Origin of the sequence: Nostoc sp. (assembly GCF_036916655.1) — a bacterium.
In the GTDB taxonomy this organism is placed as follows: domain Bacteria; phylum Cyanobacteriota; class Cyanobacteriia; order Cyanobacteriales; family Nostocaceae; genus Nostoc.
Genome location: NZ_JBALFY010000037.1, coordinates 1 through 57,671 on the forward strand (window position 1 = coordinate 1; position 57,671 = coordinate 57,671).

Genomic DNA, 57,671 nt, shown 5'->3' on the forward strand with positions numbered 1-57,671 from the left:
ACCTCGTTTGTATGCCCAGTAAGGGTTTTGATTTCTTTACCAGTGGTGGTATCCCACAGTTTCACCGTCTTGTCACCACTGGCAGAAGCTAGCATTTTGCCATCGGGACTGAAGCTGATGCCATTAACCTCGTTTGTATGCCCAGTAAGGGTTTTGATTTCTTTACCAGTGGTGGTATCCCACAGTTTCACCGTCTTGTCACCACTGGCAGAAGCTAGCATCTTGCCATCGGGACTGAAGCTGATGCCATAAACCGAGTTTGCGTGTCCTCCCAAGGTGTTAGGTGCGGCAACATTGTGAACTGTATTTAATAATGCCAGTTTTACCTGGGTGCGGGTATCCGCATCAACCCAGAATTTACCTCGCATTTTGACAGCAGCTTTGACGCTTGATTCGACAGCTTTTCGCCCATCTAAACCCAAAAACCCATCGGAACTTTGGGCAAAGGCATTAATTTGACTGATTTCGGCATTCCCCCAGCCTATACCCGCTAGTCCAGATAAACCCAAAGCTAACACCAAACCCCCTGCCAATCCGTAAAAAGTCAGCCGTTTTCTGCGTTCCCGTTGCTTTTGTTCCCTATCTCGCAATTCCACACTAGCTTGAATAAACTCTTGCTCGGCTGCGCTAGTATCCTCTCGCCGTTGTTTTAGCTTTTCTTCCCCCTCCACCAACGCTGCACCCCGCAACAATGCCCCTTCATCCCGTTGCGTCTGTTCCCATTGATACATTGCGGAGCGCAAACGGTCTTGCCAAGCCCGAAAGCTACGGTCTGCATTCATCCATTGCCGAAGTTCACCCCAATTACGGATTAATGCTTCATGGACAACTTCTACTGTCTCTTGGTTAGCAGAATTTTGACTGGTGACAACTAATCGATTATCCGCCAACTGCTTCACCAATTCCCATCTGGCTTCACCCAATTCGGCTTTCGTCGCTAGTCGTCGCGTATCCTCCGTTCCTTCCCCCGGATGCACTAATTGAATAAAAATTCGCCGCACCTGTTCTTTTTCAGTGGCGCTCAACTTAGCGTAATTCTCATCTGCATGACGAGCTAATGCACCTTTTACCTCACCAATTTCCTCATAAGCTGCATGAGTTAACTGTTTACCCGTTCGTCGTTTCCACAACTCTGTTAATGCAAACTCTAAAAGAGGTAAATTCCCCGGTTCATCTTCCACATCATCCAAAATGCGTTCCACTAGTCCATCTTGAAATGTTACCCCCAACTTTCCAGCAGGCTTTTCAATCACCTGTGAAAGTTCATCACGATTCATCGGTGCCAGCTTGATGTCAGCATTTTGCAACACATCTGCAAGTGGACGATAAGAGAGGAGATTCCCCAAGAAATCCGCCCGCATGGTTCCAACCAGCACACTATTATTGTCAGGGCCAGATTGAAAGCAAGCTAATAAGGTATCTAGGAAACCACGGCGAACTTTCTGATCCGCACACAAAGTATAAAGTTCTTCAAATTGGTCGGCAATCAACAATACCCGATGATTGGGATAATTCCCTTTAATTTTGGAGAAAACATCTTGCAGAGGAACAGAACCATTGGCAAAGTATTCAGCTAACTTACGAGCTTGAAGCATTTGCTCAGTAGCATTTTGATTAGGCTCGTAAAGGGGAACCAGGGACTCAGCCAAAGCTTGGAATGGTTCTGAACCAGGACGGAAGTGGGTAAACTTCCAATAACCTTGTTTTTGTAACTTAGGGACTAATCCCGCCAACACCACCGAAGATTTTCCGCTTCCCGACGCACCCAACACCGGGATAAAATTACGGGTTTGAGTAGCAGCGAACAGTTCTTCTACAAATACCTCACGTCCAAAGAAAAACTCCGTATCATCGGGACTAAAATAAAACAAACCGCGATAAGGGCAAGGGAGAGATTCATCAGCAGCGTCGGTAGAATCAGACGGGACTAATTTTGTTTCTTCTCGATAGTAGTAATTGGTAATAGTGATAGTTGCATTACCAGTCGCAGAGGTAGCAGCGTATTCACTCTCTGTAACACGTTGCTGGATCTCGCCTTGCTTAGACATAACATCTACCCTGATTAATTAAGTTACAGTCTCAGTCCTCTTTCGATGTGCCTTGTTCATTGATGCCACTAATACTTGCATTACCAGAACCAGAAGTAGCGGCATATTTGACATTACTGATATTTTGGGTAATAATCTGCTGTCCACCGGGCTGTTCTTTGACTTGATTAAGTAACTCTTGAGCCGCTTGAATAATTGCTGCATCTTGATCGGCACCAGCTTTGGTAATTTTGTCTTTTAATAAACCTTCAGCTTGCTTAATTTCTTCGGGTTTGGCATCTACCATCGCTTGTCCCAGAACATCACCTTCCAATTTTTTCTTAATCAAAGCCTTCAAACCCTGATAGGCATCCTTCACGGCTGTTCCGGCGGTATCTTTAGCAGCCGCGATCGCACCAGCACCTAAAGCAGCAATAATCAGAGAAATAGGTTCCATAGTTAATTTTCAATAAGTTTACAAGAGCAATTCGATGTATCTAAGAAACATACAGCAAAAATAGGGTGTATTACGCAAATAAAGTACTGCACCCCAAGTTTTGATCAAGTTTTAACTGAATTAACCTGAGTTTGATGAACCTCTCCCCAACCCCTCTCCGCGTTGGAGAGGGGCTGAAACATCCTGAATTACTAATTATGGATGCTCACAAGAACTAACGCAGCTAAAGTCATGGATTTTACAAGATGGCTGTCGCTTGCTTACAATCTTCGGTATAGGCGGCGTTGGGAAAACGACTTTAGCCACTAAATTAGCAATATCAGTTCAAGATCAGTTTGAGTATGTGATTTGGCGATCGCTACAGTACACTCCGCCAGGAAACAGCCTTTTAACTGAATTAGGATCATTTTTATCCAATCAGCAAGAAACTACACCCGACATCGATTTGCTGATCCATTATCTGCGTACTTACCGATGTCTATTAGTTTTAGATAACTTTGAAACAGTCTTAGATGCGGCTTCGATGGCAAAGTATCGCCCTAATTATATGAAAATTGAGTTAACAAAAGTAGAACAAGGGGTACTGCAATCTTAAACTTTTATTTACTCACCCAAGCGATCGCCACAACTCCCACTTTAATTTTTAGTGCGATCGCAGTTGGTTAATAGAAAGTGCGATCGCCGGATTTCTCACGACACCTCTTAAAGCCTGTGCGAGTGCCGGGGAAAAGTAAGAAGTAAGAAGTAAGAAGTTTTTACTCATTACTCATTACTTATTACTCATTACTCATTACTCATTACTTCTCTTCTACTCCATCAAACGCCTTGAGCTTGTGAGAAATGCGGCGATCGCCCCAAGGGTAATAGGCTACTCCTAACTAATAAATAACTATCTGAGGTTGCTCAATCGTGCCATCAGGCATAATCGTATCCCGGAACTTTGCATAAATCAGATTTGTCTTCCAAAGATTTGCCTTACTCAAGTTTGCCTTGGTTAAATTTGCCCATGTCAAATCTGCACCAGTTAAATTAGCCTCAGTCAAATTAGCTTCTAGTAATTTTGCTCCTGCAAGATTTGCTCCTGCGAGATTTGCAAAACTTAAGTTAGCTTCAATCAGCGATGCTTCAATTAATTTGGCTTCACTTAAGTCTGCTTCTCTCAAATCCACATCACACAAAGAAGCACCCCAAAGATTACTAGCTGTAAATTTCACGCGCCATAAAAAAGTTCCGCACAAATTTGCTCCTTTTAAATCAGCATTAGTCAAATTGGCTTCACACAAAGATGCTTCATACAAATTAGCTTCACATAAGCTAGCTTGCATCAGATTTGCGCCACTTAAATTAGCACGAGTCAGAACACAGCCAGACAAATTTGCACCGCGTAAATCCGCTCCGATAAAGTTAATACCACTTAAATCAATTCCTTTCAGGTCGATTCCACTCAAGTCACATCCACTGAAATCTCGACGCTGAAAATATTTATTTGTGATCTGACCTAATATAAATTCCTGTTGTTGGGCATAATTGTTCATGGTATTCACCTCTGGGTGTACATTTATCTCAAAGGTCGAGTGTGATAGTTACCGTATATTGAGAGTACACCCCAAATGGAGATCAGCTCAGTAAATAATCAAAAATAAATAGGTACAAAATCGCCAATCACCTGAAAATACGCTTTTTCAGTGTTTTTTAAAACAAAAAATGCTGACATAAGTCAGGAAATATTCATACAACAGGAGTCATACCAATTCTGTATTAAAATGTATAGAAAAAACCCCACCCCTTGCGACACCTCCCCTGAGTAAGGAGAGGTTGGGAAGGGTCAAAATAATGTGCAGGTTTACAGAGAATTGGTATCAGGAGTCAAACAGTTTTGGTCGTTTTGGTAGTGACTGTCTTGACTTCTGAACTCACTAATTCTGACTCCTGAATTCTGCTGTATGATTCCACTCAGGTAACAATCGTGAAATCAGTCGTTGTCAAGGTGGGAATATTCAGGAGATTGATCAATTCGGCTCCAGTTCCTAAGCCTGCTGCATTGCCATTTTGGTTATAGTAGAGACTGCCACTACTGCGACTGTAAACCAGGAAAGCATTGCTGGTTGCAGCTAAATCATCATCGTCTACAGTAGTAAAATCAGAAACTTGACTCAATCCATTACCGACAATACTACTCAAAGCAGTAAAAGTACTTTTACTGAATACTAACTTATCGCTTCCAGAGGTAAAATCAGTCAGGATATCGCTACCGAAATCACTACTAACAAAAGCTCGTCCGCTACTATACAAAAAGCGATCGCTATCTGCCCCACCAGTAAGAATATCATTTCCAGACCCACCGATTAAAGTATCTGCCCCACTTCCACCTGTTAACACATCATTACCAGTCCCCCCATTCAGGGTATTATTGAGGCTATTGCCAATCAAGCGATCGCTACCATTACCACCAATCACATTTTCAATAACATTATTAGCTGATAGGGTCAATTTCAAGTTACTATTGACCGTCTGGGTGGTAGCGATACCTAAATTGACTCGTGTATCTGTGCTAGTACCACTAAAATTTAAAGAATCATTGCCGCCTGTGGTGGTTTCTTGAATGCGATCGCTACCTAGTGGGGTAGAAGCATTGAATGCATAAGTATCATCCCCCGTACCACCTGTCAATATATTATTGCCACTATTACCCGTCAATATATTATTGCCATTATTGCCAGTGCCATTAATATTGCTGGTTCCAGTCAGAGTTAAATTTTCGACACCAGCAGCTAAGGTTGTTGTGGTACTAGCTTGTAAGGTGTCAGTAATGGTGACAGTTCCACTAGCTTTTTGTAAAGCTGCATTGGTAGGGCTAGAAAGGTTAACACTAAAAGTTTCGTTGGCTTCGTTGAGATTATCATTCAGGATGGGAACAGTAATTGTGGCAGTGGTAGTATTCGCCGCAAAAGTCAAAGTACCACTGCGACTGGTATAGTCTGTGTTAGCAGTGGCAGTACCAGGGGTTGTAGCGTAGTTAACTGTGACTGCTTGACTAGATGCACTGCTGAGGGTGACAGTTAAGATAGCTTGCGGGGTTTGCCCTTCGACAACAGTGATGTCATTGATGGAAAGTGTGGGAAGATTGGCATCATCATTGAGTATGGTTCCCAGCCCTTGATTATCGGCAATGGTGGAATTAGTGGCGTTGCTGAGATTGACGAAGAAGGTTTCGTTCGGTTCAAATATTGTATCCCCAGTAACGGCAACAGTGAGGGTTTTACTGGTATTTCCGGGGTTGAAAGTTAATGTACCAGTGGTGGCGGTGTAATCACTACCTGATGTAGCTGTGCCGTTAGCAGTAGCATAGTTAACTGTGACAGCAGAGGTACTAGCGGCGGAGAGAGTGACAGTAAAGGTGGCGTTGGTTGTACCTGTATTGCCTTCGGTAACGCTAATATCGTTGATGCTGAGGGTTGGTAAGGTGGCTGCTTGTACTTCAAATGCGCCAATATCAACCGTACCGCCAACAACCCGTGCCAAGCCTCGTTCGTCGTAGGGAATGGGTTCTGAAGTGTTGCCATCGCCGTCAAGGTCTTGTGTATCAACAGGAATCAAGTTGTTGTTGCCGGCGTTAATGGCTGGGCTACCAGTCAGGAGGGCATGGGTAAGGGTGAGTCCGCCATTGTTTTGTAAGGGGCCAAGTCCGGGGTTAGGGTTGACAATATCTGTACCAGTGCCTACAGTTCCACTGGCTCCAGCTAGAGTGCCAATTAGGTTATTATTATTGCCATTGAATGTGCCAGAGAGATCGGGGTATAACTGAAGCCTGCCATCAAGAGACAAATTTCCAGCTACAATCGTATTCTTGAGATTTACAGTCCCGGTGCTATTGCTAACTCCACCGGCATAACCCAGAATGCCGGAAAAAGTGTTATTAGTAACGGTACTGTTCAATAGATTAATTATTCCACTGTCGTTACTTACACCACCAGCACCACCCAAAGTCGCACTATTACCACTGACTGTAGTATTGACTAAGGCGGCTGAAGCATTACTAAATTTGTTGCTTATCCCACCGCCTGTATTAGCAGTATTGCCACTCACCGTCGTATTGATTAAGGTAAGTGTTTTAGAATTGTATATACCACCACCAAAAGTAGCACCATTATTATTACTAATTGTGGAGTCAATCACAGTCAATGTGCCAGCGTTATCTATACCACCACCATCAGGAACCGTTCCACTGACGCTATTGTTACTAACTGTACTGCCGTTACGCAAGTGGGCATCGCCGGCGTTATAGATACCACCTCCATTCTCGGCACTATTGTTACTGACGGTCGTATTGTATAAGTCCAAAAAGCCTGTCGAAGCAACTTGAATTCCTCCACCATTTTTACCGGAAATGGCTCCTCCTTTAACTACTAAATTCTGTAAGCTTAATTCTCCTCCAGTCAGGACATCAAAGACGCGATCGCTATTTAATAAACCTGAAGCATCAATAGTTGCTTTTTGTCCACCAACCGCCACAATATAAAGTACATTATTGCGACTTTTAATATCTAAATCTCCGGTGAGGGCATTATCTTCATTAATCCCGTTCGATGTGAGGTTGTAAGTGGCTCCTCCTGTTAACTGGATTTCATAGTCAGTATTGGGGTTTGCATTGGCAATTAAAATCGCATCCCGCAGAGATAGCCCATTAGCACTACTGCCATCATTTTGATCGGCTGTGGTATTGACTGTCAAAATAGTAGGAGCCATTTGAGATTTCCTTGTAGCAAAATTAGCATTTTATATCATGTCTGTTGGATTACTTATTAAACCTGGAGAATCCCACCCCGCCAAAGCTATGCTTTGTTTCCCCTGCCCTTAACAAGGGGTTAGGGGTAGTTGTTTTATGAGTAATTTAGCGGACATGATATTACAACTAATATCATGCCAATTCTAATTATTTATGCGTATTTACAGAGGTTCTCGGCCCCTGTGAGGTACAAGAACCCCACCCCTAAACCCTCCTAGCAAGCGAGGCTATGGTGTACACACAAGTTGGAAAAACTTCATCCACCAAAAATTTGCGGTGCTTTACGCTGGCGTGACAATGCTAAATTATTGCAATCATGGCGAACTCATTTGTTAGTAATCAGTACTGAGTATTTCTCCTTGCTCAACACTGATAGCATCAGCCTATTCTTTTGTTGCTTTCACTACTGCCCTTTTTGATTTACTTGTAGCCAAATTTCTAAACTAGCAAGCAACCACAGCTTTACTCCATAACGACTCCAAGTATCTCCTTGATAGTTTAACCAATTACGAATTGGCAACTGGTTTAAGTAAGGAGTGATAGCTGCATTCCGATTGAGTAATAAATCTCTGGCTTCTTGCTGCCAATATTTGCGAAATCCTAATTGCACCGGTACCATCATGCCACTTTTGGGACGATGAATAATTGTTTCTGGTAAAATATCTGCGATTGTCGATCGCGCAGCATCTCCTAGAGAAGATGTACCATAGGTAATCGCCTGCTTTAAAACTGCTTTTTCTTCTACACCAGAAAGCTTATACTTTGGAGGTATCTCCATACTTAAATCTACTATTCGCTGGTCAAACAAGGGAGAACGACCTTGCAAACGAGCAGCTTGAGTCAAGTTACTGACTTTCGTCAGAATTTGGTCAGCGCCCTTAAATTTGATGTTCATTGCCATCAAACGATTAAGATAGTTAGCTTGAGAATATAAGTCTTCTTCAAAAACCCAAGGTGCTGTTTGTATTGCTTGCCAAACTTCTGGTTTTAAAAGTTGCGGTAAGTCAACAGCGCACTTTTGAAAGGAAATTAAATAAGCTTGCAATGCATCTTGATTGGTGACAGAACCATATAAACTATTGATTAACATTGGCTGATTTTTTGGCCCACCAAAACAAGGGTCGCCACCTTCACCATTTAAAACTACTTCTACGCTTTCTCTTGCAAGTCGTCCCAGTAAAAGGTTGGGAACAGTCAGGGGGTCGCCAATGGGGTCATCTAAATAGGCCATTGTTTCTGGTAAGCGCTCCCACATATCCTTAAAAGTAATTTCTAAAATGTGGTGCTGCGTCTGACAATGAGATGCAACAAGATTGGAAAATTCTAACTCATTGGGACATTCCGCACCAAAATGAATCGAGAAGGTGTGAACTGGTGCTTTGTGAAATTTTGCTACTAAAGCAGTGATACTGCTAGAATCCAAACCACCAGAAAGGAAAACACCAACGGGTTCATTTGCCGATGGTAAATATTCTTGAACAACTTGGTCTAGAAGTTCTCGCAAGCGATCGCCATGCCATGCTAAAGGCTTATCTATTGCTATAATTTTTTCTTGAAGCTGCCAATAAGCTTCAACTTTCTGGTCGGGAAATTCTAAAACGGTTCCAGGTCGCAGTTCTCGCACCTGTTCCCAAAGGGTTCGTTCTCCGGGAACAAAGGCACAACAAAGATAATCTCGCAACGCTACCAAATCTAAATCAGATGAACGGTGGGGTGATAAAGTTCTTAGTTGAGGTGCAATCCAACGAACCGAACCAGTGGTAGTGTAATACAGGGTACGAACACCGATGCGATCGCGAACCAACTTTAACACCTGTTTGTCTCTATCCCAAATCACCAGCGCAAACATCCCCACAAGTTGCCTAAGACTTTCATTGCCCCATCGTTCCCAAAGATTAGCAACCAGTTGCAGATAATTTCCTTGAAAGCTATCCGGTTCAATTCCCAAATTTTGCAGCAATTGCACTTGGTTAGTTAACCAAATATCACCAACAACAACAAATCGTCCTCCAGAACTGATTGCTAATTTCTCCGTCGGAAATTCAGAATTTGTACGTGATATAATTACAGAAATTTTCTCATCTCGCCAAGCTATATCCTCATAATTTGCATCAACTGTTCCCCATGCTACGCGCCAGCTTGGGTTAGTCTTGATGAATTGGATTTTAGGAGATTTATATTTTTTAAACGCATCAAATAGCATGAGAAATTTCTAACGCATAATCAGTAATTTTAAAGCATTAATGGATTTTTGAGCGATCGCTCTTTGTAAGGTAAGATTGATGCGATCGCTAAACTTTATCTTCAGGATAAACGGAGATATCTTTACAAATTATCTCATCTATATTTGTATTAATTAAATTCTCGATAGTTACAAAGTCATTTTTAATAAAGTGTCGCCAACAATCCTGCACTTTATTCATTAATTCCTCAATATCAGCATCTTCATAATCTTTATAACTGAGAACAGATTTTGTGTAAATAGTTGTAAATTTTGGTGTTAAAGTTTTCTTCTTAAAAAGATGTATATTCTTCTGGGATATATCATGTATTTTTTCGCGGATGAATTTATCCTTATTCTCATAAATTAGCATTTTTACTATTAAGCGTTGAGGAGAATTTTCAAATTGGAAACTCAAGGGTAAATTATTCTCTTCCCATTTTTTAGGGATGATGCCTATGTATCCCTTACTCCAAAAATGTACAGATATTTTTTGAGAGTCAATCTCTCGAATTAGTAATTCGTGAATTCTTGTAGCAATTTCTGATTGTAAGTCTGGACGATGCTCAAAAATTAAATCTAGGGCTTGTTTATGCTTAGTGTATATTTTACGGCAAAGTTCAGCGACTTCTGAATCACTCACAATATGTCTCCTAATTAATGTAGAATAATGAGTCATCAAAGTGTAAACATCTGTACCAACTGTAGATTTATAACTTATGCAAATGCTATCGATTATCTCAGCTATTTTAGAATAGTTATATATTCTCCAATTTTTCTTAGAAGGTGGATTGCCTTCTGGTGTTAAATAAATTAAAATTGCTTGACAATCTTTAAATTCTTGCTCAACAGTATTTTGATATTTTATTAATTGATCCATACCTTCTTCAGCGTCAATTTTATTTTCTATGGCACATACTAGTTTATTGCGCGGAGAATGTATGAGAATATCAATGTTTTGCCACTCGCGTCTAACATCTGCATCTGTGAAATCAGCTATATCTATATCAACGGGACTAACTTTTGTATATTTTTCGTCTGTAGGCTCATACTCTTCTAACAGTACTAGCTTAAGAAATCGCTTGAGAAAAATATCATCAAGTCTATGGTTTTCAGATGGATTTAACAGAAATGCTAAAAAATTTGAATGACGTAATTCTTGACGAACTACACCAATCGCTTCAAAAATATTAAATTGAGCGAGTTTTAATTCCAGTTTTTCTAAGTCTTCATTATCAACAATCAAACTTTCCAGCAATGCTCGTTCTGTGGGGGGCATTGTCATTACTACTGAATTTTTTACTGGTACGACAGCTGTATTATTCCCAGAAATGCAGCAAAAGTTACTCTTGTAGATTAAGAAATAGACACTCTAATTGGAAAAGTAAAATTAAACTTGCTACGCAGTCGCTCATGAGGTAAATCCCCAGGCACTCACAGACTCGCTAACGCCAAAGGATATCAGCAAAATCTAAAATCCAAATAGGAATAAGAATTAAATAACATACAATTTATTTCCCTAATTTACCTCACCCTCAATCCCTCTCCGATATATTGGAGAAGGAAGCTAGAGACAGGATGAAGTTTTGCATTTTATTTAATCTACGTTCCTTAGTTAGCTTTCAAGAGCGATCGCAGCAATTTTTTAGGGTGGGCATTGCTTACCTTTTGCTTGAATCCTTATTTTTAGGTTATGGCTAGTACCCACCCTACGGAGCAGCGACTAATCTAGCGCTCTATTTACGTACTAGGTTCAGGAGTTCTTTCGGAGAAGCCAGCAAGTCAATCGCGACAAAGAAGATTTTGCCTTGGGGGTCTAGCAAAAACCGCCATGCAATATTCATTCCCACGCTAGCACCGAACCAAGGGGTTTGGACTTTGCCTGTAACTTTAATTTGGGTATAGCCATCTTCCACAGGCTCAGATACACCGCGCTCTGGGATCATCTTTAATCCCTGGCATTCTTCACGCATATAGGCGCGGATTGCGTCTTGACCAACAATCGGTCTTTCAAAGGGAGGTTGCAAGGCACCTTCAGAACGAAACAGAGAAACCGCAGCATCAAAGTCATTGGCATTCATGTTGTTGATATAGCCCAACACCGTAGTATTGTCGATGCTCTCGATGGTGACTTTAGTCCGAAACGCTGGTGCAGTCGGAGGAGACACTGGCTCTGAGACTTTTTTGTAACTACCAGGAGCGTTCGGGTCAAATCCCATGCTAATTACGGTATTGCGTAGGATTGTGATTTGTTGACCGGAATCTGCACTACGAATGGCTTGCAACACATCAGCAGCTTTGGGAGAAAGCTTGTAACCTTCTGGGATTGGAGCAACGATTCCCTGAGCCATCCATTCACCTAACTGATACCAGAAGCCCAATTTAATGTTTACGGTGAAGGACGCATAAGAACGACAGAGAGGAGTGTCAGCACGGTTAGCTAAATCGTACATGACTTGTGTTTGAGCCTCAAAAGGCATCTGCTTAATTTGTTCGAGTAAGCCTTGTGCGAGGATCATATTAGCTGCTCCTGGAGCAGCAACCGTAATACTTCTACCCATCTCGGTATAGGCAAACCAGAGTAGTGCTAGTTGATCTTCAGCATTGAGCTTAGAGAATGATTCAACAACGGTTGGAACAACGTCAGCAACTAGGGTGCCGGGAAAAATACTTTGAGCCGACTGGATGGTAAAAGACATAGCAGAAATTCCCAAAAGAAAATTACAGTTCTACCGAATGTGAAAAGATAAGGCGTTTAGCTGTTAATCAAGGCACTCAGCAGTCTTTGCATCACTGAACAGCCCATTGTAGACATAGCTCTACTAAAGGCATAGCGATGTTGTTGCCGTTGAGTTTAGATACTCGGCAAATCACATTGCAGGCTCAACTGCATAGTTAGAAAGCCTTGATTAACAGTGGTTTAACGCATTGACATTGCTTTTGTATCTTTATGTAAAGAAACATAACAATTCCGTTACAAATAAGCAATACTTTCTCAGCTATATATTAATAACTTCTATTTATAAATTTGATAAGTTTTGCTGAAGTTAAATTAAGCGTAATTGGTGCTTTTATGTGTATTCACTTGCAAAAGCGATCGCTTCTCGTACAAATCTGAAATACCGTACTTACTTTGTACGGCTATCACTACTTTTGTTACCAAGTCAAGTGGTTGCAAAAAATATTTACAATCATTAACATTAGTTCATATAACGACACAAACAAAGAATAAAAGATGACAAGTAAAGGTTTTACCATTAACGAACGAGGTCAACTTAACAGATTTGCGATCAAACCTAAAGTTTATGTTGATGAAACCCCACGAGTAGGCTTTACCAAATATGCCGAAAAATTCAATGGTCGTTTGGCAATGATTGGCTTTGTCTCACTCATCGCTTTAGAAGTTCTCACCGGACACGGTTTGATTGGATGGCTAACCAGCCTTTAGAGAAGACATTTTGAGATTTATGAATTTTCTTCACTTGACGAATAAACCAATTTAGAGGCAAACTTATGAAAACTGATTTTGATTATCCCAATAAAGATTTGATTGGGGCCGTCGTTTTTAGACCTGATTTCAACAACTTTGAGACTATCAATGCAAATCAGGCCTGGTCATTGTTTTTTACAGTCGGTCAAGACGACAAGGGACTAGGACAAGAAATTGAGTTCGGTAGATTTTTCACTAACCTTTTAATTGCCGTTGGAGTAACTGGAATTATTTGGGCGACATACTTCAGCCAATTGGGATGAACCAGTTTGTTCATTACTAGCGTGTTGTAAATTTAACGGAGGTCTTGGATTTGGATACCAGGACTTCTTTGCACTTTTTAATATCTCTAAAAAACTCTGTTTAGCCTTGGAAAAACTTCGATGTTAATTGGATTTATAAAGCTTCCCAATTTGTCACGGTATTGTGGATACGTGGGCTTAGAAGTAGCACAAATTGTTTCCAAACATCTTGCAGTTCAAAGTAAAACCTATGTAATTCAAAATAGAAGATTATTGATATATCAACTTTTAAAGTCTGGACTGGATTCTCATACAGCAGATCGAACCGTTACTGTACTTATATCAAGTCCAGTTTTGCAATTAAACAACAAAAACCAGTGTGCAATTAATTGTATGCGAAATTGACTATACCAATCCTGAATTATGGTGAGAAACAAGATCCCCGAATTCTTTGAGAAGTCGGGGATCTGCTTGTATATACTAGTACAACACGGCAGAAATAAACCACCCATTCCAAATCAATGAAACGCTTAGGTTGTAAGCTGTTTCACATTCAACTTGCATAATTAGGGCGCTCATGTGGCTCATTGGTGTCAACTTAACGCGAAACCGCTTGTCCGCCGGGAATTGAAATTCCCGTCTCATAGCCAAAGTCATCTGAAGATGACTAAAATATAGCCAAAAATCTCCAGTCTACTTCAGTAGACTTGAGCTAAAAGCCAAAAAAATTTATTTCCGGGCGGGCATGGAAGCCAACAGATAAGCTATTTCCAGCTTAAGTTGACACCAATGGCAAGATGCCCACTCCACAAGAGTGATATGAATTTTGGATATGCAAACTAGATGTGGTTTAGCTTATTCATTTTTAATTTTTAATTCCGCCTTGCGGTACTAGTCCCCAGTTCAACGCAAAGAACGAATCGCCTCTAATAAACCTCTAGCTTTATTTAGCGTCTCTTCATATTCTTTCTCTGGCTCAGAGTCAGCTACCAAACCCGCTCCAGCTTGTACGCTTACCGTATTATCATGCACCACCATTGTGCGAATTGCGATCGCAGTATTTAATTGTCCTTCAAAATCGTAATATCCATATACACCGGAATAAACGCCCCGGCGACTAGACTCTAATTCGTGAATAATTTCCATCGCCCTAATCTTAGGTGCGCCGCTTACCGTACCTGCTGGGAAGGAAGCTTTTAGTAAATCCCATGCTGTTTTACCATCTGCTAATTTACCCACAACATTGCTGACAATGTGCATCACATGGGAGTAGCGCTCAACTACCATTAATTCATCGACTTTGACGCTACCACTTTGACAAACACGCCCCAAATCATTCCGCCCTAAATCCACAAGCATGACGTGTTCAGCAACTTCCTTGGGGTCTTGAAGTAAATCCTCAGCGAAGGCTGCATCTTCCTTCGTGGTTTTACCCCGTGGACGTGTGCCGGCAATTGGCCGTACCGTTGCTATAACTCCACCATCTGAATCTATTTCGGCTTTCACCATCACTTCGGGACTGGAACCGATGATTTGCCAATCTTGGAAGTTAAAGTAAGCCATGTAAGGCGAAGGATTTATCTGGCGTAGGGAACGGTAAAGGGCAAAGGGGTCGCCAGTGTATGTTGTTGATAGTCGCTGAGAAATTACTACTTGAAAAATATCGCCTGCTTGAATATGGTCTTTGGCCTTTTGGACGCTGGCACAAAAATCAGGGCGGGTAAAGTTACTCTTATACTCCTCTGCCCCTCTGCTCCCCTGCTCCTCTGCCCCTCTGCTCCCTGGCGGTTTCCATTCTAATTTAGTTTTTTCCGGTGATAGAGGTAAAGATAGCTTTTCGAGCATTTGGGTGACGCGATCGCCTGCTTGTTGATATGCTGCCTGTAAATCTACATTCGGGTCACGTAAATCAGCATAAGCGATCGCCCAAATTTTCCGCTTCACCTGGTCAAAAATCAATAGGTGGTCTACCTGCATCCACAATCCATCAGGGATATTTCGATCATCTGGTGGATAAATAGGCACACGCGACTCAATCCAGTTAATCAATTCATAGCCCCAAAACCCAAACAAACCGCCAATTCCTGGCGGCAACTGCGGTAATTTTACGGGGTGATAAGGTGCTAAACATTCAGCTAAAGCTGTAAAAGGGTCGCCTGCAAAAACCACCTGCGAACCGTCGCGGTTTTTCTGGGTGGTGCGATCGCCCCTGGCTTCCAAAACCCACACCGGATCGCAACCCACTAAACTATAGCGTCCCAGCTTTTCTCCGCCTTCTATGGATTCCAACAAAAAGCTATAAGGCTGACCTGCACAGACTTTATACCAAGCAGATACGGGCGTATCTAAATCCGCTACCCATTCTTGATATACCGGGACGAAGTTGCCTTGTAGAGCTAGCTGAGAAAATTCGGAGAAATCGGGGAATACCATAAATTGCTAGGGGATTGGGGATTGGGGATGGGGCATGGGGCATAGGGCACAAGAGGCAGAGGGGATGGGGGGCAGAGGGGAAAGACTTGCTGTAACTTCCCCCTGCTCCTCTGCTCCTCTGCTCCTCTGCTCCTCTGCTCCCCAGCCCCTAGTCCCTATACGTCGTGGGTAGCTTTACCACTGAACTTGAGTTGTGCTGGATTGGGGTTTTGCCCAATGCTGCGAGGTACATAACGCACTTTTTCACGACCTGCATTCACCTTTTCGGGGAAGACACCATCAGCTGGGTGAATTAAAGTAGTTTCTCCGTTGGGCAAAATCCGATAAATTTTGTAGTCTGTGATTTTGAGTTTGCGGAGTTGACCACCTAAAGCGATGCCTTGTTCTTTGCGGGCTAAATACAGCAGGTTTTCGCCTTTCCGAGCAGTAGCAGCACCACCTGTAGGTAATTCAAATACTTGCTCTTTTGGGCTAGTCCAGGTGATAGCGTACTTTTCTTCTACTTCCGCTTTTCTGAGCAAGCCACCAGTGTTGCCAGCAAATAGCGGGGTTTGTCCAGAGAGTTTTTCTGTCATAGGGTCTGATTCTCTCAACGTTTTTAGGGAATCCTAACACCGCAACCAGGATCATATTGCGATCGCGTTATAGACTGTAACAGTTTTTAGTCTTTTAGTCATTGGTCATTGGTCATTGGTCATTGGTCATTAGTCCTTTGTTAAAAACCAGTCCCCAGTCCCCAATCCCCAATTCCCAGTCCCCAATCCCCAGTCCCCAGTCCCCAATCCCTATCTACTCTTAACTTTTGTCCGCTTTTCCTCTTGGCTATTCTGAACAATCGGGATGGTGAAGTGAAACTGACTACCTTGGTCTTTGCCAGTTGACTCTGCCCAAATTTTTCCACCCCAGCCATTAACTATTTGACGACAAATGGCTAAACCAAGTCCAGTGCCGCCAGTGGTGCGGCGTAGCGCTCCCTCTTCTTGATAAAAGCGGTCAAAAACTATTTCTAAACGATTCGGTTCAATGCCGCGCCCAGTGTCAGCTACAGTTACCTCAACCATTTGACGGCTGTTGTAAATCGCTTTAATGGTGATTTCTCCTTGGGGTGGCGTAAATTTACAAGCATTGTCCATCAGTTTTGCCATTACTTCTACTAGCCAATCACCATCGGCTCTAACCAGAGGTAGGTTTTCGTCAATTTGAGTTTTGATTTGGGGCGGCTTTTCCGTTGAGGAACGCGTGCGATTTCGGCTGAGTGATAAATCTATACACTCTTGTAAGCTGAGGGATTCGGGATGCCATTGCACTCGACCGCTTTCCAGGTTGGAAAGTGTGAGGAAATCTTGTACCAGTTTTCGCATCCGCTCGGAGTCGGAAAGAGCCGTGTTGAGCATGATCTGCTGCAACTCTAAGGGCATATCCGGCTCACTAGCGAGACTTTCTAGGCAAACTTGAATTGTAGATAGGGGGGTACGCAGTTCATGTCCAGTGATGGCTATAAGGTTGCTGCGGGTGCGGTCTAGAGCTTCTAGCTGCTGGTTAAGTTCTTCTAGGTTCGCGTAAGCTTCCGCTTGAATGAGAGCAGCTCCTACCTGGGTGGCGATCGCTTCTACCAAATCCAATTCCCCTGGTTGGCACTCGTGCGGTGGCATTCGGCAATAGTGTAACTCCACAATGCCCAATAATCGCCCCTGATAAAAGACTGGTTCCATCAACCAAGAACGAATGGCAAACTTTTTGGCAATCATGGAAAGTCCTGGCGAATTGGTAACGCGAGGATCGCTCAACGTATCGCTCACACAAACACCTTCGCCTTGTTCCACAATGTCCCGAAATAGAGAATTTTTCTCTAACTCCCAGATTTGCCCACAAACAGATAAAGTACCAGGCGTCAAAAACTCGTGTTCAATTATGGCTTGGCGATCTGCGGCTTGAGCGCGGTAAATTAAACAGCGACAAGCTTCTAAGTGTTGTCCTAATTCTTGTGCCGCCACCTGGAGAACTTCGTGAGGATCGAGCGATCGCCGAATGGCAGTACTAATAGAGTTGACTAATCGTTCTTTTCGTGCTTGGGCAGCAATGGAACGATAGGCTTTGTGCAATTTGTACTGACTCGCTTGCAAATAAGTTATTAAGCGCTGCACAAAGGGATCTGTATCAATGTCACAGGCATATTCATTGACCTGTTCTGCTCCAGAGTAGTTTCGTGGCTGGCCGATGCCAAATCTCTGACGTGCCTCCTCAATTTTACTTACTAGTTCTGGCCTGTAAACCAAAATCCTGTCTAACAGCAATTCGGCGGCTTTCAGGCTAACTCCCCTTTCCGATGTCCAAATTCCCTCAAATCTTCGCGCTGTGTCGATGTCCAGATTAGGGCTTAGTTCTGGTAGTTGCTTATTTTTAGCAATCGAACTAAGGTTTTCTCGGCAAACCAGACAAGTAGCGTAATTGTCAGCAATCACGACCAAATGCCACTCGTGACTTAAGCCATCCGTTGGCTCAAAAGCCACTTTTTCATAGTGTTCCGAACTGTTGGTGAAATCCGTTTCTGGAGCAGATAATACGTATATTTGATTACTCCGCAAGGCAAGTCGCTGGTAGCGATGAGCTTCTTGGCGGTAGAATCGCTCTCGCTGAAAACTAGCAATTACAAGGGGTTGGACTAAAGTCCCAGCCAAAACTTGATCTTCCATCGCGTGGGAGAGCGCCGTTAATGAAGCCTTAAAATATAGCTGGGGCCGCAAGTAGGGTAGGGACTTTAGCAGATCACTCAGCACAGAAGTCGAAATGCTCATGAATTATTGTTAAACGCTCAACCTCGATCAGATCCACGTCACAGCTGCATTGTACAAATTTCAAGGGGCTCTCAAGTTAAATAGACAGTTGCAATATGTAAAGAACGCTAAAAAAGCGCTTTTCGCCAAAACAGGCGCAACACTTCGTTACCAACTAGGAGGAGTACACACAACTTAATTGGTTGATTGACAACCTACTACGCCCAATATACATTCTTGACCAACTTTGCTATGTGCCTGTATGGGCAAAATTTTTCAGGAGCTATGATACTAAAATACTAACTATTGTATGGTTTTAAGGATCATTGATTGCATAGCCCACGACTAAGCTCGACTTTATCCATTTTTTTTCGCAACGCGATCGCTATCGCTGAAACCTATGTGGGATAGTAGTTTTACTTTTTGAACTTTATCTATGCTCTGTGACGTAGAAAAAGTATTTGCCAAAAAGCCACGATTTTTACCAGATAAAGAAACTGAGTTCTTAATTTTGGATAAAGTTGAGCTAAGACGGGGACTTAGGGAGTGAGGAATATATATATGGCAGTTCTCGCTTGAGTAGAGGTAGAGGTAAGCTAATGAGCATTCAAGTTGCATAATTAGGGCGGGCAAGATGCCCACCCCACAAGATATTAATAAAATTTTAATATGCAAATTAGATGTGTTTTAGCTTACAAGAACCCCTCCTCGCAAACGAGGAGAGGGCTATGATGTACTTTATATGATTAGAAAACGCTATAGTTCAATTACTTGAAAAAGGCTGTAAAAGCAGAGTGAGAATAACTGACCGGACTTTCGTACCTTGTGTCCTATAGAGGATACGCTGTTATTTCTTGGTACTGTGTATCTCGACACAAATCTTTCTTTTTTCGATCTAAATAAATTTAGTTGCTCTGTCTCAAAGCAAGAGGGTATTTCTTCTTTCCCCTCTGCCTTTTGGTTAAGAGACTTCTACTCAAAAATAGACCCATACACGGAACTTTGACTAATGACACCGGATACACTCATAACCCCGGAAAAAATTTTCCTGGATGGAAAAACTTTTATTCCTGCCGAACAATTACCTATCCCGGAGTGGCCTTGTGTTGTGGCTGAAAGATCGCAACCGACACTGACGGTTAAAGATGATGATTTATTTTTTGTGACAGATACTATTGGGAATATTTCTGGCTGTTCCCTCAATGATGGCAATCCCAGTATGGGACTGTTTTGTTGTGATACGAGATTTCTTAGTCGCTTGGAGTTGCAAATTGAAGGGCGATCGCCTGTACTTCTCAGTAGTACTGCTGAGAAAGGGTTTTCGCTCTCAGTTTTGTGTACCACCCCCAGAATCGACGATCGCCTGAAAGCCGAGACTATCGGAATTCGCCGAGAAATTGTGCTAAATGGCGCACTATTTGAAGAAATAGAGGTATCTAACTACAGCACAACCACTGTCAATTTTGAACTAAGCATCAGCTTTGATGCAGATTTTGTTGATTTATTTGAAGTTCGGGGCTATGACAGAGAAAAACGAGGCCGGCTTTTACGCTTAGTCGAACCGACGACTGAGGAAGGAACATTTTCTCAGGTCGATGGCGTTTTACCAATACCCAAAGAGCCATCCGCCTCTAGGGAAGAATCCTTAACACTCGCCTATCAAGGTTTGGATGGCTCGGTGATGGAATCTCGGATTCTATTCCAGCATCGGCAACCAGACTATTTCAAGGGTTACACTGCGGTTTGGCAGCTAGAGTTGGCTTCTCACGAAACTCAAAAGCTGGGTTACCGCGTGAGTATGTTGAAAAACAACCAGTCCAGTTCAACCGTCAGCGCCGCTACTACCTTAGGACAGGCGAAAGCTGCTGAGTTGATGGAGGAGCAAAACTGGGTACAGCAAATTACCCGCATTAGCTCAGATAAAAGCACCTTCAATCGAGTGATTGAGCGCGCTGAACAAGATATGTATTTGTTGCGCCAATCTTTTGGTAAGCATAAGACTGTTTCCGCCGGAGTGCCCTGGTTTTCGACACTATTTGGGCGAGATTCGCTGGTAACAGCTTCTCAAACTCTGATGTTAAACTCGGAAATTGCCAAGGAAACCCTGATATTGCTGGCGACATACCAAGGTAAAGTCGATGACGAATGGCGCGAAGAAGAACCGGGTAAGATTTTGCACGAGTTACGTTTGGGAGAAATGGCTCGTTGTCAAGAAATTCCCCATACGCCCTACTATGGTACGGTTGATGCGACTCCCCTGTGGCTGATGCTCTACGCCGAACATTACGCTTGGACTCACGATCAAGAACTTCTAGAGCAACTTTGGCCTAATGCTCTGGCAGCAATGGAGTGGATCGATCGCAATAGCAAAGAAACCAGCTACCTCAGTTATTTCCGTAAATCCAAACGCGGTCTAGTTAACCAAGGTTGGAAAGATTCTGGCGACTGTATTGTAGACCACAAGGGAGAATTAGCCAATGGGCCAATTTCCCTCTCGGAGGTGCAAGCTTACGTCTATGCGGCAAAAATGCGCCTAGCTGAAATAGCTAGGATGAAAAAGCGGCTTGATTTGGCAGATCGTTGGCAAGAAGAGGCCAGAAATCTCAAGGCTCGTTTTAATCGAGATTTTTGGGTGGAAAACCAGGATTTCTGCGCTCTGGCTTTGGATGGAGATGGCAAGCCAGTAGATAGTATTACCTCAAACCCCGGTCATTGTCTACATTTGGGACTCTTCACACACGAAAAAGCTCATAGTGTAGCAGAACGGTTGCGGGCCCCAGATATGTTTAATGGTTGGGGAATTCGGACTCTGAGTAGTTTGTCACCTGCTTACAATCCAATGGGTTATCACACTGGTTCGGTTTGGCCCCATGATAACGCTCTGATTGCAATGGGATTGCGATCGCTCGGTCTAATCGATCAAGCCTTAGAAATATTTCAAGGTTTATTCGACATGACCCAGCAGCAACCCTACCAACGTCCTCCAGAACTCTTCTGCGGCTACGAACGGAACGGTGATAATACCCCCGTGCAGTATCCAGTTGCTTGCACTCCCCAAGCTTGGGCTACCGGTAGTATTTTCCAACTACTGCAAATGATGGTCAACTTAGTGCCTGACGCTCAAAATAATTGCTTGCGAATAATCGACCCCGCTTTGCCAGAATCGATTAATCGCCTGTCATTTCATAATTTACGAGTCGGCCCCACCATCCTCGATTTAGAATTTGAGCGTTCTGGGAGTACGACTGCTTGTCGCGTTGCGAAAAAACGGGGCAATTTACGGGTAGTTATTGAAGCTTAGAAAGGGAGTAGGGAGTAGGGAATTAATTTACTACTCCCTATTTTATTATTGGTGCTTAGGTGTAGCCCGTCGTAGACATCGCTCGGTGGCATAATGTCAAAATTGAGCCGCCGCAGATAACTTTTGCATCAACTCCAGGGGTTTCCTTCAGTCCGTTTCAACCGAATTGTTAGCCTGCAACATTACTCTGGCATTTCCCACATGAAATCAACTCCGTAAAAACAACCGAGGTAGAGCAGCATACCTCTGGTTTCTTCAGCAGCTATTCTGTAGTACTCTGATATACACTGAAATATATACCAATAATCATCTACTTCCTCATCCCATAATGTTCTGTAAACATCTGGATTCAGCACACAAGCTTCTTCGTATCTCTTAGTAAACTCTTTTTCTGAAATTTGAAGCAGCGCTTCGGAGATTTGCTGAGTTTCTGAGGGAACAAGATATTTTACAGGGCCGAAATCTTTAAAACTACCTTTTGTTCCTTCAATTGAGGTTGTGCCCATCACTGCATTGATTAGCAATCGGTTGTTTTGCTTTTTTCGGGCAACAATAAAAGGTATCTGACATTCTTCCCACGAAGATATATCCTCAGTTAGCAAGTAATGGATTGCGTGCCAATATGAATCAATATCTAATCTTCCGATTCTCCATTGCTCCTCAGCAATAAGAGCGTTCTGGTTATGATTAATTCCTTTTTTTTTAAGTAGTTTTTTTAAGTAGGCAGGCAGATGTTGAACTGCTCCGGTTTCTAAAGCTTCTTTTGCATGAAGATAAAAGTCCAATACATACAAATCTTGTTTTGCTATCTCTAAAAGAGGTGCGGGTATTTGTTTGAAGTTTCCCTCTATTCCCATACCTTATCTGCTCAAATGAGATGTCATACAGTTTTAATTCAGACCTAAATCTTGATATGTGCCAGAACCTTTTCTTGTTTAACTGCTAACCGCGAACAGAGAATTTAAAACTACCTCCCAGTCGCTTCGCTGAGTGCTTCACGAATTATCTCATCACTCACACCATGCCGATTTAAAATTGTGTCAAGTGGACAACTCAATATTAACTTTTCAGCCTAGCGATGCGATCGCCCCAAATTTCAGTATGGTAATAAATTTATACTAAAAAAATTAAGGATGTAAAAATAACAATGATTTACACCCAAATTACTAACAGACGCGATTAATCGCGTCTCTACTTTTATCCTTCTTCTGAATTGTCTCTTTTATTTCCTGGGGATGCTTCGTAAAGTGCATCGAGATGTTGACGCGCATCTTCAACGTTAATTGAACGCATTACCAAAAGTGGCTCTTTAATTAAGTTTCCAGCGCTATCTAATAATTCAGGATGGGGTACAAATTGTCTTTTTGATGAATAATAACCATAGTTACCTTGATTATTCATTGGCGAGGAATTCGTCGGGTAAGTCCGCTCCCGATCAAAACTGAACATAATCAGGTTACGAATTAAGTTGCCAACAGCTATAAATGCAAGGATTGTAAAAGCAAGAATGTAAAGGAGATGTAACATTGGATTTTCCTCCAGGACAGGAATTTTTTAAACTTTATTTTGTAACACTTCGATTTCGCCGATTCTGTGAATCACAGTTAAGACGAGTATTTAACGCACTCTTTGCGCGCTTACATCTATATGAAGCTATTTGTCAACCGTTATTCTACTTACGGTAGCATAGGATACATTATCTTGTTAATCCAAATAATGTTAAGAAATTGTTAAGATTTTTTTACTATCTCTTTAAGGACTGATTTACCATCTGATGTAGACGCTTCCTCGGTTTGTCATTAGATATCGGTAAGTAACCTGCCAAAATTTAGCAGATACTCATAGGTGCTGCTTAGACTTCTCGTCCTTGACGAAAGCGCATTGCCACATTCCAGCATTCTGTTACTAATTGATGCCAAGGCATTAAGGTTGCCATCTCAATCCCGACTTGTTTATCAGTTGCATTAAACAGCATCTTCGCGGTATTTAGTTCATCCTGCGCTTGCTTAACCCGCAAGAGCAAGTCAGATTGCTCTTGGTGACTCATAAATGATAGTTGCTCAGTTTCGAGTAAATGGCGCGATCGCGTAAACCAATGCTGAAAATCTTCTAGCAGGGGTTCTAAAACCGTTTTCAGCAACTCAGTCCCCGGTACATTTGAGTCTGACATAAATGAGAAGGATATTTCAAACTTGCTTACTAATATTAACGTTATTTACGTTTCTTAACACTTATTGGCTTTTTCTCATAATTTTGAGATGTAAAAATATGTAACAAAGAACACAGATTTTATTATATAGTCTTGATATCAGGTTTGTACAGTGCCTTTGGAGAGGCATAAGTAAGTATATATGACACCGAGTTGCAATTCATAAGATAAATTAGCGAGCGCAGGCAATCCTGAATTGTGACACTCAGGTAAGAAATAAAAAATTTATCTTTATCTTTGGATTGAAGAAGAATTCAGGAGTCAAAATTCAGGACTCAGAATCAAACCGCTAGGCAAAGTCATTAGTCCAAGAGAAAGCACGCGCACTCTGTAACATAGTTTGAATTACTCCGATGAAAGAAAAAGTTTTTCTGCCCACCATCAAAGCAAGTTTACGGTAAGCTTTGTTGGACTGCTCATGGCATTGCAAGGGATAGGGTATGCACCAATGACCAATGACAAATGACAAATGACTACTTAACCAAAGTCGTTATAGTTGAATAAGCCTACAGATTCAGATAAATCACCTTTTGTAATCACTTCGCCAATGGTTCAGCAGCCAATGTCGCCAAATTCATCAAATCAGTCACAACAGTCAGAACAAGTTGAAAAAATCTATTTACCGCGTACCAGCGAATCGGAGAACTTAAAAAAGATTCGCCACACTGCTTCCCACGTAATGGCAATGGCAGTACAAAAGCTGTTTCCCAAGGCGCAAGTTACAATCGGCCCTTGGATTGAAAACGGTTTTTACTATGACTTCGACAATCCAGAACCCTTTAGCGAAAACGATCTCAAAGCCATCAAGAAAGAGATGGCGAAGATTATCAATCGTAAATTGCCAGTAATTCGGGAAGAAGTTAGCCGCGAAGAAGCCGAACGCCGAATTCAGGAAATTAAGGAACCTTACAAGCTAGAAATCCTGGGAGATATCAAAAACGAACCAATCACGATTTACCACCTGGGGAATGAATGGTGGGATTTGTGCGCGGGGCCTCATCTGGAAAATATCAGTGAATTAAACCCAAAAGCAATTGAACTAGAAAGCGTTGCTGGCGCTTATTGGCGTGGGGATGAAACTAAAGCCCAATTACAACGCATCTATGCCACCGCCTGGGAAAGTCCAGAACAACTGGCTGAATATAAGCGACGCAAAGAAGAAGCGCTGCGGCGAGATCACCGGAAACTGGGTAAGGAACTGGGATTATTTATATTTTCTGACCTTGTGGGGCCGGGTTTACCTTTGTGGACACCCAAAGGCACTCTGTTGAGGAGTACTTTAGAAGACTTCCTGAAGCAAGAACAGGTAAAACGGGGTTATTTATCTGTAGTAACGCCTCACATTGCCAGAGTAGATTTATTTAAAACCTCTGGGCATTGGCAGAAATATAAAGAAGATATGTTCCCCTTAATGGCGGACGATCAAGAAGCTGCTGCACAGGAACAGGGCTTCGTCATGAAGCCGATGAACTGCCCTTTTCACATCCAAATATATAAGAGTGAGTTACGCTCTTATCGGGAATTACCGATGCGCTTGGCAGAATTTGGCACTGTTTACCGCTACGAACAATCAGGGGAATTGGGCGGTTTAACGCGGGTGCGTGGTTTTACTGTGGATGATTCTCACCTGTTCGTTACCCCAGAACAGCTAGATAGCGAATTCCTCAGTGTGGTGGATTTGATTTTGTCGGTGTTCAATAAGCTGCAACTGAAGAACTTTAAAGCTAGACTCAGTTTTCGCGATCCTGCTAGTGATAAGTACATCGGTTCTGATGAAGTTTGGGATAAAGCCGAAGGTGCGATTCGCCGTGCAGTTGAAACCTTGGGGATGGAACACTTTGAAGGTATTGGAGAAGCGGCTTTTTATGGGCCGAAACTTGACTTTATCTTTAGTGATGCCCTAGATCGGGAATGGCAATTAGGAACTGTGCAAGTAGATTACAATTTGCCAGAACGCTTTGAGTTGGAATACGTCGCCGAAGATGGTGTTCGCAAACGTCCTGTGATGATTCACCGTGCGCCTTTTGGTTCGCTGGAAAGACTGATTGGCATCTTAATTGAAGAATATGCAGGTGATTTTCCTTTGTGGTTAGCGCCAGTGCAAGCTAGATTACTGCCGGTGGGTGATACACAGCTAGACTTTGCTAAAGATGTGGTGGCGAAGATGAGAGCGTTGGGCATCCGTGCAGAAGTTGATACCAGTGGCGATCGCTTGGGTAAACAGATTCGCAATGCAGAGAAAGAAAAAATACCCGTGATGGCAGTGGTGGGAGCGAAAGAAGTGGAAACCAACACCTTGAGTATCCGTACCCGCGCCTCTGGGGAATTGGGAGTTATACCTGTAGATGAGGTGGTGGATAAGATTAAGAATGCGATCGCGAAGTTCGAGAATTTCTAAATAAAATTTAACCACAGACGCACACTAATTATAATTGGTGTGCGTTTTGTCTAGTAGATCAGATTATTAGCTAGCTGGTAGGCTTTGGTAAGGGTGCGATCGCAAGGTATTTGATATCAAAGGCTCATTAATGGAGTTCAAAGATTCATTTTAATTTTAACTTTTAACGGGATGTGGAACGTCAGAAAGTATTACAGACAACAAAACTTTTCTGAATCATCGCACCTAAGAAAACTTTTCGAGTTATTCAACACCGTTAGGATTGATTTAAGAACTTGCGGAATCTGCTCTTCCTAAACAGACTGGACTTGCATAAATTACTGTCAACAATCTTTGACTTACATCATGAACCGCTTTACCTCTATTTTGCTGGCCGGCTTGATAGCATCTGCATCAGCTTTGGCTATTTCTCCAAAAGCTGATGCTAATACACCAGCGTCTTATCTTGCTGAGTTAGATAACTACAGCTATCAACGCAACGATGATGGTAACTACGAACGTCATAGTCGCCACTACAGAAATGGTGATTATGACCGCCAGAACGACCTTCGCAACATTCGTGACGAAAATAATCGCCGCTATGACCGCGACAATAATCATCGCCGCTATGACCGCGATAATAATCGTCGTTATGAGCGTGACCATGACCGCGATAATAACCGTCGCTATGAACGCGATAATAACCGTCGCTATGAGCGTGACAATAACCGCCGCTATGAACGCGATAATAATCGTCGCTATGAACGCGATAATAACCTTCGCAACATTTATGACAACAACCGTCGCTATGAACGCGATCGCGACTGGGGTCGTGGTTAATCCCTGTACCCGATCTGTTTCGCCTTAGCTTTTCTATATGACCAAGCCTTAGGCAAAAAGACACTGAAAAGATGATATTTCGTAGGGGCAATGCATGAATTGCCCCTACATTTCTTTAGAATTAATTATTGATTTTTGAATAATACAGTAAAGATACTACCATAAGGATGATTATCTTCGATGGTAATTGTACCGGAATGTGCCTCGATCGCCATTTTACAGAAAGCCAATCCTAAACCAATTTGTGAAACTTCTGCCATCAGAGTTCCAATTTCATACTTTTCAAAAATGATTTGTCGTAAGTCTTGACTTACTCCCGAACCGGAATCAGCAACTTGCACTTTAGCGCCTCCTGCTGCCAAATACTCTGCCCGTAGGGTGACTTGAGACTTAGATGGGGAGAATTTAATGGCATTGGAAAGCAAATTATCCAGTACTCGACGAAAGATAACCGCATCTACTGCAATAATGCCACCAGGTTCGGGTAAGTCACTAATAAGAGTTAAGTTCTTTTGAGCAGCGATCGCCTCAATATCTGCGATCGCTGACATACACAGGGTACAAAGGTCTATTTCTGTGTAATTGAGAAGCATTTTTCCAGATTCTAGCTTTGCCATGATCAGCAAGCTATCAATTAACGATTGTAGCTGTTGTGCAGCAAGTAAAATTTGATCGATTTTTCCTTGCTGCTGTTTAGGTGACAAACTTGGAAACCGCAGAATCTCTGCGCCTAAGACAATGCTGGTAAGTGGATTTCGCAAATCGTGTACAATCATATTTACCATGTCTTCTCGCAGTTTGAGCAATACCTGCATACTTTCGTATTGCTGTTTAATCCGCAACATAGAATGAACTCTAGCTCGTAATTCCACGCCATTGACGGGTTTACTAATAAAGTCATCTGCACCTGTTGCCAGACATCGAGCCAAATCTTCTTTATCGGTTAATGCCGTCACCATGATGATCGGTACTGCTTGCCATCGTGGATCGGCTTTGATGCGTTGGCAGACTTCCATCCCATCAAGATCGGGCATCATCACATCTAATAAAATCAGATCGGGCTGAAAACTATCGAGGCGATTTAGAGCTTGTTGACCACTAGGAGCATAGTATAGCTGGTAGTTTTCACCATCCAGCAAGGTTTCAACAACATCAAAGTTATCGGGTTCATCATCGATTACTAAAATAGAGGGTTGACTATCCATCGAGAATTTCCGCTACCTTCTTAAAAGTTGTTGAATTGTGGCTACAAGCTGTTTAAGTTTTACTGGTTTGGTCAAATATTCGTTTGCTCCGGCTGCTAAACAAGTTTCGCGATCGCCAGGCATCGCTAATGCTGTAAGTGCGATAATTGGAATATGCAAAAAATGGCGATCGTTACGGATGCAGCGCATTGCTTCTAACCCGTCCATTCCCGGCATTTGAATATCCATCACAATTAAGTCGGGGCGTTGAACTCTCACAAGATCAATAGCTTGTTGTCCATTGTTTGCCAAAATGAGACGATAACCTCGACTTTCAAGATAGCCAGACATAGTATCAATATTTGCTTGATTATCTTCTGTCAGCAAAATCAGAGGAGTGTCCAGGATCGCATCGGGCACTACAGTTAGATTTGGCGAGTCAAAACGAGCAGAAGCATACAGTTTCTCTATAGTTACCTGAAGTTGAGCGCGAGTAATGGGTTTGATCAAGTATTCAAACGCTCCCTGAGCCAGTCCTTTGCTACGCTCATCCACAACTGAAATGATGATTGCTGGAATATCTTTGGTTTTTGGGTTGGCCTTGAGTTGATTTAGCACGTCCCAACCTGATAGATTAGGCAGTTGTAGATCCATAACAATCAGAGCAGGCTGAACGCGCAGTACTTCTTCTATAGCTCCTTCACCTTCGGGATAGATGATGGGCTGCATTCCCATTTCGCTGAAGTAGCGAGTAATTTGTTCAGCCGCCGCAACAGAATCTTCGATAATCAAAACTTGAGCATTCTCAGCAGGTAAGCGATAGTTGGGCAAAAAAGTAGTTACCTGCGTGGTTAGACCGCGATCGCTGGTACGGTAGGGAATGCGAACAGTAAAACAACTTCCCTGGCCAACTTCACTGCTAACTGAAACCGTTCCTCCATGTAAGGTAACAATCTGTTGTACCAGTGCTAAACCTAGACCAGTGCCACTGTACTGGCGGTTAAGGCTGCTGTCAAGCTGGATAAAAGGCTGAAACAGCTTACCAATTTCTTCAGCAGCGATACCGATGCCGGTGTCAGTGATATGGAAGTAGAGATTTGAGGGGGATGAGGAGGATGAGGCAGTAAATTCTTCCTCATCTCCCCCTGCTTCCCCTGCTTCCCCTGCCCCTCTGCCCCCCTGCCCCTCTGCCCCCTCCAGCCGGACTTCTAGCTTTACAGAACCCCCTTCTGGCGTGAACTTGACAGCGTTACTCAACAGGTTGATTAGTACCTGACGCAGGCGGCGATCGTCGACTTGGATGGTGTCAATATTCTCAGAAATATGAGTATGAAGACGAATATGCTTTTTCAAAGCCATCTGCTTGATAAAAGCAAGGCTGGTATCACAAACGCCTCTGACAGAAACATCACTCAATTGCAGTTCTAGTTTGCCAGATTCGATTTTAGATAAGTCTAGAATGTCGTTGATTAGTTCTAGTAAATGTCTGCCACTGCGCTCAATAGTGGCGATCGCTTTTGCTTGTCTTTCATTGATGGAACCAAATACACTTTCTTGTAAGCCCTCTGACATCCCCAAAATTGCATTGAGAGGTGTTCGCAGTTCATGGCTCATGTTGGCGAGAAATTCGTCTTTGAGGCGAGTGGCACGGGCAAGTTGCTCATTGGTTTGCCGCAGTTGTGCTTCGGCTTGTTTGCGTTCTGTGATATCTTCGTGAGATACCAGTATGCCAATCACCTCACCTGCACTATTGGTCAGAGGAGCTTTATTTGTTCGCAGCCAGAGTTGTTCGCCATTAGACCCTTCAAATGGCTCCTCATAGCCTAGTTTCGGTGTTCTGGTGTTCATCACCATTGCATCGTCGGCACAGTAGAGGTGTGCCCATTTTGCCCAAGGTAATTCAAAGTCAGTCTTACCAATGATTTCATTGGCTGTCAGTTGAGAATGGCTGATAAATGCTGGATTGCAGCCGATAAACCGCGATTGACGGTCTTTCCAGAAAACACGTTGGGGAAATGTATCTAGTACCGTTTGTAGCATTTTGCGTGATTCTTCCAATGCTTGCGCGATTTGTTTGCGTTCACGTAGGGCAGCTTGCTGTTCGCGGATATCAAACAGGGTGGTACGGCTGTATAAATAGTTTCCATCTACATCCTTGACGGCAGTGGCGCTAATCAGTACTGGCAAAACCTTGCCATCTTTACAAATCATGTCAAGCTCCAAATCTTTTACCCATCCCTGTTTTTTGAAATGGGGATAGTTTTGTGCGAAGGACAAGCGACTGGCTGGGGTGAGAAAATTCTCTAGGGGTTGGTCAATCATTTCCTCACGGGTATAACCCAACCATTGCAATTCAGTCTCGTTGACTTTGAGCAATCGGCCTTCGCTGTCGAGGGAATGGTAGCCACAAGGAGCATTATTGTACAAATCTTCGACGACATGGGCATATTTTGTCAGTCTCTCTTGTGCCTGTTTACGTTCGCTAATATCTGTAAGCCGTACTAGATGCCTGGTACGTCCGGCGACAGTAATGGGTTTAGCTGCAATGTTTCCCCAGAAAATTTTCCCCTGAAGAGTAACATATTCAATCTCTCGGCTCCACACACCTTTTAACTGCATATCTGTGACGATCGCATCCGTTTCGCTAGGAGTGAATGGCCGCAGCTGGAGTGTTTGCCCACTAATATTAATCAATTCAGTTTTATCAACCGCCTCAAACAGTTCCACCGCCCGCCGATTGCAATCTAGGGTAAGTAGCGTTTGCGGATCGACCAGAAAAATGGCATCAGCAGATTCGTTAAAAATTGCTTCTCGCAAATCCCGATTGTGGATGAGTTCTTGTTCGGCTTGTTTGCGATCGCTGATATCATAGTTAATCCCAATCATCCATACTGGTTCACCCTGCTGGGTACGTTTGAGAATACCGCAACCTTTGAGGAAACGAATTTCTCCACTTGGCTGAACAATGCGGAACTCAATATTATATTCTTTTTTGCTTTGGACAACTTGCTCCATAGTTTCCAGCAGATCAGGGCGATCGTCTGGGTGCAGGCAGTTGAACCAAGCATCAAAAGAATCATTAAAATTAGTGTTGTTTACTCCATACAGTTCGTACATGCGATCGTCCCAAATTAGCTTGTCCTGGACGAAATCATATTCCCAAATGCCGAATCCTCCAGAGCTAATCGCTAGGGTGAGCCGTTCGGAGAGGCGATGTAATTTTTCTTCAGCAAGTTTGCGCTCGCTAATATCTGTCAATGTACCGATGTAGCCGATAATCGTGTCGTTGGTGTTGATTTCGGGTAGCACTTGCACATAGAACCAGTTGATGCTGCCATCTGGACGTATATGCCTGCCTTCACTCTGATAAAATTCCCTTGGGTTAACATAGTCTTGCTCAAATTTTAGAGACCATTCCCTCCCCAAACGCTCGCCATCTTCTGGGTGCAAAGCCTGTACCCAACCCATGCCCAATGCTGCCTGTGTTGGTCTACCAGTCATCTCACTCCAGCGATCGTTGGCGTAGATGCAGCGACCAAAGACATCCAGCCGGAAAATAGCTACAGGAGCCGCTTCTGCCAGATGTGCATAACGAAGTTCGCTATCTTGAAGGGCTGTCTCTATTTGTTTTTGCTGGGTAATATCTTTGGCAATACCCAAGAAGCCAATATTGTTTCCTTCCAAATCCCGGAGGATTTTCACCGACAGAAATACAGGGAAGCGAGAGCCGTCCTTACGAATGTAAGTCCATTCATTTTCATAGGTGCTTCCATTTTGAGTGACGATAGTAAAAAATTCCCTACCGGGTGCAATTTCCCTACCCAATTCCAACGAGAGTTCTGCTGCCCGTTGGTTGAGTTCTTCCAAGTCGTGAAATCTAGTTGGGTTTATTTGCTGAATAATCTCATCGGCTTTATAGCCCAACATTTTTTGAGCAGCTGCATTGAAGGCTTGGATGCCATTTGAGTTACTGTAAATAATGGCATAGTCAGTACCATCTAAAATAGCTTGTTGTAAATTAGTGATAGCTAATAATTCAGCTTCTACCTGTTTGCGTTGTGTAATGTCAATATGGCAACCAATCATGCGGAGAGGATTGCCGTCTCGATCCCATGCAATGACACGGCCGGAACAAATTACCCAAACGGTAGAACCATCTTTGTGTCGATATCTTACCTCGTTGTAAAAGGGAATTTTTCCACGACTTTGGACGTGTCGATCAAAAAGTTCCAGAACACCTGGTAAATCTTCTGGAAAAATCAGGCGTTGCCAACTCTCTGGTGTATTTGGCAATTCACGATCTTCATAGCCAAACATCTGCTTGAAGGTTAAGCTCAAATACTCCTGATTGTTGGGAATATCCCAGTCCCAGTAACCTGCTAAAACTACTTCGAGAATCTGCTCTAGAAGATGTAATTCTATTTCCAATATCTGGGCGCGTCGCCGTTCTTCTTCTGAGAGTTTGCGTTCTGTGATGTCTATTAGCACGCCTAACATCCGCAGCAGTTGTCCGGTTGCGTCGTAAACTCCCCGCCCTTTTCCTGATACCCAGCGAATGCTGTCATCTTGCCAGACAACTCGATATTCCACAGCGTAATCGGTTTGTGTGGCGATCGCTTGCGTCAAATCCTGCTCAACCCATTCTCGATCCTCTGGATGTAGCCGATTGAGCCACTTTTCATAAGTCCAGTTTTGATCGCCCAGATCGGAACCAAAACAGCGAATTGCATTTTCACTAGCAAATATTTGATTGGTGATTGGGTTCCACTCCCAATAGCCTATACCAGCAAAATTCAGGGTAAGCTTGAGCTTTTCTTCGCTGGCTTTTAAAGCTGCTTCTGTCCGTTGGCGTTCTGCCAGTTCTGTCTGTGATTGCTGATATGCACTTCCCTGCTGAATAGCGATCGCTATTTGCACTGCCAGTTGATCCAATAAATCTAGTTCTACTGATTGCCAGTGGCGAGATGCAGTACATTGGTGAGCAATTAATAATCCCCATAATTGCTCTTTAACTAAAATGGGTACTACCAGATTAGCTTTGACTTCAAATTGTTCTAGAAGCTGCAAATGACAATTAGTCAAACCAGCCTGATAAATATCGTCGATTGCTCGTTTTTTCCCTTGGCGATAGTCACTTCCGGCTCCCTGTTGAAAGCAGGTGTCCAGAATTTGCGTTCCCATAGCCACCGTCCAACCAGGAAGCACTGACTCTGCGACAATTGTACCGCTCATATCTGGCTGAAATTGATAGACTACTACTCGGTCTGTTTGCAAAAACTGCCGTACCTCTGTGGCGATGGTACGCAGAATCTCTTCTAGTTTAAGAGACTGACGAATCCTTAAGGCGATCGCGGCAATTAGTTGTTGTTGTTCCCGACTTTGTTCTAATTGTCGAATTAGATGCATCCGTTCAACGGCATGATGAATTGCGCCTTGAAGAACTTCAGCCGTGAGTTTATCTTTAACTAGATAATCTTGAACAGCGCTTTTCATCGCCCGGATAGCGATAACATCCCCTTGTCCTGTCAGTATAATTACAGCAGTTTGGGTATGGCTATGGCATTCCCTAAATTGCTGAATAAACTTCAGTCCATCCTCATCAGGCAACCCAAAATCCAGCACAATTACATCTGGTATCTCCTGCTGACACCATTTCAATGCTGGCGTTGCTGTCTCAAACTCCAAAATGCGATAAGTATACGGACTATCTTGCTGCAAGAAGTGATGATATGTTTCCCGATTTTTAGCGCAATCATCAATCAGCAGGATCGTGAGGCAACAAGGATGACTCATAAGTTAAAAATACAAACGCGATCGCGCTTCCAAAAAATTATATCTCGATCATTATCATCGTGTTAATAACTTGATACAAAATGAATAATTCATAAGATATCTCTATATTGCCCTTTAGGATGGTGCGATCGTCAACATCCTGTCTTTAGTTAGCTCTATAGTTTCATCTTCTGTTACCAGCCCGACATCAATTCCCTGGATTGAGAATAAGTCTGACTGTCAAAATACTAATAGAACCTGGCAGGATGATAAGTGTTGGGATTATGAACATAGATCGAGGTTTTAAATCTTTGCAATTTACTCAAATCATAGTTATTACTTAGTTCCAACTTCTGCCATCACCGTTAAGCTGCATCTACCAGAAAATCATAGCTTTTCAAACTAAAAATCTCATCAATTAACTCAAATGATTTTCAAAAAAACTATATATTTTAAAAGAGATAACTTGAGTAAAATAATATAAAAAATCAGAATAAAATTAATCCTAGAAAACACTGATGCTTTTTAAAAGCATATAAGTAAAAATGTTGCTTACATCTTTTATAAATAAAGATAATTTATTTCAAGGCATCTATACATAATGTTCATTAACTCTCTCAGTTCTGATAACTTACAACAGACTATCATTCGTCACCCGCTCATTGTTAACTCTGAGATTCTGCTTCCCGATGTGATTGCCCTGATTAATGAAGCACAAGGTAATTGTCATGGCTTGCCAAACAAAAATAGCAATTATTTGACAAACTCAAGTAGAGATATAGACAGCACTGCATCTCAAGCTGCCAGTTGTGTTTTAGTTATGGAAAACTCGCAGTTAGTAGGGATACTTACCCAACGAGATTTAATTAAACTAACAGCACAAGGAAAGAATCTAGAAGGAATCAGCGTTTCCCAAGTGATGACAAGGGAGTTAATAACACTGAAGATAAAAGATTTTAAAGATGTTTTTACGGCGTTACATTTGCTAAGGCAACATCGGATTTGCCATCTACCTATTGTTGGCGAGCAAAGAGAATTAATTGGATTGGTTACTCCTACGAGTTTGCTGACAGTTTCTATTCTACAAGCAGAACTATACAATTATACACGAGTTAAACTTGTAGAACGCCAGAAAATCGAGGCAGAATTGCGATTGGAGCGTAATTTTGTTTCTACCGTTTTGAATCTAGCAGATGCTTTAGTTATCGTACTAGATTCTCAGGGGAGAATTGTTCGGTTCAATCATACTTGCGAACAAGCTACAGGTTACGCATTTGATGAAATTAAAGGAAGATTTGTTTGGGATGTGTTGCTGTTACCTGAAACAACAGCATGTATCAAAGATATTTTTCAAAATTTAGCAACCAAAGAATTTCCTCAACGTTATGAAACTTCTTTAGTAACTAAAGATAGCGATCGCCGCTTAATTTCTTGGTCAAATAAAGTTTTACTTAATCGGAATAATCAAGTTGAGTATATAGTCTGTACAGGTATTGACATCACTGAAAGCCGAAAAGCACAAGAGGAACTCCAGCAGACTCGCAACTTTTTACAGTCAATGATTAATAATTTGCCTGTGGCTGTCTTTGTTAAAGATGCCAAACCAGAAAATTTTGGGAAATTCAAGCTCTGGAATCACACCTGCGAAAATATTTTTGGTATTACCGCAGAGCAAGCTATTGGCAAAACAGGTTACGAATTCTTCCCAAAAGAACAAGCAGATTTTTTCTACCAAAAAGACCTCGCAACTTTTGCTAGCGGTTTACCTAAAGATATTTCTGAAGAACCTATTGATAGTCATAATTTTGGCAGAAGAATTTTACACACGACTAAAATTCCTTTGTATGACAAAGATCAACAACCCGAATACCTGTTATGTATTTCCGAAGATATTACAAAATACAAACGAGTAGAAAAAAATCTACAACAAGCAAAAGAGCAATTACAAACAGTTTTAGATGCAGTACCAGGGTTTGTTTCTTGGGTAAATGATGATGGGTATTATTTAGGAGTTAATCGCCATTTAGCTGAAAGTTTTAACCTGACTACCGATGCTTTTGTTGGTCAAGAATTGGGCTTTATGGAAAACAGCCCGCAATTTACAGAATTTATGCAGGAATTTTTAGATGGGCAAGATGTAGCAGATTCTCAGGTTATTGATGTCCAAATAAATGACAAAACACGCAATTACTTACTCGTCGCTCAAAAATATCAACAAAACAAAGCTGCGGTTGCAGTCGGAATTGATATTACAAAACGAAAACAAGCTGAAATAGCCTTACAAAGTTTGATAGAAAGTACAGCTTCTACAACTGGATGTGACTTTTTTCCAGCATTAGTTGAGCATATTTCTTCTACTTTAGATGTTCGTAACACTTTGGTGACTGAATTAATTGATGGGCAAGTTCACACTTTAGGATTGTGGTCTGATGGGCAGTTACAACCAAATATTTCCTACGATCCAAAATCAACTCCTTGTGAAATTTTGCTCAAGGAAGGATTTTATTACTGTGGTTCAGGAATTCAGCAACTCTTTCCTAATGCTGAAATATTGACTACTATGCAGTCCGAAAGTTTTATGGGAGTTATTTTAAGTGATGATTTTGGTCAACCGATTGGCTCATTGTGCATCATAGATGAAAAACCTATACCTGACCAACAAAAATTTGAAGGAATTCTCAAAGTATTTGCAGCCAGGGCATCTGCTGAACTGCAAAGGCAACGAGCGCAAGAAGCTCTACAAAAACTTAATCAAGATTTAGAAGTCAGGGTTAAGCAACGCACTTTAGACTTACAAAAAAGTGAGGCAGAACTTAGTGCTATTTTTAATCAAGCAGCGGTAGGAATTAAACTAGAAACTTTAGATGGTCGTTTTCTGAAAGTTAATCAAAAGTTGTGTGAAATTATTGGCTATAACCAAGCAGAAATTCTGAATAAAAGTTTTACTGACATCACACATCCAGAGGATATACAAACCCATCTAAATAAGTTGCAACAATTAATAGCAGGAAAGGTAGAAACATTTTCTCTAGAGAAGCGCTATTTACATAAAAATGGTGATGCAATTTGGATAAATCTAACAGTTTCTCTAATTCGAGATCCTATTGGTAAACCTATTTATGTAATAGGGGTAGTTAAAGATATACGCGAACGCAAACAAGCTGAAGAAAATATTTGTAAGGCTTTAGCAAAAGAAAAAGAACTCAGTGAGTTAAAATCTCGTTTTATTTCTATGACTTCCCATGAGTTCCGAACCCCTTTAGCTGTAATTACTTCATCTGCCGGTATCTTAAAAAGTTTTAGTCATAAACTAGATGAACAACAAAAGCAGAAACATCTCCAGTGCATTCAAACTTATGTTCAACACACTACTCAACTTTTAGATGATATTTTGCTAATTAATAAAGCTGAAGCTGGAAAATTAGCATTTGAACCAACTTGTATTAATTTAGTTGATTTCTGTCGCTCTTTAGTAGAAGAAATTCAACTCAGTTCTCCCAGGCATACTCTAGCTTTCTGTCCTCAGCACTTGGGTAATTCATCAACAGATGATTACTTTATGGCTTGTATAGACAAGAAACTTTTGCGACAAATACTGAGCAATTTGCTTTCAAATGCTGTCAAATACTCACCAGACAACAATAATGTTCAAATTGATCTATTAGTTCAAGATCAAAGCGCAGTTTTTTTAATTAAAGATGAAGGTATTGGTATTTTACCGGAGGAACAGCAGAATTTATTTGAACCATTTTACCGAGCTAGTAATGTTGGTAATACGCCAGGAACAGGATTAGGCTTGGCAATAGTCAACAATTGTATAGAGCTTCATAGAGGAAGAATTAGCTTTGCTAGTCAAGTTGGAGTCGGTACGACATTTAGGGTAGAACTGCCACTAACCATAACCAATGTCATTCAGGAAAAACATCTCGATATGTTATTAGTAAATAATTTTAGGGAACAATAAGCTAAGGCATATTATTTTGCATCTCATATAGTTTACCAAATATACCTAGTAGAAATATGCAATGAGGTTTTACAACAGCTTTTACAAGACTTAGTTAATCCGCTTTTAAATATCAATATGGCAATCTATATGCTTAAGAAAGCTCGATCAGATTTTGAGTGCGATCGCTACTTGAATATCCTACAACAAGAGTATGCGAGAAAAATGCTACTTTTGAATTAAATGAAGAATTTACAAACATTATTAATCCCAAAAAATTCCATTTCTTGAACATAGTAAATAGTATGTAATTATACAGTAATTAGTTAAATAGCAATATTTCAGTATTTATACTTTGGTCACGAATGGAATTATCTGGTATTATTGAAAGTTAATTTTTCTTTTTCAGAAAGGTAGACTTTCTATAGACTTTAGATCATTCTAGACCAATCAAAATAATATTTTTATTTCTACTAATCGTAGTATGAATACAATTTTAATCATAGAAGATGAACCCCAAGTCAGACTAAACATTCAGGAAATTTTACAACTTTCTGATTTTGAAACTTTGATAGCTGCAAACGGTAAGATTGGCTTAGAAATTGCTCAAGCAAAATTACCAGATTTAATTATCTGTGACATTATGATGCCTGAGTTAGACGGTTATAGTGTGCTTTCTGCTCTGCGTCAGAACGAAGCAACTACCAATATTCCTTTAATATTTGTAACTGCTAAAGCAGAGCGTTCAGATTTTCGCCAAGGGATGGATTTTGGCGCTGATGATTATTTAACTAAACCATTTACTACTGAAGAACTACTCAGTGCGATCGCTTCTCGTCTTAATAAGCACGCTTCGACTGAACGCCAAACTCAAGCCAAACTAGACGAACTCAGAATGAACATTGCTCATTCATTACCTCATGAACTAAATACTCCTTTAAATGGTATTCTTGGTATGTCACAGTTTTTAATGGAAAATTGTGGCATTATACCTGGCTCTGAAGAAGTCGAAATTGCAGAAGTAATTTACACCTCTGCCAATCGCTTGAATGAATTAGTTAAAAGATTTTTACTATATAGTAATCTGGAATTAATCGCTAAAAATCCTGAAAAAGTAAGTCAAATCCAAGAACAAAGAGATAAATGTCTTGCTGAGAGAATTATTAGTGAAGTCGCTCTCAAAAAAGCTACAGATAACTGTAGGCAAAAAGATTTAACTCTAGATATCCAAGAATCTACAGTACAACTGCCAGAAGAAAATTTAAGTATTCTTATTGAAGAATTACTTGAGAATTCTTTTAAATTTTCTTTACCAAGTAGCGAAGTTCAAGTTAAGACTACAGTGGAAAATAATAAATTTAATTTATATGTCATTGATAATGGTAGAGGGATGACAATTGAAGAAATTGATAAAATTGGAGCCTTTGTACAATTTAATCGAAAGTCATGGGAACAACAAGGCTCTGGCTTAGGGTTAGCTATTGTTCAGCATATTGTGAAATTATATGGTGGGGAATTTACAATTGATAGCAGCATTCCTGAAAAAAGAACTATTGTAAGTATTTGTTTGCCCTGCTAGGATAAGCGGGCAATCCGATTAGATAGGGGGTAGGGGGCAGGAGGAAGAAAGGTACAAACCTTGTGCTTTGTTGTGGGCAAAAAGTTAGAAACACATAGTAGAACTTACGCACTCGTGACGAAAAATTAAGCCTTTGTGATTACTTCTCTACGAGAGGATGCACCAACGCTCGTAATGCGTAAGATTCTAGTCCGTGCATAAGTCCTGCTAAAGTAAAGTACAGCGGAAAAGAATTTCTTGCCCAGTCCCCAATCTCGGTAAAGGGCAAGACCTGTTGAATTTACAACAAAAATATTAATAATCAAATCACTACATTAGAGTTCAATTAACTTGAAGCCCCAAGGTTTGAGGGCTGCTAGAGCTAGTTCTGGATCTACGCCTTCATAAGCTTCCCATTCCAAAGGATGCTCTTTAGGATGTCCATCGCCAACATTGCCTGCAACTTTGATTATCGGACAGTTGGCGATGCGATCGCGCTCCAACCCTCTTGGAATCGCTAGTTCGATTTTGTGCCCGATAAACTTCGCTGTACTATCATTAGCTACAGATTCACGGATCAAACAAATATCACCCGCAGTTCCCCAAGTAGTTTGGTAAATGTGGAGAAACGATATATAGGTTGCTGGTTTGATGGATCTTTTTAGAACGTGCATTATCTGTAATCCTTATACTATGAGTCAAAAATCATAAATGATATAAGTATTTTCTATCACGTTCGTAGGGAAGAATGTTCTTAAATCACATTTTGCACCTAGTCCAGGCGATTAGAAACCGCCTGGTAGCGGATGTGAAGCTTAAAATACGATAATTGCCCACATACTAGCTCCCAAAGCGATCGCTGCTAGGTGTTGCCAAAGGAGCGCTCTTACTGGTTGCTTTGCAATTTTTTGCGTTAATAATATAGTCATTAACACGGAGAAAATGATCGTTGTACCTTGTAAAAAGGCAATGACTGCCGGATGAGCAACCAATATTGGCAGTTGTTCACCACCCATACCAAGAGTAGCAAAGGTTACAGGTAAAATCCGCCCACCTTCGCCTAAGCCCAAACGCAGATAGTGAGCCAAGTTTCCTCCCAATACCAATGGTAAGTAGCCATAAGCAAGTTCTACAAATTTTCGAAGCTTACGGTTAAAATTTAACACTTGGAGCAAGCTATAAGCGGCAAAGGTAAAAATCGCTGGGATAATTAACACTAGCAACGATAATCCCAAGTGCTGCCAAAACTGAGTTAAATCCACTTGTAACCCCAACCAAGATAGCAATTCTGGCAAGCGATGCAGATATATCCCACCCAACAGCAAAAATAGTAATGCTACTTCATAGGTGCGGGGTACATGAGTTGTCCACAGTTCAATACCAGGGGGACGCAAGTTGAATTCAACAGAACGATGAGGACAGGCTTTGAGGCAAGTCATGCACAGTACGCAATCTCGGTTATCTTCTAACTGCGCTGGGTGAGAATATAAAGGACACCCATTCGTTTCCAGCCCTTCGCCCTTTTGCGGGCCACCCTTATAGCACTGATAGGTAGTGCAACTGGCAGAACAAATACCTTGCTGTGCCCGGAGTTCTGTCATGGAAAGTTTGGCAAATAAACCATTCATCCCGCCGATGGGGCACAGATATCGACACCAAAACCGCCGCTCAAAAAGAGCCGAGAAAATCATCGCCCCAGCAGTAATTAACAGCAGCAAACAAGCGCTAAGGTAGGCAGTATTTTCTAAATGCCAGAGTTCTTCCCATAAGAAAATTAGGGAAAATAAACCAAACATGAACCATCCGCCCCATTTCTCGGCTTGTTCTCTCGGCCAACGCTTGAGTTTTCGAGGCCAGAGCCAGAGGGAGAGCTTTTGGGTAATTTCTCCATAAATCATGAAAGGACAAACAGAACACCAGATACGACCCAAAAAGGGAAAGAGAAATAAGAAGAAAGGCCACCACCAAGCCCAAAATAGATTTAATACGAAATTGCGATCGCGGGTTTGTGGCCCAATAAATAAGACTGCAACAATAATCGCAAAAACTGTTGCAGTAAAACCATAATTAATGCGATCGGGCCACCAAGGACTACGTAAAAACCGCCGTAAAGGCGGATAGGCATTTAACAGATTCAATCGAAATCGTTTTTTCTTCGTTTCGGCTGGCCAGAAAATTTCTTCTGTTAATTCATTAGCACCCTCTGCTTGCACGATCGCTCTTTCTACGAGATTTTTTAATTCCTTGAGGTTGCCAGGGAAATCATAAGATTGTAGGCGACGCAAGGCTTCGGGGGTAATATGCGGTCTAGAAACGCCTCTAGAGCGAGTGTAGAGACTAGTATAATATTCAACCTGTGCCTGAATATCAGCTTTCCGCACCCGTAGCGGTGGGACTTTAATAATGTGACCAACAGAACGTTCAATTGTTGGCTGAGTTTTTTCTGAAACAATCAGAATTCTGGCTTTACTAGGGCGAGGTTGGGCGGCTGGCTCACCAGAACGACTGGCAGGTGTATATGTCCCAGTTTTGAGCAACTGTGTCACGGGAGCTAATAATTCTTCGGGCAATTCTTGGATGTTGTTGAGAACGAGAGTACCTTCCCCCAACCATTCCAATAGTCCTGCTTTACCGCCAGCGCGACCGAATAAATCTGCACCACTAATTTGAAGAATCCCACAATTGACTTTAATAATTGGTTCTCGCCGTTTTGGCGACCCAAAGTGGATGAGAGCTGCTATATTGTCTTTTTCTAAACCTGGTTCTCCGAAAATATCCACTGATTTGCGGTCAGCAGCCGCTTCGCGAATTTGTTCCCGCAGCCGCATAGCATAACGACTTGTACCGACAATTCCCCGTTGCGCTTTGGTAACTAAATAGGGTCGCAAAGCTACGGAACGTTCTTGCTCATAGCTAAGTGCAGATGTTACTTGAGCTAATTCTTGAACCAATTGGCGAGAAAAAGCCTGAGTAATATCGGGGTATTGGGTGACTAAAGCCCGAAATTTAGCAGCAGGTATAACCCACAAGTGACATTCTGTCACCGTGGTAATTGTGAATGGAGTTAATTCTTCCAGCAGCAATTGTTTGAGTTCAATTACCGATCCGGGGAGGAATCCACAAGCTAAGGCTGGATTGGTGCTATTGCTTTCGAGTTGACCTTCCACGAGAATATAAAGGGCTTCTGGAGGAGTGCCTTCGCTAACTAAGTCAGTTTCGGCACTCACTACTTGTTCTTCAATCACTTGGGCGATCGCATTTAACACTTCAGGTGAGAGAATCCCTAAACTGGTGCGTTCTTGTAGCCATATAACCGTTTCTGGAGATGTCATTCTAAGTTCTCCGTGTAGGCTGTTATGTATAACAAGTATTAATTATCCCTTGAAAGCTGGTTCAAGAATTCATAATTTAGAACGAAGTTCAGATTGGACTACACTTTACCTTTTCCCTTAATTTCTCCAGTAAGTTCCAAGACCTGTTTTCATTCTCAGAGATAAATAGAGGAAGCCAGTAGACTGCTTTCTCGATCAACCTATTACTATCATTATTTAAATCTTCAATTAATTTTAATACTGACTTAAATCCCAGTTTAGGAATTGCAAAATCTAACCACAATTTAATAGATTGAGCATTGGATTCTAAAACTCCATAGCTAAACATTTTTGTAACATAATCTCTTGTATGCAAGACTTTCTTTGCTATTACAATAGTAACTAGGCTTTTTTGTTCAACCATGCTCTTGATAATTTCATATACTGCAACTTCCGGTATTGATTTCAGATAATCTAAAATTACCTTTTCTTCCTGAGAAGTTAAGGATCTATAAGTACTAGTCTGTATTAATTCTTGAACACGATCATTCATAAGTTATTGTCAAAATCCATAAGGTATGAAAAGGTTTAATGGCAAACCAGCATTACCTGCTGAATTAGCTGATGGTTTGTAGTAACCAGAAGCATTATTCCAATATTTAATTTGACCTTTATTATTTTTATTATGACCAAAGCGAATTTGACCTGCAAAGGCAACGTTGTTACCTCTTGCAATATCAATATGACTTCCGAAACTAAATTTTTGCCTTGCTATATATATCTGGCCTCTCTGTACTACAAAGTTATACTCACCATTAGGTGTAAACACTTTTTTGTGAGGTGTTTTATATCTCCACTTCTTGCCATCAAAGAAAAGTTCATTACGTCGAATATAACTAGGAATATCTTCGGGATATAGATTCGGAAAATATTCTACTCCTGAACTACCTTCTGATGGCAGTCCTGAATCAATAGTATGCCAAGGGCTAGGAAATAGTGCAGAATATTTTGGTACGTAAGAAAGTCTAAGTTGCACATCTGGTAAATTAATTTTAACAATCGATTCAGGAAAATTATGGCACTATATCTAGACTCTGCGATCGCATCGGAAGCTGAAGTTGTTAAACTTTGGGGATGGGTGAAAGGCATTACCACAAATCCCACGCTGTTGTCTCAAAGCGATACCCCACCAGAAACCACGCTCAAAAAATTGGTTGCCTTGACAAATGGGCCGTTATACTATCAACTTGTGGCAGCTGATAAAGCTGAGATGCTAGCTGAAGGTAGAAAAGCTTTCGAGATTATTGGTTCACAAACAATTTTGAAAATTCCCGCAACACAATTAGGGTTTGAAGTGGTGGCGAGTCTATCACCAGAAATTACCTGTTCGGTGACAGCGATTTATAGTGCAGCACAAGCAGCAGTAGCGCGGGAAGCAGGTGCTAAAATTGCGATCGCTTATGTAAATCGCGCTACCCGGTTGCTAGGTGACGGTATTGCTTTAGTGCGGGATATGGCTAGCGTCCTCAAAGGTAGTGATACGGAAATCTTGGCAGCTAGTATCAAATCTCCTGAAGAAGCAGCCGCATCGTTGCAAGCCGGGGCGGATCATTTGACTTTACCATTGGCAATGTTGCAGGCGATCGCAACTCATGAATTCTCACAAAAAACTGTTGAAGAATTCGCTAAAGGAGGCATTGGCTTAACTAATTCGTAATTATTGGGTTTGAGTTTCACATCAAATTGTCAAATGTCATGAATAAGTGAATTTAGCTAAACTATTAAAGTCAAATAGCGAGAAGATGAAGAGTAAGAATATTTTAATTCGAGATGCAAAATCAAGTCAAATATTACAGTATGCTGGGCAAAAACGAGGCAAATCAAGATTTTGAAACCCAGGATCGGTAGCTTTTGTTTGTGTAGACGCGGTTTCTAACCGCCGTTTCATATTAAGTTGACACCAATGCATTTTATGTCAACCCTACAAACTATAAATTCTCAGTTTAAAAATCAATTTTCATCTTGAGAGAGATTCCGCCAACTCGATTGATTATCTCACTTCCATCAACTACTTTAAAGCCGAATCGTTTATATAAAGTAAATGCCGGATTTGTTGCTCTGGAACTAAGTGATATTGATGGATAAGATGTTTTGGCTACTGCTAGCAAATTTGTGAGTAACTGCGTTCCTATGCCTTGATTTCTATATTCAGAAAGAATTGCTATTGCTAACTCAGGAGTGCAATCATCAACATAGCCATATCCTTTATTTTTACCTGTGAATAAACGCAGCCATGCGGCTCCTACTGGCTGATTACTGCTTTCCAAAATAGCGACGAAGCCACTATCATCCTTACATCCCCAATTTTTCACATATTTTGCCAAATCAGGATTATTCTTCGCATCTTGCACTGTCAGATTACCTTCTTCTACCAGATGGGCAGCTTCGTAAAGCATTTGCCAGAGAAAAGGCTCATCTTCTTGTGTGAGTGGACGAATAGAATAATCCATCAGGCAAAGTTAGGGCAATCTACTCAGTGGTGTTGCTAAACCGTCAATGCTAACGAGATTTTTCTGCTGTTGATATTCTCGAACTCCCTCTTCACCTTTTTTATTAGCCCAGTTTACTAAAGTCTGGCGTTGACCTTGATATTCATAGAGTGGTATACCAAAACCACAGGAGGTCTGGATTTTTTCAATGTCAGCGACGATAATTTGACGAGTTCCAGGTATCGGCAAAAACAGAGAATACAGCGAGTCCCAGTCTGGAGAACTCGGTAAAATCGTGGTTCCTTGACCGTAAAGACGCAGGATACATGGAGGTTCTTCAAAGGCACAAAACATGAAGGTTATCCGCCCATTTTCTTGCAAATGAGCTGATGTTTCGTTACCACTGCCTGTAAGGTCTAAATAACCTACTCGGTTGGGAGAGAGAATGCGAAAGCAGTTAAAACCTTTAGGAGAAAGGTTAACATGACCTGTAGGACTCAAAGGTGCAGAGCCAACAAAAAAAAGGTGTTGGGCAGCAATAAAGTCTTGCAGTTCGTTAGTGATACAGTCAAACAATTTAGACATAGACTGTCTGATTTATATTTGAAAATTTCTTATGTTCCCAGGCTATGTTTTAGCTAAGAATCTAGCAAGGACTAATTGCCGATGTGTGGGCAAGGGGGAAAAGTCTTATTGTCTGATGTATCGACTAGCCATTTGGATAGCATCAGCAATATCGACATCACCATCACCATCAGCATCCAAAAAGGAATTCAATACAGGATTTCCGCCAGCTTGGGGATTCTGGCTATTAGCACCTGATTGGAGAAAATTTAGTACCAAAGGTACGGCTAAAGGCAGCAATTGTTGAACTATACCAGCATCTAATCCAGTGCGTTGGGCAGCAACTTCAGCTACCTGTTGTTGTATCTGAGGAGAAAATAGTGAATCGACGGCTTCGGGGTTGGGAGAAGTACCAGCATATTGACTGACTAGATTTTGTGCGGCTTCATTACCATCTGTAGCTTGCTTGTCTTGTAGTGTAGAACGCACTTGACCACCAACGATTGACAAAACTGATTGGATGGTAGAAGGGTCTGCACCTGTGCTTTTGCTCAATTGTTGTACACTGTTAATAATACTTCCTAGTTGACCTAAGCTGCCCTGTTGATTGGGATTAGTGACAGCACCAAGAATTTGATCGAAAAGTCCCATAAGTTTGTTTCTCTCTTTGTTCTCAAAAACCTTGTCAAAACTGGTTTGGAGTTTTTTATCACTGACTTTCATCAGTCTACTAAAAGATTAGAACACTTAAAATTTCAAAAGCTACTAGCTCAAGGATGAGAAATCGGTAAAGCGATACTTGCGGTGGGCAAAGCGATCGCAAACTCTGTTCCTTGATTTAACTCAGATTGGCAGGTAAGTTTACCCTGATGTTTTTCTACCACAATTTGATATGCGATCGCTAGCCCCAAACCGGTACCAATGCCTCGCGGTTTGGTTGTAAAAAATGTTTCAAATATCTTTTTTTGATTTTCTGGTGAAATACCAGGGCCGTTGTCTGTTATTCGCACGATCGCTAAATCATTCTGACAGCATTCTGTAATAATAGTAATTTCAGCTAAAAATTCGGGATTCTCAGCTAATTTTTCCTCTAAGGCATCGATGGCATTGCTGAGAAGATTCATAAATACCTGATAAAGTAAACCTGTATAGCCTGGAATCGCTGGAATCTCTCCATAGTTGCGAATCAGGCTAATCCCATTCTTCAGGCGATTATTGAGAATCAACAGTGTACTATCTAAACAAGCATGGAGGTCTACTAACTGCGCTTCACCATCATCTAAACGAGAGAAATCTTTCAAACTCCGCACAATTTCTCGTGTGCGGTCAGCGCCAACTTTCATTGAGTTGAAGAGTTTTGGTAAATCTCCTTCCAAAAACTCTAAATCAATTTCTTCTGCTATTGTTTGCACTGCTGCGGATGGCTGAGGAACTTCGGTTTTATATGTTTGCAATAAGGTTAATAGGTCGTCAGTATAGGTTTTTGCGTGTACGAGATTGCCAGAAATGAAATTTATTGGATTATTAATTTCGTGGGCCACACCAGCAAGCATTCTTCCTAAACTAGACATTTTCTCACTTTGAATCAGTCTAATTTGGGACTCGGCTTGCTGTTCTTCTAAAAGGTGCTTCACCAGTTGGATAAGTTGATTAAGGGAGCTAGTTAAAGCCCCTATTTCATCTTGGGCAATTACAGGTGCTTGCAAGTCAAAATTAGCTTCTTGGGTAACTCTTTGGGCAATATTTGTCACCGCATTGATGGGATAGGCGATGATTTTACTTGTGTAGAAAGCTAAGATAGCTGCGATCGCCACTGACATCAGCATACTAGCAATAATAATCTGAGTTTGGATTAACGCAGCCTTTTTTTGGGATAGATCAGCCTGCTCTTGGCGTTTTTGAAGCGTTTTAGCAAAGTCGGCTAACTCATGGGCAAACTGATAAAACTTGAGAGCATCCTGACTTTGGCTGAATGTCGAGATTAATTGCTGCGCTTTTATCGCTCCCTCTGGCTGTAAACTTAATGGCAAAATTTTCCGAATCAGCCCCCTGAGTTGTTCAAAATATTCGGCGATTGGGCTATTATGTTTTGTGAGGAGAGCTTGTAAATCTCTTTGCGAATTAGTTTGACTAAATTCCTGCACTTGAGAAAGCAACGTTTCGGTTTCTGCTAGATCACTTTTAAAATTAGAAACTCCCCTTTGCAAAGCTTGCTGCTGCTGCAAAAAAGGCACTATTTCTTGCTTGTGGATCTGGATTTCCAACAGTTTGCCTTGCAGACTACTTAACAAACTTCCTTCTTCATCTATCAAGCTCATCTGTTGTCTAGCTTGTTGAAAATAGCGATCGCCTATTACCAACCCCGTCGTTATTCCCAAGACTGCAATACCCAAAGCCAGTCCGTACCCACAAAAAATTTTTTGCCGAATACTAAGCCTGTGGAATTTTTGTTGAACCCAGGTAAAGTATCTTAATTCAGGTGTCGCAATCATGGTAAAACTCGCTGTTGAATTTTTTCAGTCGGTGTTTTTTCATCAAAAACAAGAAATCCAGCCGCAAGTCAGTGAGAACACATCTGATACAAAATGCGCTCTTAGTTTATCAAAAGTTGCTTTTTTCTACCCTAGCGAAAAATACTGAATTTATGAAGATTACAAGTATCTACTTCCTGAATTAACTCGCTGCGTCTCTTCTTTGGAGATGACTCGCTCTCAGGGTTTGCGTAGATTGCTGTAAAAATTTTCAATCATCAAACCAGATTTATGGATTTAGATAGTAGAGAAACAAATTTCTAGTAAAAAATGACCTTTAATTCTTGGGTTATCTGTCCCCAAACAAATCCTCAAGCCAACTTGCGTTTATTCTGCTTCCCTTATGCTGGTGGTAGCTCGGCAATTTTTCGCACATGGCCTAATAATCTACCTAGTAATGTTGAAGTCTGTGCTGTGGAATATCCAGGACGGGGAAAACAGATTAATTCAGCACCATTTACGCGATTAGAACTTCTTGTTGAAGCGATCGCTCCAGTTCTCATTCCATATTTAGATAAGCCATTTGCCTTTTTCGGTTATAGTATGGGCGGATTAGTTAGCTTCGAGTTAACCCATCTACTTCGCTCTCAGTATAGTCTTGCTCCCTTTCACCTCTTCATATCTGCTCGTCGCGCCCCACAAATCCAATTCACAAAACCACTTCTCCACCTCCTATCAAACCATGATTTACAGGAGGAACTACGCAAGCTGAACGGCACACCCAAAGCAGTACTAGAGAGCGCAGAACTGATGGAAATTTTTCTCCCGATTTTACGGGCAGATTTTGCCGTTCTGGAAACTTATATTTACACTCAAAAACAGCCATTAGAATGTCCTATTACTGTTTTTGGTGGTTTGCAAGATCAAGAAGTTAGTCATGAGGCTCTGCAAGCATGGCGAGAGCAGACAATCGCTGCTTTCTCGTTACATGAGTTCAACAGCGATCACTTTTTTATCCATTCACATCAACAATTATTATTGAAACTTATATCTCAAGAATTGCAAATGCGTCAGCGCAGTTCGTAGTAGACATCATACGAAGAAGCAGTTATAGCGGTTCCCATTCAGATGAGGTATAACAATCGTAAGGTGTAGGGGTACGGAAGTGCCCATTGGTGTCAACTTAACGGGAAATCGGCGGTTAGAAACCGCGTCTATTGCCCCATCCCTGCAAGAGATAACAATCACAATCTCGTAGCTTTTGCATAGAGTGGGATTTTCATCTAGGGAAAGTTGCACATCGCGTTAACTCCTAACTCCTAACTATCTAACGCTGAGGCGAGTGAGGAAAATACGTAGGCGATCGCTTTGAGGATTGGTCAGTACTTCGTAAGCTGGGCCTTGTTCTGTCACAATACCTTTATCTAAAAATATCACCTGATGGGCTACTTCTTTTGCAAACTGCATTTCATGGGTAACAACCACCATTGTCATCCCTTCTGCGGCTAATTGCTGCATTACTTGCAAAACTTCGCCGACGAGTTCAGGATCTAGGGCGCTGGTGGGTTCATCAAATAGCATAACTTGGGGATTCATGCATAAACTGCGGGCGATCGCTACTCGTTGTTTTTGTCCGCCAGAAAGTTGTTCGGGATAAGCAGAGGCTTTGTCAGATAAGCCAACTTTTTCTAAATATAACCTCGCTAGTTGGGCGCTTTCTTTCGGTGTTTTACCCAAGACTTTCCGAGGTGCGAGTGTCATATTTTCCAGGACGCTGAGATGGGGAAACAGGTTGAATTGCTGGAAAACCATGCCTACTTGTGTTCGTAGTTCCCGCAGTTGGCTATAGTTGACAGTGGGCCTAGATAAGTTGATGCCGTTGATGATTAAACGCCCGTTGTCAATGGTTTCTAGACGGTTGAAGCAGCGTAGTAGGGTACTTTTACCACAACCAGAAGAACCGATAACTGCAACGACTTCTCCCCGGTTGATTTCGCCGGTGATTCCTTTGAGAACTTTCAGGGAACCAAAGTTTTTTTCGATATTGTCAAAAATAATCGCGGGGATGGTATTGTTCATTACTTATGTCAAGCTGCTCTAAAGTTGATTGTAAGGTTTTCAGGCTACCGCAGAGGCGCAGAGGGAGAGAGAAAATAATATGGCTAAATTTAGTTTTATCCGTTGGCTGCACTTATTTCTAGTTATAAGTTTTAGCTGTTTGTTACTGGTTAGCTGTGCTGTCAACTCTAGCGCGGGGAAAACTCTGCGGGTTGCTACGGAACCTGCGTTTCCACCTTTTGAGTTTAAAGGACAAGGTGGTGAGTTGCAGGGTTTTTCGATTGATTTGATGAATGCAATTGCTACTGCTGCTAACTTTAAAGTGAATTTTCAAAGTCTGCCTTTTGATGGCATTATTCCAGCTTTAGCAGCCAAAACGGTAGATGCAGCCATTAGTTCGATCACGATTACCGAGGAGAGGGCGAAGACTGTTTCTTTTTCCCGCCCCTATTTTAAGGCTGGGTTAGCGATCGCAATTCGCACAGATAATCAAGATATTACTGGTTTTGACAGTCTCAAAAATAAAAAAATTGCAGTACAAATTGGTACAACTGGGGCTGCAAAGGCTAAAAGTGTTCCTGGGGTACAAATTCGCAGTTTTGATTCTGCGCCTTTAGCTTTACAAGAATTGCTTAATGGTAATGTGGATGCGGTAATTAATGATGCACCTGTTACTTTATATGCAATTAATACGGGAAATCTCCAGGGAATTAAAGTCGTACAACAATTGCTGACGGAGGAGTTTTACGGGATTGCTACAGCTAAAAATTCACCGAATTTAGCATTAATAAATAATGGTTTAGATAGGCTCTTGAAAAATGGTACTTATTCCCAAATTTATCAAAAATGGTTTAAAGTTGAACCACCTCTATTACCAACTAAATCGCAATTTGAAAATCAAAATAACACTGGCGCGCCTAAAATATTAACTTCGATTGGCGTGATTTTGCAGGCTTTACCAAGTCTATTGCAGGGTGCATTGGTAACATTGCAATTGACGATGCTTTCTGTAGTATTTGGTTTAATTGGCGGTTCCCTGATTGGTATTATTCGCCTTTCTCATATTGCGCCTGTGCGTTGGGTGGCGAGGGCGTATGTAGATTTTTTCCGAGGAACGCCTTTGTTAGTACAAATTTTTATGATTTACTTTGGATTACCTGCAATTTTGCAAGAACTTGGTTTGACATTTACTTTCGATCGTCTCACTGCTGGCGTAATTGCCTTAAGTTTGAATAGTGCTGCATACATTGCCGAAGTTGTCCGTGCTGGGATTCAATCGATTGAAACAGGACAAGCAGAAGCAGCACAATCATTAGGTTTAAGTTCTATACAAACCATGATTTATATCATCTTTCCCCAAGCTTTTCGGCGGATGATTCCACCTTTGGGTAATGAGTTTATCAGTTTGTTGAAAGATACTAGCTTAGTTTCTGTGATTGGGTTTGAAGAATTACTACGTAAAGGACAGTTAATTGTTGCTGACAATTATCGTGCCTTTGAGATTTACGCAGGTGTAGCAGTGGTTTATTTATGTTTGACATTACTTTCTTCACAGGCATTTAGCCGCTTAGAAGTGTGGATGAATCCAGTTAAAAGCCAGAAAAAATATGACAACTAATAATTTTTATTAGGGTTTATTAGCACCTGAATAGATGAAATAAACAGCTTATTTATTAACAGATAGTTTCAGATAGATGATAATAATCGCAATAGCATTTGGAGTATTTTCTCGTGTTATGGCTACTTACATCAGCTATCATATCAATGGTGCAACTGGGGTTGCATTGTGGTGTTGCAAATCTTGTTGTTTCTCATAGCAATGATTTTGCACCTAAACATGAGTTACTGGTAAGAGCAAAGACAGCAAGAAAATACTGACTGATTCAGGATGAAAGAGCCTTTGCCATTTATGTAACCTACATTCCGCAGGTGTGAGGGCGAAATAAGTGTCGTTTAAAATTGTAGTAATTGGTACTTCTTTAGGCGGATTATCAGCATTGAAAATTATTCTGAGGAATTTACCAGTAGATTTTCCTGTGCCGATCGCGATCGTGCAACACCGTCACAAAGAGTCTAGTAACACACTCCAAGATTTATTACAAGAATCTACTTTGTTGAAAATTCGCGAAGTGGAAGACAAGGACGAAATACAAACAGGATATATCTACATAGCTCCAGCAGATTATCACTTACTGGTTGAACCAGGTCACTTTGCCCTTTCGACTGATGAGCCTGTTTCTTATGCCAGACCGTCTATTGATGTGCTGTTTGAGTCGGCAGCCGATGTCTACACAGAGGAAGTTATTGGTGTAATATTGACAGGAGCAAACCAAGATGGTATGCAGGGTCTTAAGAAAATAAAAGCGCGGGGAGGAATTACTATTGTACAAGAACCTACCACAGCGGAGAGCGACATTATGCCAGAAGCAGCAATTTCTGCTGTTACAGTAGACTGGATTTTGACACTCTCAAACATTGCTTCTCAGATGGTTAAACTTTGTCATTCATCACAGAAATAAACCGATGCAGATGGAACCCAAAGTCAACATCCTCCTAGTGGATGATAAACTAGAAAATTTGTTGGCACTAGAGGCAATCCTAGAAAAACTAGGGGAAAATCTTGTGAGAGCTACTTCTGGGGAAGAAGCTTTGCGGTGTCTGCTGCATCAAGACTTTGCAGTGATTTTGCTGGATGTGCAAATGCCTGGGATGGATGGCTTTGAAACTGCTACCCTAATTCGCAATCGGGGGCGATCGCGTCACACTCCAATTATCTTTCTCACCGCTTTTAGCACCAGCGACCAAATGCTGTTTAAAGGCTATGCCTTGGGTGCAGTTGATTATTTGCTCAAACCATTAGACCCCAATATCTTGACTTCTAAAGTCACAGTATTCGTAGAACTTTTTAAGAAAACAGAAGCCGTCAAGGAACAAGCAGCGCAGCTGGTAGCTGTGAATACTGAACTCAGACAAAGTGAAGAACGATTCCGATCGCTAAGTACCTGCTCGCCAGTCGGGATTTTTGAAACTGATACTGAAGGCAACTGTAAATATACTAATCCCCGCTATCAAGCAATTTGTGGCTTGATAGCGGCAGAGAGTTTAGAAAAGAGATGGTTGGAATCTGTTCATCCAGAAGATAGAGAACGAGCGATCGCCAGTTGGTCTGCTTACATTTGTGAAGGTCGGGACTACTCAGAAGAATTTCGCTTTCAAACTACTCAAGCTAGCATCCGTTGGGTTCAAGTCCGCTCATCACCGATGCTTTCCAGTCAAGGAGAATTGCTGGGATATGTAGGCACTCTTGAAGATATTACTGAACGCAAACAAGCAGAAGAAGTCCGCGCTCAAGTAATTCGAGAACAGACGGCAAGACAAGAGGCAGAAGCGGCAAATCGGATGAAAGATGAGTTTCTGGCTGTTCTCTCCCATGAACTCCGCACACCCCTTACCTCGATGCTCGGCTGGTCAAAAATCCTCCGCGCCAAGAAACTTGATGAAAAAGCCACCTCCCGCGCCTTGGAGGCGATCGAACGCAACGCCATATCTCAGATGCAGCTAATTGAGGATATCTTGGATGTATCCCGAATCATTCGCGGTCAGTTGCGGTTAAACGTATCTGCGGTGAATCTAATTTCGGTGATGGAGGCAGCCTTAGAGGCAGTGCGTCCCCTCGCAGAGCCAAAAGATATTCAATTAAATACTATCCTGGATACAACGGTCGGGTCAGTTTATGGCGATCCAGCCCGTTTACAGCAAATAGTTTGGAATCTACTAACTAATGCCATTAAATTTACCCCTAAAGGTGGCAGAGTGGAAGTTAAGCTGTCAACCTATTTTGGATTTTCGATTTCAGATTTTGGATTGGGATCTGATAGTGAAAATTTAGACTCTTCAAACACTGATGAAAACAGTAATCTAAGATCCCAAATTTCAAATTCAAAATCCCAGTATGCTCAAATCCAAGTTATCGATACAGGCATTGGTATCAGTTCCGAGTTTTTACCCAAAGTATTTGAGCGTTTTCGCCAAGCAGACAGTACCACAACGCGATCGCACAATGGCTTAGGACTAGGACTCGCGATCGTCCGTCATCTAGTAGAACTGCATAAGGGTACAATCCTTGCCCAAAGTTCAGGTAGTGGACAAGGAGCAACCTTTACGGTGAGACTACCACTACTACAAGACAATAGGGGGAATAGAGAAGCAACAGGAAAAGTTTCCTTACCCATAGCATCTACGCCCCTGGCTGGATTAAGAGTTTTAGTTGTAGATGATGAGACAGATACCCGTAACTTTCTCAGTTTTCTGTTTGAGGAATATGGGGCTTTTGCCACTGCGGTAGGATCGGTTGATGAAGCCCTAGCAGTACTTGAACAGACAAAACCAGATATCCTAGTTAGCGACATCGGTATGTCAGAGCAAGATGGTTATACGCTAATTCGGAAACTACGCTCTTTAGAACCAGAAAAAGGCGGACGCATCCCAGCGATCGCTTTAACAGCATATACGCGCGAAGAAGACCGCTTGAAAGTCCTTTCAGCAGGGTTTCAGCAGCATTTATCTAAGCCGATTGACCCTAATAAATTGATTGCTGCGATCGCCAATGCATTAGAACTGCCTCTGGAAGTTCCAGTGAGTTGATTTGGGATTGGGGATTGGGGATTGGGTACTGGGGAAGAAGCAAGGGAGAAAGGTTTTCCCCTCTACGCCCTGCACCCCGCTCCTCTGCCTCTTTTCAATGTCCAATGCCCAATCAAGACGAAGTTAGAGCGTGTTTTTTCAGTTCGTCTAGAGAAACCACTTCCAAAGCTCTGGCATGGGTTGCTGAAAGTATTACAGGTGGGGCAACGCCAGCTTCGAGAGCTTCTTGCCAGCGAGAAGCACACAAACACCAGCGATCGCCAGGCTTCAATCCAGGAAAATTAAAATCAGGAACAGCTGTGCTAAGGTCGTTTCCCCGCGATTTGGTAAACTCCAGGAATTCTGGTGTTACTTGGGCACATACAACATGCGACCCGAAATCTTGACCACCTGTACGACAAAAACCGTCGCGGTAAAATCCCGTCACGGGAGAGGTACAGCAAACCTCTAGGTTTCCATCGATTACATTTTTAGCGTCTGTCATCGTTAATTTAGGGTAACTGAAACTTTTTGTAGCAGACTAGACAAAGTAAGTCTCTACCTAGATAGAAGTTTGAGGTCGGAATACTTGCCACACTTCAAACAAGTGCCTTCTAAGTGAATTGTTCCAACTTTGACTTTTGCTTTCATTTGGGGTTTGGGGATTCATTCTGACTCCTGTACCATTGCACCACAAATACTGCCTTAATGCTCTATCTTTTCCTGCGCCATTGCAATCTGTACAGATTTTTAATGTCTGAAGTTTATTATTCATCTGGGGATTCTATAAAGCCCTCAGATGCCGACTTCGCACTCGTTCAGCACTACCAGTAGGAATCGCAGCAATTAATTTTTGCGTGTATTCCTCTTTGGGTTCTTGGTAAATGCTTTCGGCTGTGCCTTCTTCAACAATTTGACCGCGATTCATCACTAAAATGCGATCGCTCATAAATTTCACTACACTTAAATCGTGAGAAATAAAAATATAAGTAAGCTGAAAGTCTGACTGTAACTCTTTAAGAAGATTTAATACCTGCGCCTGTACAGAAACATCTAGCGCTGAAACTGATTCATCGCAGATGATAAACTTAGGATTCAATGCCAAAGAACGGGCTATGCAAATCCGTTGGCGTTGACCCCCAGAAAACTGATGCGGATAGCGGTTACCTGCATCTGCACTCAATCCTACCCGTTCTAAAAGTTCCACTACGCGCTGGCGTCGTTGTTGCTTGGTCTTCCCAACGGCGTGAATTACCAAAGGTTCCATCACCGCATCGCCAATCCTCATCCGAGGATCGAGGGAACTAAAAGGATTTTGGAAGACTATTTGCATTTCCCGCCGCAGTTTTTGCAACGGTTCTCCTTTGAGGCTGGTAATATCTTGGTTCTCAAAGATAATCTGACCACTCATCGGCTCAATTAATCGCAGCAAGGTTCTGCCAAGAGTGGTTTTACCACAACCAGATTCTCCCACCAAACCTACTGTTTCTCCTGGTTTGACATCAAAGGAAACGCCATTAACTGCCATATTGTAGCGTTTTGTCCCACCAAACACCCCGCGCACTGGAAAACCAACTTTCAGGTTGCGGATTTGCAGCAAGGGTTCCTTCTGATTGAAGTTTGCCAATCTTGCAGCAATCTCTTCGATGGTAACTTCTGTGGGTTGTGCGGGTTCTTTCGCTTGAATTACTACTTGTCCCGTTGGTGTCTCTTCTGCACTCATGTAATCAGAAACGGTGAGTAACTTTTGGGGACGGCGGTTGAGTGAGGGGCGACAAGCGATCAAACCTTTAGTATATGGATGCTGGGGATTGCTGAAAATTTGCTCAGAACTACCAGATTCGACAACTTTGCCTCTATACATCACCGCTACTTCGTCAGCAATTTCTGAAATTAGCCCTAAGTCGTGGGTGATGAAAATCATTGCCATGTCACGGCTTTGCTGTAATTCTCGTAACAAGTCCAAAATTGTAGCTTGCACCGTCACATCCAAGGCTGTGGTCGGTTCATCGGCAATTAAGATTAATGGGTTACAAGAAATTGCCATTGCAATCATCACCCGTTGCAACTGACCCCCAGAAAGTTCATGAGGGTAGCGTTCTAGCATGGCTTCTTTGTGTTCTTTAACCAACTGTGACAACTTTGATGGTTCTAGTTTCGATGAAGTTTCGGTATACTGTTGTTGGATCTCCTCATCGCTAGGTAGGAGTTTTACCTCTTGTAGACCTGCGATCGCAATTTGTCTTGCTTGGGCTGCTGACACATTTTGATGTCGCACAATCGCTTCTGTTAGCTGAAACCCAATGTCATAAACCGGATTAAGCGAACTCATCGGTTCTTGAAAAATCATGGCGATGTCGCCACCCCGGTGTAACTGCATTTGTTCAGGAGGCAATTTTACCAAATCGATTGCTTTGCCATTCTCCTGCGGACGAAACCAGATTTCACCGCCAGTAACTATACCGGGAGTTTGCAACAAGCCCATCACAGCTAGGGCTGTCACCGATTTACCACTCCCCGATTCTCCTACTATTCCTAGAG

Annotated in this window: 40 protein-coding genes (1 of these 40 running past the window's edge); 13 read left to right on the top strand and 27 right to left on the bottom strand. The window is 41.9% G+C overall.

Going from position 1 to position 57,671, the window contains the following annotated elements; all coding sequences use genetic code 11:
• Together V7L31_RS10285 and V7L31_RS10290 are read right to left on the bottom strand one after the other, a co-directional pair.
• Positions 1 to 2,048: WD40 repeat domain-containing protein (locus tag V7L31_RS10285; protein ID WP_334696126.1), on the bottom strand; the 2,048-nt coding region annotated here is incomplete at its 3' end.
• A 31-nt stretch (positions 2,049 to 2,079) separates the two neighbouring features.
• Complete coding sequence (locus V7L31_RS10290) at positions 2,080 to 2,484, bottom strand: hypothetical protein (protein WP_334696127.1); 405 nt, start codon at positions 2,482 to 2,484, stop codon at positions 2,080 to 2,082.
• Positions 2,485 to 2,671: 187 nt separating this feature from the next.
• Between V7L31_RS10290 and V7L31_RS10295 the strand changes: the two genes are divergently transcribed.
• Positions 2,672 to 3,079 (top strand): NB-ARC domain-containing protein, encoded by a 408-nt coding sequence (locus V7L31_RS10295; protein ID WP_334696177.1) that lies wholly within the window; start codon positions 2,672 to 2,674, stop codon positions 3,077 to 3,079.
• Between the two features lie 283 nt (positions 3,080 to 3,362).
• On the opposite strand, the gene V7L31_RS10300 is transcribed toward V7L31_RS10295, so the two are convergent.
• The 5 genes from V7L31_RS10300 to V7L31_RS10320 form a co-directional block, all read right to left on the bottom strand.
• Entirely contained in the window at positions 3,363 to 4,019 is a 657-nt protein-coding gene (locus tag V7L31_RS10300) for a pentapeptide repeat-containing protein (protein WP_334696128.1), read from the bottom strand.
• 418 nt (positions 4,020 to 4,437) lie between these two features.
• A complete protein-coding gene (locus V7L31_RS10305; RefSeq protein ID WP_334696129.1) occupies positions 4,438 to 7,230 on the bottom strand; it encodes a beta strand repeat-containing protein in 2,793 nt (930 codons plus the stop codon).
• Between the two features lie 443 nt (positions 7,231 to 7,673).
• Positions 7,674 to 9,473, bottom strand: coding sequence for an asparagine synthetase B family protein (locus V7L31_RS10310; RefSeq protein WP_334696130.1), 1,800 nt, complete (start codon positions 9,471 to 9,473; stop codon positions 7,674 to 7,676).
• An 88-nt stretch (positions 9,474 to 9,561) separates the two neighbouring features.
• Positions 9,562 to 10,770, bottom strand: coding sequence for a PDDEXK-like family protein (locus V7L31_RS10315; protein ID WP_334696131.1), 1,209 nt, complete (start codon positions 10,768 to 10,770; stop codon positions 9,562 to 9,564).
• A gap of 457 nt (positions 10,771 to 11,227) precedes the next feature.
• On the bottom strand, positions 11,228 to 12,190 hold the full coding sequence (locus V7L31_RS10320; RefSeq protein WP_334696132.1) for an orange carotenoid protein N-terminal domain-containing protein: 963 nt from the start codon (positions 12,188 to 12,190) through the stop codon (positions 11,228 to 11,230).
• Positions 12,191 to 12,726: 536 nt separating this feature from the next.
• On the opposite strand from V7L31_RS10320, the gene V7L31_RS10325 reads away from it, so the two are divergent.
• Together V7L31_RS10325 and V7L31_RS10330 are read left to right on the top strand one after the other, a co-directional pair.
• A complete protein-coding gene (locus tag V7L31_RS10325; RefSeq protein ID WP_334696133.1) occupies positions 12,727 to 12,939 on the top strand; it encodes a high light inducible protein in 213 nt (70 codons plus the stop codon).
• Positions 12,940 to 13,004: 65 nt separating this feature from the next.
• Positions 13,005 to 13,244 carry a hypothetical protein gene (locus V7L31_RS10330; RefSeq protein WP_334696134.1) on the top strand — a complete coding sequence of 80 codons (240 nt, stop codon included), beginning with the start codon at positions 13,005 to 13,007 and terminating at the stop codon, positions 13,242 to 13,244.
• A gap of 459 nt (positions 13,245 to 13,703) precedes the next feature.
• On the opposite strand, the gene V7L31_RS10335 is transcribed toward V7L31_RS10330, so the two are convergent.
• The 4 genes from V7L31_RS10335 to V7L31_RS10350 all read right to left on the bottom strand — a co-directional run bounded on the left by V7L31_RS10335 (position 13,704) and on the right by V7L31_RS10350 (position 18,451).
• Positions 13,704 to 13,880, bottom strand: a complete 177-nt coding sequence (locus V7L31_RS10335; protein WP_334696135.1) for a hypothetical protein — start codon at positions 13,878 to 13,880, stop codon at positions 13,704 to 13,706.
• A gap of 246 nt (positions 13,881 to 14,126) precedes the next feature.
• Positions 14,127 to 15,656, bottom strand: coding sequence for an anthranilate synthase component I (trpE, locus tag V7L31_RS10340; RefSeq protein WP_334696136.1), 1,530 nt, complete (start codon positions 15,654 to 15,656; stop codon positions 14,127 to 14,129).
• 155 nt (positions 15,657 to 15,811) lie between these two features.
• Positions 15,812 to 16,231, bottom strand: coding sequence for a photosystem I reaction center subunit II PsaD (locus V7L31_RS10345; RefSeq protein ID WP_334696137.1), 420 nt, complete (start codon positions 16,229 to 16,231; stop codon positions 15,812 to 15,814).
• 210 nt (positions 16,232 to 16,441) lie between these two features.
• On the bottom strand, positions 16,442 to 18,451 hold the full coding sequence (locus V7L31_RS10350) for a DICT sensory domain-containing protein (protein ID WP_334696138.1): 2,010 nt from the start codon (positions 18,449 to 18,451) through the stop codon (positions 16,442 to 16,444).
• A gap of 988 nt (positions 18,452 to 19,439) precedes the next feature.
• Here V7L31_RS10350 and V7L31_RS10355 point away from each other — a divergent pair.
• Positions 19,440 to 21,731, top strand: a complete 2,292-nt coding sequence (locus tag V7L31_RS10355) for an amylo-alpha-1,6-glucosidase (RefSeq protein ID WP_334696139.1) — start codon at positions 19,440 to 19,442, stop codon at positions 21,729 to 21,731.
• Between the two features lie 182 nt (positions 21,732 to 21,913).
• Here the strand turns inward: V7L31_RS10355 and V7L31_RS10360 are convergent, their stop codons facing one another.
• The 3 genes from V7L31_RS10360 to V7L31_RS10370 form a co-directional block, all read right to left on the bottom strand.
• Positions 21,914 to 22,588, bottom strand: a complete 675-nt coding sequence (locus V7L31_RS10360) for a DUF1877 family protein (RefSeq protein WP_334696140.1) — start codon at positions 22,586 to 22,588, stop codon at positions 21,914 to 21,916.
• 340 nt (positions 22,589 to 22,928) lie between these two features.
• Positions 22,929 to 23,258 (bottom strand): DUF2973 domain-containing protein, encoded by a 330-nt coding sequence (locus V7L31_RS10365; protein WP_334696141.1) that lies wholly within the window; start codon positions 23,256 to 23,258, stop codon positions 22,929 to 22,931.
• Between the two features lie 325 nt (positions 23,259 to 23,583).
• Positions 23,584 to 23,901, bottom strand: coding sequence for a DUF2605 domain-containing protein (locus V7L31_RS10370; RefSeq protein ID WP_179066337.1), 318 nt, complete (start codon positions 23,899 to 23,901; stop codon positions 23,584 to 23,586).
• Between the two features lie 586 nt (positions 23,902 to 24,487).
• Between V7L31_RS10370 and thrS the strand changes: the two genes are divergently transcribed.
• Together thrS and V7L31_RS10380 are read left to right on the top strand one after the other, a co-directional pair.
• Complete coding sequence (gene thrS / locus V7L31_RS10375) at positions 24,488 to 26,338, top strand: threonine--tRNA ligase (RefSeq protein ID WP_334696142.1); 1,851 nt, start codon at positions 24,488 to 24,490, stop codon at positions 26,336 to 26,338.
• 345 nt (positions 26,339 to 26,683) lie between these two features.
• Positions 26,684 to 27,157 carry a hypothetical protein gene (locus tag V7L31_RS10380; RefSeq protein WP_334696143.1) on the top strand — a complete coding sequence of 158 codons (474 nt, stop codon included), beginning with the start codon at positions 26,684 to 26,686 and terminating at the stop codon, positions 27,155 to 27,157.
• Between the two features lie 125 nt (positions 27,158 to 27,282).
• Here the strand turns inward: V7L31_RS10380 and V7L31_RS10385 are convergent, their stop codons facing one another.
• Together V7L31_RS10385 and V7L31_RS10390 are read right to left on the bottom strand one after the other, a co-directional pair.
• Positions 27,283 to 28,362, bottom strand: coding sequence for a hybrid sensor histidine kinase/response regulator (locus V7L31_RS10385; RefSeq protein WP_334696144.1), 1,080 nt, complete (start codon positions 28,360 to 28,362; stop codon positions 27,283 to 27,285).
• 12 nt (positions 28,363 to 28,374) lie between these two features.
• Positions 28,375 to 34,134 (bottom strand): PAS domain S-box protein, encoded by a 5,760-nt coding sequence (locus V7L31_RS10390; protein WP_334696145.1) that lies wholly within the window; start codon positions 34,132 to 34,134, stop codon positions 28,375 to 28,377.
• Between the two features lie 580 nt (positions 34,135 to 34,714).
• On the opposite strand from V7L31_RS10390, the gene V7L31_RS10395 reads away from it, so the two are divergent.
• Both V7L31_RS10395 and V7L31_RS10400 read left to right on the top strand, forming a co-directional pair.
• Positions 34,715 to 38,077 (top strand): PAS domain S-box protein, encoded by a 3,363-nt coding sequence (locus V7L31_RS10395; protein WP_334696146.1) that lies wholly within the window; start codon positions 34,715 to 34,717, stop codon positions 38,075 to 38,077.
• Positions 38,078 to 38,540: 463 nt separating this feature from the next.
• Positions 38,541 to 39,635, top strand: coding sequence for a hybrid sensor histidine kinase/response regulator (locus V7L31_RS10400; protein ID WP_334696147.1), 1,095 nt, complete (start codon positions 38,541 to 38,543; stop codon positions 39,633 to 39,635).
• A gap of 314 nt (positions 39,636 to 39,949) precedes the next feature.
• Here the strand turns inward: V7L31_RS10400 and V7L31_RS10405 are convergent, their stop codons facing one another.
• The 4 genes from V7L31_RS10405 to V7L31_RS10420 form a co-directional block, all read right to left on the bottom strand.
• Positions 39,950 to 40,288, bottom strand: coding sequence for a hypothetical protein (locus tag V7L31_RS10405; protein WP_179066344.1), 339 nt, complete (start codon positions 40,286 to 40,288; stop codon positions 39,950 to 39,952).
• A gap of 141 nt (positions 40,289 to 40,429) precedes the next feature.
• Positions 40,430 to 42,946, bottom strand: coding sequence for a sigma 54-interacting transcriptional regulator (locus V7L31_RS10410; RefSeq protein WP_334696148.1), 2,517 nt, complete (start codon positions 42,944 to 42,946; stop codon positions 40,430 to 40,432).
• An 88-nt stretch (positions 42,947 to 43,034) separates the two neighbouring features.
• Positions 43,035 to 43,478 (bottom strand): hypothetical protein, encoded by a 444-nt coding sequence (locus tag V7L31_RS10415; RefSeq protein WP_334696149.1) that lies wholly within the window; start codon positions 43,476 to 43,478, stop codon positions 43,035 to 43,037.
• 9 nt (positions 43,479 to 43,487) lie between these two features.
• Positions 43,488 to 43,961: a hypothetical protein gene (locus tag V7L31_RS10420; RefSeq protein WP_334696150.1), complete on the bottom strand. Its 474-nt coding sequence runs from the start codon at positions 43,959 to 43,961 to the stop codon at positions 43,488 to 43,490.
• A gap of 39 nt (positions 43,962 to 44,000) precedes the next feature.
• On the opposite strand from V7L31_RS10420, the gene V7L31_RS10425 reads away from it, so the two are divergent.
• Complete coding sequence (locus V7L31_RS10425) at positions 44,001 to 44,642, top strand: transaldolase family protein (RefSeq protein ID WP_334696151.1); 642 nt, start codon at positions 44,001 to 44,003, stop codon at positions 44,640 to 44,642.
• A gap of 286 nt (positions 44,643 to 44,928) precedes the next feature.
• Here the strand turns inward: V7L31_RS10425 and V7L31_RS10430 are convergent, their stop codons facing one another.
• The 4 genes from V7L31_RS10430 to V7L31_RS10445 form a co-directional block, all read right to left on the bottom strand.
• Positions 44,929 to 45,435 (bottom strand): GNAT family N-acetyltransferase, encoded by a 507-nt coding sequence (locus V7L31_RS10430; protein ID WP_334696152.1) that lies wholly within the window; start codon positions 45,433 to 45,435, stop codon positions 44,929 to 44,931.
• Between the two features lie 9 nt (positions 45,436 to 45,444).
• A complete protein-coding gene (locus V7L31_RS10435; protein ID WP_334696153.1) occupies positions 45,445 to 45,999 on the bottom strand; it encodes a pyridoxamine 5'-phosphate oxidase family protein in 555 nt (184 codons plus the stop codon).
• A gap of 105 nt (positions 46,000 to 46,104) precedes the next feature.
• On the bottom strand, positions 46,105 to 46,629 hold the full coding sequence (locus tag V7L31_RS10440; protein WP_334696154.1) for a DUF937 domain-containing protein: 525 nt from the start codon (positions 46,627 to 46,629) through the stop codon (positions 46,105 to 46,107).
• A 119-nt stretch (positions 46,630 to 46,748) separates the two neighbouring features.
• Positions 46,749 to 48,470, bottom strand: coding sequence for a sensor histidine kinase (locus V7L31_RS10445; protein WP_334696155.1), 1,722 nt, complete (start codon positions 48,468 to 48,470; stop codon positions 46,749 to 46,751).
• 309 nt (positions 48,471 to 48,779) lie between these two features.
• On the opposite strand from V7L31_RS10445, the gene V7L31_RS10450 reads away from it, so the two are divergent.
• Positions 48,780 to 49,535, top strand: coding sequence for a thioesterase II family protein (locus tag V7L31_RS10450; RefSeq protein WP_334696156.1), 756 nt, complete (start codon positions 48,780 to 48,782; stop codon positions 49,533 to 49,535).
• A gap of 237 nt (positions 49,536 to 49,772) precedes the next feature.
• Here the strand turns inward: V7L31_RS10450 and V7L31_RS10455 are convergent, their stop codons facing one another.
• A complete protein-coding gene (locus V7L31_RS10455; RefSeq protein ID WP_334696157.1) occupies positions 49,773 to 50,528 on the bottom strand; it encodes an amino acid ABC transporter ATP-binding protein in 756 nt (251 codons plus the stop codon).
• A 79-nt stretch (positions 50,529 to 50,607) separates the two neighbouring features.
• Here V7L31_RS10455 and V7L31_RS10460 point away from each other — a divergent pair, with 79 nt between their 5' ends.
• The 3 genes from V7L31_RS10460 (at position 50,608) to V7L31_RS10470 (ending at position 55,151) form a co-directional block, all read left to right on the top strand.
• Entirely contained in the window at positions 50,608 to 52,125 is a 1,518-nt protein-coding gene (locus tag V7L31_RS10460) for an ABC transporter permease subunit (protein ID WP_334696158.1), read from the top strand.
• A gap of 328 nt (positions 52,126 to 52,453) precedes the next feature.
• Positions 52,454 to 53,026 carry a chemotaxis protein CheB gene (locus tag V7L31_RS10465; protein ID WP_334696159.1) on the top strand — a complete coding sequence of 191 codons (573 nt, stop codon included), beginning with the start codon at positions 52,454 to 52,456 and terminating at the stop codon, positions 53,024 to 53,026.
• A gap of 4 nt (positions 53,027 to 53,030) precedes the next feature.
• Positions 53,031 to 55,151, top strand: coding sequence for a hybrid sensor histidine kinase/response regulator (locus V7L31_RS10470; RefSeq protein WP_334696160.1), 2,121 nt, complete (start codon positions 53,031 to 53,033; stop codon positions 55,149 to 55,151).
• Positions 55,152 to 55,263: 112 nt separating this feature from the next.
• Here the strand turns inward: V7L31_RS10470 and V7L31_RS10475 are convergent, their stop codons facing one another.
• Both V7L31_RS10475 and V7L31_RS10480 read right to left on the bottom strand, forming a co-directional pair.
• Positions 55,264 to 55,635 carry a DUF2237 family protein gene (locus tag V7L31_RS10475; RefSeq protein WP_334696161.1) on the bottom strand — a complete coding sequence of 124 codons (372 nt, stop codon included), beginning with the start codon at positions 55,633 to 55,635 and terminating at the stop codon, positions 55,264 to 55,266.
• 279 nt (positions 55,636 to 55,914) lie between these two features.
• Positions 55,915 to 57,671 carry the 3' portion of an ABC transporter ATP-binding protein gene (locus tag V7L31_RS10480; RefSeq protein WP_334696162.1) on the bottom strand. It continues 109 nt past the right edge of the window, so 1,757 of the gene's 1,866 nt are visible here — the last part of the coding sequence; its start codon lies beyond the right edge, outside the window — the gene reads right to left on this strand; its stop codon occupies positions 55,915 to 55,917.

What these genes read in the sequence shown, in the direction of transcription:
- V7L31_RS10290 (WP_334696127.1), bottom strand. Translation starts at nt 2,484, where the DNA reads ATGGAACCTATTTCTCTGATTATTGCTGCTTTAGGTGCTGGTGCGATC.
- V7L31_RS10300 (WP_334696128.1), bottom strand. Translation starts at nt 4,019, where the DNA reads ATGAACAATTATGCCCAACAACAGGAATTTATATTAGGTCAGATCACA.
- V7L31_RS10305 (WP_334696129.1), bottom strand. Translation starts at nt 7,230, where the DNA reads ATGGCTCCTACTATTTTGACAGTCAATACCACAGCCGATCAAAATGAT.
- V7L31_RS10310 (WP_334696130.1), bottom strand. Translation starts at nt 9,473, where the DNA reads ATGCTATTTGATGCGTTTAAAAAATATAAATCTCCTAAAATCCAATTC.
- V7L31_RS10315 (WP_334696131.1), bottom strand. Translation starts at nt 10,770, where the DNA reads ATGCCCCCCACAGAACGAGCATTGCTGGAAAGTTTGATTGTTGATAAT.
- V7L31_RS10320 (WP_334696132.1), bottom strand. Translation starts at nt 12,190, where the DNA reads ATGTCTTTTACCATCCAGTCGGCTCAAAGTATTTTTCCCGGCACCCTA.
- V7L31_RS10325 (WP_334696133.1), top strand. Translation starts at nt 12,727, where the DNA reads ATGACAAGTAAAGGTTTTACCATTAACGAACGAGGTCAACTTAACAGA.
- V7L31_RS10330 (WP_334696134.1), top strand. Translation starts at nt 13,005, where the DNA reads ATGAAAACTGATTTTGATTATCCCAATAAAGATTTGATTGGGGCCGTC.
- V7L31_RS10335 (WP_334696135.1), bottom strand. Translation starts at nt 13,880, where the DNA reads ATGACTTTGGCTATGAGACGGGAATTTCAATTCCCGGCGGACAAGCGG.
- trpE (WP_334696136.1), bottom strand. Translation starts at nt 15,656, where the DNA reads ATGGTATTCCCCGATTTCTCCGAATTTTCTCAGCTAGCTCTACAAGGC.
- V7L31_RS10345 (WP_334696137.1), bottom strand. Translation starts at nt 16,231, where the DNA reads ATGACAGAAAAACTCTCTGGACAAACCCCGCTATTTGCTGGCAACACT.
- V7L31_RS10350 (WP_334696138.1), bottom strand. Translation starts at nt 18,451, where the DNA reads ATGAGCATTTCGACTTCTGTGCTGAGTGATCTGCTAAAGTCCCTACCC.
- V7L31_RS10355 (WP_334696139.1), top strand. Translation starts at nt 19,440, where the DNA reads ATGACACCGGATACACTCATAACCCCGGAAAAAATTTTCCTGGATGGA.
- V7L31_RS10360 (WP_334696140.1), bottom strand. Translation starts at nt 22,588, where the DNA reads ATGGGAATAGAGGGAAACTTCAAACAAATACCCGCACCTCTTTTAGAG.
- V7L31_RS10365 (WP_334696141.1), bottom strand. Translation starts at nt 23,258, where the DNA reads ATGTTACATCTCCTTTACATTCTTGCTTTTACAATCCTTGCATTTATA.
- V7L31_RS10370 (WP_179066337.1), bottom strand. Translation starts at nt 23,901, where the DNA reads ATGTCAGACTCAAATGTACCGGGGACTGAGTTGCTGAAAACGGTTTTA.
- thrS (WP_334696142.1), top strand. Translation starts at nt 24,488, where the DNA reads ATGGTTCAGCAGCCAATGTCGCCAAATTCATCAAATCAGTCACAACAG.
- V7L31_RS10380 (WP_334696143.1), top strand. Translation starts at nt 26,684, where the DNA reads ATGAACCGCTTTACCTCTATTTTGCTGGCCGGCTTGATAGCATCTGCA.
- V7L31_RS10385 (WP_334696144.1), bottom strand. Translation starts at nt 28,362, where the DNA reads ATGGATAGTCAACCCTCTATTTTAGTAATCGATGATGAACCCGATAAC.
- V7L31_RS10390 (WP_334696145.1), bottom strand. Translation starts at nt 34,134, where the DNA reads ATGAGTCATCCTTGTTGCCTCACGATCCTGCTGATTGATGATTGCGCT.
- V7L31_RS10395 (WP_334696146.1), top strand. Translation starts at nt 34,715, where the DNA reads ATGTTCATTAACTCTCTCAGTTCTGATAACTTACAACAGACTATCATT.
- V7L31_RS10400 (WP_334696147.1), top strand. Translation starts at nt 38,541, where the DNA reads ATGAATACAATTTTAATCATAGAAGATGAACCCCAAGTCAGACTAAAC.
- V7L31_RS10405 (WP_179066344.1), bottom strand. Translation starts at nt 40,288, where the DNA reads ATGCACGTTCTAAAAAGATCCATCAAACCAGCAACCTATATATCGTTT.
- V7L31_RS10410 (WP_334696148.1), bottom strand. Translation starts at nt 42,946, where the DNA reads ATGACATCTCCAGAAACGGTTATATGGCTACAAGAACGCACCAGTTTA.
- V7L31_RS10415 (WP_334696149.1), bottom strand. Translation starts at nt 43,478, where the DNA reads ATGAATGATCGTGTTCAAGAATTAATACAGACTAGTACTTATAGATCC.
- V7L31_RS10425 (WP_334696151.1), top strand. Translation starts at nt 44,001, where the DNA reads ATGGCACTATATCTAGACTCTGCGATCGCATCGGAAGCTGAAGTTGTT.
- V7L31_RS10430 (WP_334696152.1), bottom strand. Translation starts at nt 45,435, where the DNA reads ATGGATTATTCTATTCGTCCACTCACACAAGAAGATGAGCCTTTTCTC.
- V7L31_RS10435 (WP_334696153.1), bottom strand. Translation starts at nt 45,999, where the DNA reads ATGTCTAAATTGTTTGACTGTATCACTAACGAACTGCAAGACTTTATT.
- V7L31_RS10440 (WP_334696154.1), bottom strand. Translation starts at nt 46,629, where the DNA reads ATGGGACTTTTCGATCAAATTCTTGGTGCTGTCACTAATCCCAATCAA.
- V7L31_RS10445 (WP_334696155.1), bottom strand. Translation starts at nt 48,470, where the DNA reads ATGATTGCGACACCTGAATTAAGATACTTTACCTGGGTTCAACAAAAA.
- V7L31_RS10450 (WP_334696156.1), top strand. Translation starts at nt 48,780, where the DNA reads ATGACCTTTAATTCTTGGGTTATCTGTCCCCAAACAAATCCTCAAGCC.
- V7L31_RS10455 (WP_334696157.1), bottom strand. Translation starts at nt 50,528, where the DNA reads ATGAACAATACCATCCCCGCGATTATTTTTGACAATATCGAAAAAAAC.
- V7L31_RS10460 (WP_334696158.1), top strand. Translation starts at nt 50,608, where the DNA reads ATGGCTAAATTTAGTTTTATCCGTTGGCTGCACTTATTTCTAGTTATA.
- V7L31_RS10470 (WP_334696160.1), top strand. Translation starts at nt 53,031, where the DNA reads ATGCAGATGGAACCCAAAGTCAACATCCTCCTAGTGGATGATAAACTA.
- V7L31_RS10475 (WP_334696161.1), bottom strand. Translation starts at nt 55,635, where the DNA reads ATGACAGACGCTAAAAATGTAATCGATGGAAACCTAGAGGTTTGCTGT.